The 55,880-nt window shown below is 69.5% G+C and carries 56 protein-coding genes and 2 tRNA genes (2 of these 58 only partly in view); 12 read left to right on the forward strand and 46 right to left on the reverse strand.

Going from position 1 to position 55,880, the window contains the following annotated elements; all coding sequences use genetic code 11:
- A protein-coding gene (locus tag KZC50_RS12090; protein ID WP_053548327.1) for a hypothetical protein crosses the window boundary here: on the reverse strand, positions 1-39 show its 5' portion. 468 nt of this gene lie to the left of the window's left edge; 39 of the gene's 507 nt are visible here — the first part of the coding sequence; its start codon is at positions 37-39; its stop codon lies off the left edge, out of view.
- Between the two features lie 118 nt (positions 40-157).
- Here KZC50_RS12090 and map point away from each other — a divergent pair, with 118 nt between their 5' ends.
- Positions 158-940, forward strand: coding sequence for a type I methionyl aminopeptidase (gene map / locus KZC50_RS12095; protein ID WP_053548328.1), 783 nt, complete (start codon positions 158-160; stop codon positions 938-940).
- A 19-nt stretch (positions 941-959) separates the two neighbouring features.
- Here the strand turns inward: map and trmD are convergent, their stop codons facing one another.
- Genes trmD through rpsP form a run of 4 tightly spaced genes read right to left on the reverse strand, consistent with a single transcriptional unit; the run spans position 960 to position 2,893 of the window.
- Entirely contained in the window at positions 960-1,637 is a 678-nt protein-coding gene (gene trmD, locus KZC50_RS12100; RefSeq protein WP_310891829.1) for a tRNA (guanosine(37)-N1)-methyltransferase TrmD, read from the reverse strand.
- Positions 1,638-1,650: 13 nt separating this feature from the next.
- Positions 1,651-2,247 carry a ribosome maturation factor RimM gene (gene rimM / locus KZC50_RS12105; protein ID WP_375294601.1) on the reverse strand — a complete coding sequence of 199 codons (597 nt, stop codon included), beginning with the start codon at positions 2,245-2,247 and terminating at the stop codon, positions 1,651-1,653.
- The gene (locus KZC50_RS12110; protein ID WP_301132862.1) at positions 2,244-2,474 is read right to left on the reverse strand and encodes an RNA-binding protein; all 231 of its coding nucleotides are present in this window, start codon (positions 2,472-2,474) and stop codon (positions 2,244-2,246) included. Before KZC50_RS12110 ends, rimM begins: the two co-directional genes overlap by 4 nt.
- 5 nt (positions 2,475-2,479) lie before the next feature.
- Positions 2,480-2,893 (reverse strand): 30S ribosomal protein S16, encoded by a 414-nt coding sequence (gene rpsP / locus KZC50_RS12115; protein ID WP_053548332.1) that lies wholly within the window; start codon positions 2,891-2,893, stop codon positions 2,480-2,482.
- A gap of 203 nt (positions 2,894-3,096) precedes the next feature.
- On the opposite strand from rpsP, the gene KZC50_RS12120 reads away from it, so the two are divergent.
- On the forward strand, positions 3,097-4,263 hold the full coding sequence (locus KZC50_RS12120; RefSeq protein WP_301132864.1) for a glutamate--cysteine ligase: 1,167 nt from the start codon (positions 3,097-3,099) through the stop codon (positions 4,261-4,263).
- An 11-nt stretch (positions 4,264-4,274) separates the two neighbouring features.
- On the opposite strand, the gene ffh is transcribed toward KZC50_RS12120, so the two are convergent.
- Both ffh and KZC50_RS12130 read right to left on the reverse strand, forming a co-directional pair.
- Entirely contained in the window at positions 4,275-5,825 is a 1,551-nt protein-coding gene (gene ffh / locus KZC50_RS12125) for a signal recognition particle protein (RefSeq protein ID WP_301132866.1), read from the reverse strand.
- 12 nt (positions 5,826-5,837) lie between these two features.
- Entirely contained in the window at positions 5,838-6,428 is a 591-nt protein-coding gene (locus tag KZC50_RS12130) for a TetR/AcrR family transcriptional regulator (protein WP_301132868.1), read from the reverse strand.
- On the opposite strand from KZC50_RS12130, the gene lipB reads away from it, so the two are divergent.
- Positions 6,392-7,147: a lipoyl(octanoyl) transferase LipB gene (lipB, locus tag KZC50_RS12135; RefSeq protein ID WP_310891831.1), complete on the forward strand. Its 756-nt coding sequence runs from the start codon at positions 6,392-6,394 to the stop codon at positions 7,145-7,147. The two genes, KZC50_RS12130 and lipB, sit on opposite strands and share 37 nt — an antisense overlap.
- The gene (gene lipA / locus KZC50_RS12140) at positions 7,144-8,166 is read left to right on the forward strand and encodes a lipoyl synthase (RefSeq protein WP_310891832.1); all 1,023 of its coding nucleotides are present in this window, start codon (positions 7,144-7,146) and stop codon (positions 8,164-8,166) included. The genes lipB and lipA overlap by 4 nt, the downstream gene beginning before the upstream one ends.
- A gap of 45 nt (positions 8,167-8,211) precedes the next feature.
- Here the strand turns inward: lipA and KZC50_RS12145 are convergent, their stop codons facing one another.
- Genes KZC50_RS12145 through smc form a run of 3 tightly spaced genes read right to left on the reverse strand, consistent with a single transcriptional unit; the run spans position 8,212 to position 13,169 of the window.
- Positions 8,212-8,712, reverse strand: coding sequence for a DUF2004 domain-containing protein (locus KZC50_RS12145; RefSeq protein WP_310891833.1), 501 nt, complete (start codon positions 8,710-8,712; stop codon positions 8,212-8,214).
- A 58-nt stretch (positions 8,713-8,770) separates the two neighbouring features.
- Positions 8,771-9,643, reverse strand: a complete 873-nt coding sequence (gene ftsY, locus KZC50_RS12150; RefSeq protein WP_310891834.1) for a signal recognition particle-docking protein FtsY — start codon at positions 9,641-9,643, stop codon at positions 8,771-8,773.
- Positions 9,644-9,677: 34 nt separating this feature from the next.
- Complete coding sequence (smc, locus tag KZC50_RS12155) at positions 9,678-13,169, reverse strand: chromosome segregation protein SMC (RefSeq protein ID WP_310891835.1); 3,492 nt, start codon at positions 13,167-13,169, stop codon at positions 9,678-9,680.
- A 535-nt stretch (positions 13,170-13,704) separates the two neighbouring features.
- Between smc and KZC50_RS12160 the strand changes: the two genes are divergently transcribed.
- Complete coding sequence (locus KZC50_RS12160; RefSeq protein ID WP_310891836.1) at positions 13,705-14,799, forward strand: GNAT family N-acetyltransferase; 1,095 nt, start codon at positions 13,705-13,707, stop codon at positions 14,797-14,799.
- A 12-nt stretch (positions 14,800-14,811) separates the two neighbouring features.
- Here KZC50_RS12160 and mutM read toward each other — a convergent pair whose 3' ends face one another.
- Genes mutM through KZC50_RS12195 form a run of 7 tightly spaced genes read right to left on the reverse strand, consistent with a single transcriptional unit; the run spans position 14,812 to position 20,617 of the window.
- Positions 14,812-15,729 carry a bifunctional DNA-formamidopyrimidine glycosylase/DNA-(apurinic or apyrimidinic site) lyase gene (gene mutM / locus KZC50_RS12165; RefSeq protein WP_310891837.1) on the reverse strand — a complete coding sequence of 306 codons (918 nt, stop codon included), beginning with the start codon at positions 15,727-15,729 and terminating at the stop codon, positions 14,812-14,814.
- Positions 15,722-16,393, reverse strand: coding sequence for a ribonuclease III (rnc, locus tag KZC50_RS12170; protein ID WP_310891838.1), 672 nt, complete (start codon positions 16,391-16,393; stop codon positions 15,722-15,724). The genes mutM and rnc overlap by 8 nt, the downstream gene beginning before the upstream one ends.
- 34 nt (positions 16,394-16,427) lie before the next feature.
- Positions 16,428-16,637 carry a 50S ribosomal protein L32 gene (gene rpmF / locus KZC50_RS12175; RefSeq protein WP_019179169.1) on the reverse strand — a complete coding sequence of 70 codons (210 nt, stop codon included), beginning with the start codon at positions 16,635-16,637 and terminating at the stop codon, positions 16,428-16,430.
- Between the two features lie 33 nt (positions 16,638-16,670).
- A complete protein-coding gene (locus KZC50_RS12180) occupies positions 16,671-17,198 on the reverse strand; it encodes a YceD family protein (protein WP_310891923.1) in 528 nt (175 codons plus the stop codon).
- A 7-nt stretch (positions 17,199-17,205) separates the two neighbouring features.
- Positions 17,206-17,748, reverse strand: a complete 543-nt coding sequence (gene coaD, locus KZC50_RS12185) for a pantetheine-phosphate adenylyltransferase (protein WP_310891839.1) — start codon at positions 17,746-17,748, stop codon at positions 17,206-17,208.
- A 26-nt stretch (positions 17,749-17,774) separates the two neighbouring features.
- A complete protein-coding gene (locus KZC50_RS12190) occupies positions 17,775-19,988 on the reverse strand; it encodes an ATP-dependent DNA helicase RecG (RefSeq protein ID WP_310891840.1) in 2,214 nt (737 codons plus the stop codon).
- A 41-nt stretch (positions 19,989-20,029) separates the two neighbouring features.
- Positions 20,030-20,617 (reverse strand): DUF3558 domain-containing protein, encoded by a 588-nt coding sequence (locus KZC50_RS12195; RefSeq protein ID WP_310891841.1) that lies wholly within the window; start codon positions 20,615-20,617, stop codon positions 20,030-20,032.
- Positions 20,618-20,681: 64 nt separating this feature from the next.
- Here KZC50_RS12195 and rsmD point away from each other — a divergent pair, with 64 nt between their 5' ends.
- Complete coding sequence (gene rsmD, locus KZC50_RS12200; RefSeq protein ID WP_310891842.1) at positions 20,682-21,281, forward strand: 16S rRNA (guanine(966)-N(2))-methyltransferase RsmD; 600 nt, start codon at positions 20,682-20,684, stop codon at positions 21,279-21,281.
- Here the strand turns inward: rsmD and thiL are convergent.
- Positions 21,251-22,240, reverse strand: coding sequence for a thiamine-phosphate kinase (gene thiL / locus KZC50_RS12205; RefSeq protein WP_310891843.1), 990 nt, complete (start codon positions 22,238-22,240; stop codon positions 21,251-21,253). The two genes, rsmD and thiL, sit on opposite strands and share 31 nt — an antisense overlap.
- A gap of 23 nt (positions 22,241-22,263) precedes the next feature.
- On the opposite strand from thiL, the gene KZC50_RS12210 reads away from it, so the two are divergent.
- Positions 22,264-22,752: a DUF3515 family protein gene (locus tag KZC50_RS12210; RefSeq protein ID WP_310891844.1), complete on the forward strand. Its 489-nt coding sequence runs from the start codon at positions 22,264-22,266 to the stop codon at positions 22,750-22,752.
- Here the strand turns inward: KZC50_RS12210 and KZC50_RS12215 are convergent, their stop codons facing one another.
- The 6 genes from KZC50_RS12215 to leuC form a co-directional block, all read right to left on the reverse strand.
- Complete coding sequence (locus tag KZC50_RS12215) at positions 22,753-23,847, reverse strand: D-alanine--D-alanine ligase family protein (RefSeq protein ID WP_310891845.1); 1,095 nt, start codon at positions 23,845-23,847, stop codon at positions 22,753-22,755.
- On the reverse strand, positions 23,747-24,907 hold the full coding sequence (locus KZC50_RS12220; RefSeq protein WP_343823830.1) for an NAD(P)H-dependent glycerol-3-phosphate dehydrogenase: 1,161 nt from the start codon (positions 24,905-24,907) through the stop codon (positions 23,747-23,749). Before KZC50_RS12220 ends, KZC50_RS12215 begins: the two co-directional genes overlap by 101 nt.
- Positions 24,873-25,640: a lysophospholipid acyltransferase family protein gene (locus KZC50_RS12225; RefSeq protein ID WP_310891847.1), complete on the reverse strand. Its 768-nt coding sequence runs from the start codon at positions 25,638-25,640 to the stop codon at positions 24,873-24,875. The genes KZC50_RS12220 and KZC50_RS12225 overlap by 35 nt, the downstream gene beginning before the upstream one ends.
- Positions 25,640-27,007, reverse strand: coding sequence for a UDP-N-acetylglucosamine 1-carboxyvinyltransferase (gene murA, locus KZC50_RS12230; RefSeq protein WP_053548352.1), 1,368 nt, complete (start codon positions 27,005-27,007; stop codon positions 25,640-25,642). Before murA ends, KZC50_RS12225 begins: the two co-directional genes overlap by 1 nt.
- A 66-nt stretch (positions 27,008-27,073) precedes the next feature.
- Positions 27,074-27,709 carry a 3-isopropylmalate dehydratase small subunit gene (gene leuD / locus KZC50_RS12235; RefSeq protein ID WP_053548353.1) on the reverse strand — a complete coding sequence of 212 codons (636 nt, stop codon included), beginning with the start codon at positions 27,707-27,709 and terminating at the stop codon, positions 27,074-27,076.
- A gap of 1 nt (position 27,710) precedes the next feature.
- Positions 27,711-29,168, reverse strand: a complete 1,458-nt coding sequence (leuC, locus tag KZC50_RS12240; protein ID WP_310891848.1) for a 3-isopropylmalate dehydratase large subunit — start codon at positions 29,166-29,168, stop codon at positions 27,711-27,713.
- Positions 29,169-29,420: 252 nt separating this feature from the next.
- Here leuC and KZC50_RS12245 point away from each other — a divergent pair, with 252 nt between their 5' ends.
- Both KZC50_RS12245 and KZC50_RS12250 read left to right on the forward strand, forming a co-directional pair.
- On the forward strand, positions 29,421-29,978 hold the full coding sequence (locus KZC50_RS12245) for an RNA polymerase sigma factor (protein ID WP_301132904.1): 558 nt from the start codon (positions 29,421-29,423) through the stop codon (positions 29,976-29,978).
- Positions 29,975-31,072 (forward strand): DUF4349 domain-containing protein, encoded by a 1,098-nt coding sequence (locus tag KZC50_RS12250; RefSeq protein WP_310891849.1) that lies wholly within the window; start codon positions 29,975-29,977, stop codon positions 31,070-31,072. Before KZC50_RS12245 ends, KZC50_RS12250 begins: the two co-directional genes overlap by 4 nt.
- Before the next feature lie 52 nt (positions 31,073-31,124).
- On the opposite strand, the gene KZC50_RS12255 is transcribed toward KZC50_RS12250, so the two are convergent.
- Positions 31,125-31,200 (reverse strand) — tRNA-Glu (locus tag KZC50_RS12255).
- Between the two features lie 107 nt (positions 31,201-31,307).
- On the opposite strand from KZC50_RS12255, the gene KZC50_RS12260 reads away from it, so the two are divergent.
- Complete coding sequence (locus KZC50_RS12260) at positions 31,308-31,946, forward strand: MBL fold metallo-hydrolase (protein ID WP_310891850.1); 639 nt, start codon at positions 31,308-31,310, stop codon at positions 31,944-31,946.
- Positions 31,947-32,015: 69 nt separating this feature from the next.
- On the opposite strand, the gene KZC50_RS12265 is transcribed toward KZC50_RS12260, so the two are convergent.
- The 11 genes from KZC50_RS12265 to KZC50_RS12315 form a co-directional block, all read right to left on the reverse strand.
- The gene (locus KZC50_RS12265; RefSeq protein WP_310891851.1) at positions 32,016-32,285 is read right to left on the reverse strand and encodes an HPr family phosphocarrier protein; all 270 of its coding nucleotides are present in this window, start codon (positions 32,283-32,285) and stop codon (positions 32,016-32,018) included.
- A gap of 33 nt (positions 32,286-32,318) precedes the next feature.
- Positions 32,319-34,388, reverse strand: a complete 2,070-nt coding sequence (locus KZC50_RS12270; protein WP_310891852.1) for a PTS fructose transporter subunit IIABC — start codon at positions 34,386-34,388, stop codon at positions 32,319-32,321.
- A gap of 36 nt (positions 34,389-34,424) precedes the next feature.
- A complete protein-coding gene (locus KZC50_RS12275) occupies positions 34,425-35,372 on the reverse strand; it encodes a 1-phosphofructokinase family hexose kinase (protein ID WP_310891853.1) in 948 nt (315 codons plus the stop codon).
- Entirely contained in the window at positions 35,369-36,154 is a 786-nt protein-coding gene (locus tag KZC50_RS12280) for a DeoR/GlpR family DNA-binding transcription regulator (protein WP_310891854.1), read from the reverse strand. Before KZC50_RS12280 ends, KZC50_RS12275 begins: the two co-directional genes overlap by 4 nt.
- A 156-nt stretch (positions 36,155-36,310) precedes the next feature.
- Positions 36,311-36,382: transfer RNA gene (locus KZC50_RS12285), tRNA-Gln, on the reverse strand.
- Between the two features lie 83 nt (positions 36,383-36,465).
- On the reverse strand, positions 36,466-37,974 hold the full coding sequence (gene gltX, locus KZC50_RS12290) for a glutamate--tRNA ligase (protein WP_310891855.1): 1,509 nt from the start codon (positions 37,972-37,974) through the stop codon (positions 36,466-36,468).
- Between the two features lie 11 nt (positions 37,975-37,985).
- Positions 37,986-39,254, reverse strand: a complete 1,269-nt coding sequence (locus KZC50_RS12295) for an MFS transporter (RefSeq protein WP_310891856.1) — start codon at positions 39,252-39,254, stop codon at positions 37,986-37,988.
- Positions 39,251-40,027 carry a fumarylacetoacetate hydrolase family protein gene (locus tag KZC50_RS12300; protein WP_301132915.1) on the reverse strand — a complete coding sequence of 259 codons (777 nt, stop codon included), beginning with the start codon at positions 40,025-40,027 and terminating at the stop codon, positions 39,251-39,253. The genes KZC50_RS12295 and KZC50_RS12300 overlap by 4 nt, the downstream gene beginning before the upstream one ends.
- Before the next feature lie 7 nt (positions 40,028-40,034).
- Entirely contained in the window at positions 40,035-41,141 is a 1,107-nt protein-coding gene (locus KZC50_RS12305) for a branched-chain amino acid aminotransferase (RefSeq protein WP_310891857.1), read from the reverse strand.
- A 47-nt stretch (positions 41,142-41,188) separates the two neighbouring features.
- Positions 41,189-42,241, reverse strand: a complete 1,053-nt coding sequence (locus KZC50_RS12310) for a 3-isopropylmalate dehydrogenase (protein WP_310891858.1) — start codon at positions 42,239-42,241, stop codon at positions 41,189-41,191.
- A 9-nt stretch (positions 42,242-42,250) separates the two neighbouring features.
- A complete protein-coding gene (locus tag KZC50_RS12315; protein WP_310891859.1) occupies positions 42,251-43,783 on the reverse strand; it encodes an MFS transporter in 1,533 nt (510 codons plus the stop codon).
- 75 nt (positions 43,784-43,858) lie between these two features.
- Here KZC50_RS12315 and KZC50_RS12320 point away from each other — a divergent pair, with 75 nt between their 5' ends.
- Entirely contained in the window at positions 43,859-44,440 is a 582-nt protein-coding gene (locus KZC50_RS12320) for a TetR/AcrR family transcriptional regulator (protein WP_053548366.1), read from the forward strand.
- On the opposite strand, the gene serA is transcribed toward KZC50_RS12320, so the two are convergent.
- The 9 genes from serA to KZC50_RS12365 all read right to left on the reverse strand — a co-directional run bounded on the left by serA (position 44,427) and on the right by KZC50_RS12365 (position 54,512).
- A complete protein-coding gene (gene serA, locus KZC50_RS12325) occupies positions 44,427-46,031 on the reverse strand; it encodes a phosphoglycerate dehydrogenase (RefSeq protein ID WP_310891860.1) in 1,605 nt (534 codons plus the stop codon). The genes KZC50_RS12320 and serA overlap by 14 nt on opposite strands.
- A 126-nt stretch (positions 46,032-46,157) precedes the next feature.
- Positions 46,158-46,520: a bacitracin resistance protein gene (locus KZC50_RS12330; RefSeq protein WP_310891861.1), complete on the reverse strand. Its 363-nt coding sequence runs from the start codon at positions 46,518-46,520 to the stop codon at positions 46,158-46,160.
- A complete protein-coding gene (locus KZC50_RS12335) occupies positions 46,520-46,999 on the reverse strand; it encodes a DNA polymerase III subunit gamma/tau (RefSeq protein WP_310891862.1) in 480 nt (159 codons plus the stop codon). The genes KZC50_RS12330 and KZC50_RS12335 overlap by 1 nt, the downstream gene beginning before the upstream one ends.
- Before the next feature lie 96 nt (positions 47,000-47,095).
- Positions 47,096-48,121 carry a ketol-acid reductoisomerase gene (ilvC, locus tag KZC50_RS12340; protein ID WP_301132927.1) on the reverse strand — a complete coding sequence of 342 codons (1,026 nt, stop codon included), beginning with the start codon at positions 48,119-48,121 and terminating at the stop codon, positions 47,096-47,098.
- An 82-nt stretch (positions 48,122-48,203) separates the two neighbouring features.
- Positions 48,204-48,713 carry an acetolactate synthase small subunit gene (gene ilvN, locus KZC50_RS12345; protein ID WP_301132929.1) on the reverse strand — a complete coding sequence of 170 codons (510 nt, stop codon included), beginning with the start codon at positions 48,711-48,713 and terminating at the stop codon, positions 48,204-48,206.
- Between the two features lies 1 nt (position 48,714).
- On the reverse strand, positions 48,715-50,520 hold the full coding sequence (locus KZC50_RS12350; protein ID WP_310891863.1) for an acetolactate synthase large subunit: 1,806 nt from the start codon (positions 50,518-50,520) through the stop codon (positions 48,715-48,717).
- 42 nt (positions 50,521-50,562) lie between these two features.
- A complete protein-coding gene (gene ilvD, locus KZC50_RS12355) occupies positions 50,563-52,266 on the reverse strand; it encodes a dihydroxy-acid dehydratase (protein ID WP_053548373.1) in 1,704 nt (567 codons plus the stop codon).
- A 9-nt stretch (positions 52,267-52,275) separates the two neighbouring features.
- Positions 52,276-53,049 carry a trehalose-phosphatase gene (otsB, locus tag KZC50_RS12360; RefSeq protein WP_310891864.1) on the reverse strand — a complete coding sequence of 258 codons (774 nt, stop codon included), beginning with the start codon at positions 53,047-53,049 and terminating at the stop codon, positions 52,276-52,278.
- Entirely contained in the window at positions 53,046-54,512 is a 1,467-nt protein-coding gene (locus KZC50_RS12365) for an alpha,alpha-trehalose-phosphate synthase (UDP-forming) (protein WP_310891865.1), read from the reverse strand. Before KZC50_RS12365 ends, otsB begins: the two co-directional genes overlap by 4 nt.
- Positions 54,513-54,644: 132 nt before the next feature.
- Between KZC50_RS12365 and KZC50_RS12370 the strand changes: the two genes are divergently transcribed.
- Positions 54,645-54,896, forward strand: coding sequence for a hypothetical protein (locus KZC50_RS12370; protein WP_301132936.1), 252 nt, complete (start codon positions 54,645-54,647; stop codon positions 54,894-54,896).
- Positions 54,897-54,909: 13 nt separating this feature from the next.
- Here the strand turns inward: KZC50_RS12370 and KZC50_RS12375 are convergent, their stop codons facing one another.
- Positions 54,910-55,880, reverse strand: the 3' portion of a protein-coding gene (locus KZC50_RS12375; RefSeq protein ID WP_310891866.1) for an acetyl-CoA C-acetyltransferase. It continues 214 nt past the right edge of the window; the window shows 971 of its 1,185 coding nt (coding positions 215-1,185); its start codon lies off the right edge, out of view — the gene reads right to left on this strand; its stop codon occupies positions 54,910-54,912.

Consider the following 55,880-nt stretch of genomic DNA (forward strand, 5'->3'; position numbering starts at 1 on the left):
CGGCAGAAGCCACAGGAAGAATGCGCGCCGGAGCATCATCTTCCGATGCTACGCCCGTCACCGGAGGCTGCGACAGGCCGATGAGCACGCGTGGCATCCTCACAGCGAGCACCCACCCCCTCGGGCAGAATGGACCGAACGAAAGGGAGCTCCACACATGATCGAACTGCGCACTCCGGCCGAGATCGAGGCCATGCGCCCCGCAGGACGTTTCGTCGCGGAGACCCTGGCGACCCTTCGGGACGAGACGCGCGTCGGCACGAACCTCCTCAGCATCGACCGACGTGCGCACGACATGATCCGGCGCGCGGGCGCCACCTCCTGCTACATCGACTACCACCCGTCGTTCGGCGCGAGTCCGTTCGGGAAGGTGATCTGCACGTCCGTGAACGATGCGGTTCTGCACGGACTCCCTCATGACTACGTCCTCGCCGACGGCGATCTGGTGACTCTCGACTTCGCGGTATCCATCGACGGCTGGGTCGCGGACTCCGCCGTGTCGTTCATCGTCGGAACGCCGCGCGACGAGGATCTCGCCCTCATCGACACGACGGAGCGCGCCCTCGATGCGGCGATCGGGGCCGCCGTGGTCGGCAACCGGGTCGGGGACATCTCCCACGCCGTGGCCGAGGTCGCGCACGGCGACGGATACCGCATCAACACGGATTTCGGAGGTCACGGCGTCGGTCGCGAGATGCACGGAGATCCGCACGTGCCCAACGACGGCAAACCCGGACGGGGCTATCCTCTCCGCCCCGGCCTCGTCGTGGCACTCGAGCCGTGGTTCCTCCAGAGCACTGACAAGCTCATCACGGACCCCGACGGCTGGACCCTGCGCAGCGTGGACGGCTCGCGCGGCGCGCACGCCGAGCACACCGTGGCGATCACGGACGCGGGGCCGATCATCCTGACCGACCGCAGCTGGCTCGGAGTCCACTGAGCACGGCCCCGGTTCCGCCTCAGGGCAGCAGATCCGGCCTGATGCTCCGAGTGCGCTCCATCGACTGATCTGCGCGCCACTGCCTGATCGCGCCGTGGTTCCCGCTCATCAGCACGGGGGGCACGGAGAGGCCGCGCCACTGCGCGGGCTTGGTGTACGCGGGCGCTTCGAGCAATCCATCCTCGTGGGATTCCTCGACGATGCTCTCCGGGTTCCCGACCATCCCGGGGATCAGACGCGAGATCGCCTCGATCATCGCCATCGTCGCGACTTCGCCGCCGTTCAGGACGTAGTCGCCGATGCTCACCGACCGCACGCGGTGCTCGCCAGCGAAGTGCTCGCCCACACGGTGATCGATGCCCTCGTATCGACCGCACGCGAAGACGAGGTGCGATTCGGTCGCGAACTCGCGCGCCACGCCCTGCGTGAACCGTTCGCCGGCGGGTGACGGAATCACCAGGATCGACTCGGGCTGGAGGAGACCGTCGAGAGCTTCGCCCCAGGGCTCGGGCTTCATGACCATGCCCGCTCCACCGCCGTAGGGGGTGTCGTCGACGGTGCGATGCCGGTCGTGCGTGAAGTCCCGGAGATCGTGCACCCCGATGTCCAGGAGTCCGCGTTCGCGTGCCTTGCCGAGAAGTGAGACATCCAGCACGTCGAAGAAGGCCGGGAAGATGGTGACGACGTCCAGGCGCATGGAAACCGCCCGCTCAGTCGGAGGGGTCGGACGCGGCGGCATCGTCCGTGGCGCCGTCGTCGGCGAGCTCTTCGAACAGCCCGGGCGGCGGCGTGACGACGACACGGCCGGATGCGATGTCGACCTCGGGGACGATCTGCGACACGAAGGGGACGAGGACCTCGTCTTCCGTACCGTGCGGCGTCACGACGAGGAGATCGTGGGCGGGCAGGTGATCGACACGTGCGACGCGCCCGATGACGTCTCCGTCGCGGACGACACTGAGCCCGACCAGCTGGTGGTCGTACCACGCGTCGTCATCGCCGGAGGGGGCATCGATCGGCTGATCGATCCACAGGATCGCCCGGACGAGGCCCTCGGCGGCGTCTCGGTCGTCGACGCCCTGGAAGAAGGCGACGGGGTGCGAGTTCATCCAGCGGAACTCCCGCACCGTGAGGGGCTTGCCGTGCCACGGCGATGACTCGGGCACCTGCAGGGTGAAGGTGGATCCCGGCGCGAAGCGACCCTCGGGATCGTCCGTGTACAGCTCGAGCTTGAGAGCGCCTTTGAGGCCGTGGGCCTTCACCAGGCGACCGACTCGCAGCTGCGTCTTCTCGTCGGCCACGGTCAATCGTCCGCGACGTCTACGCGCACGCGACGACCGTCCGCGAGCGCACCCACGACTGTCCGCAGGGCTTTGGCGGTGCGGCCGCCGCGACCGATCACGCGACCCCGATCATCGGGGTGCACGTGGACCTCCAGCACATCGCCTCTCGGCGAGGAGCTGGAATCGATGCGCACATCTTCCGGGTGATCGACGATCCCCTTGACGACGTGCTCGAGCGCGGCGGCCAGCAACGTCCTTACTCCGCTTCGGTCGAGGCGTCAGCCTCGGCGGCGTCGGCGGCGGGTGCGTCCGCCTTCTTGTCCGCCTTGGGCTTGACGACAGACTTCTTTGCGGCGTCCACGGAGAACTCCGGCTTGGGCTCGCGGGTCTTCACCGTGGAGACGGCGTCCTTGTCGCCCTTGAAGCGACCCCAGTCGCCGGTGAGCTTGAGGATGGCCGCGACCTGCTCGGTCGGCTGCGCGCCGACGCCGAGCCAGTACTGCGCGCGCTCGGAGTCGACCTCGATGAACGAGGGCTCCTCGGTGGGGTGATACTTGCCGATCTCCTCGATGACACGACCATCGCGCTTGGTGCGCGAGTCGGCGACGACGATGCGGTAGTAGGGCGCGCGGATCTTTCCGAGACGCTTGAGACGGATCTTGACAGCCACGATTCTCCTGAGTGTGGTGGAAGGAAGACGAACCGGTCGCCCGAACGCGTGGGGTGCACGCTGGGCAAAAGCTCTGGGGCGGTCCACTCACCGGATAGAGGGTCGAGTGAGCGGTCCGACCCTTTATTCTGCCAGATGCCGACGGATGCCGCGAACCGACCGGCGCTCCCGGCGTGACGCCGTCCGCGTGACAGACTGAGCGCGTGTCGGTCTCCTTCGCCCCTTCGGCGCGTTCTTCGGTGGGTCTCGAGTGGGAGCTCATGCTCGCGGACGGGGAATCGGGCGACCTGGTCCCCCGCGCCCCCGCCATCCTCGAGGGGCTGGAGGAGGGCACGCGCGACGAGCGCTTCACCGTCACGGGCGAGCTGCTCACGAACACGATCGAGGTCACCAGCGGGGTCGGCTCCACCGTGGCGGAAGCCGTCGACGACATCGCCGAGGCCATCGCCGCCGTCCGCACGGTGACGGACCGGTCGGGCACCGAGCTCCTCTGCGCGGGAAGCCACCCGTTCGCCCAGTGGTACGAGCAGGAGGTCACCGACAAGACCCGCTATCAGAAGCTCATCCGCCGCACGCAATGGTGGGGACGCAACATGATGATCTGGGGGGTCCATGTCCATGTCGGCGTGGAGGATCCGGTCAAGGTGCTTCCGATCATCGCGTCCCTCACCCGCTTCCTCCCGCATCTTCAGGCGCTGTCGGCGTCGAGCCCGTTCTGGGCGGGCGAGCGCACCGGGTACGCCTCGAACCGCGCGCTGGTGTTCCAGCAGCTGCCGACTGCGGGCCTGCCGTGGCCGATGACCGAGTGGTCCGAGTTCGAGAAGTACCTGGCGGACATGATCCGCACCGGCGTCATGGAGGACGTCAGCGAGGTCCGGTGGGACATCCGCCCCGCGCCGCGCTGGGGGACGATCGAGGTGCGCGCCTGCGACGGGATGTCTACCCTCCCGGAGCTCGCTGCCGTCGGCGCGCTCGTGCAGTGCCTCGTGGAATGGCTCTCCCGCACCCTCGATCGCGGCGAGGAGCTCCCCGTCCTCCCCCCGTGGTTCGCGCGCGAGAACAAGTGGCGCGCCGCCCGCTACGGTCTCGACGCCCCCGTCATCATCGACGCGGGGGGCACGCAGCGACCTGTCCGCGACCACGTCGCGGAGACCGTGGCGGGGCTGGAGGACATCGCCGTACAGCTCGGCTGCTCCCGCGAGCTGCGCGGGATCTCGACCATCCTCGACGCAGGCGCGAGTTACGAGCGCCAGTTGCGCGTCGCGGACGCCGCCGACGGAGACCTCCGCCGTGTGGTCGACCACCTCATCGCCGAATTCCGGGCCGGACCCACGCTGCGCGATCACCTGGCCCGGGACACGACGGCCTGACGCGCGGGCGGTCAGCCCTTCCCGAGCATCCGCTGGAGCTCCGCGAGGTCCTCGGCACTCGGCTGGCCGGCGCCGCCGAGCCCGAAACCGGATCCGGTAGGAGTCGTCGTCGCGGCGATCCCGGCGTTCTCCGCCGCCCGCTTGGCGGGGTTCCCCGAGCGCGAGCCCTTGGCCTTGGGCTGCTTGCCCCGCTTGCTGGAGGCCCCAGGGCGACCGGATCCCGGAACCGGACCCATGCCCGGAATCGAGGGGACGCCTCCGCGCGCGACGGTCTTCATCATCTTCGCGGCCTGGTCGAAGCGCTGCACGAGCTGATTCACGTCCGTCACGGTCATGCCGGATCCGCGCGCGATGCGCAGACGCCGGGAACCGTTCAGGACCTTGGGGTTGCGTCGCTCCCCCGGCGTCATGGATCGGATGATCGCCTCGGTCCGGTCGATCTCACGCTCGTCGAAGTCCTCCAACTGCTGCTTCATGGAGCCCATGCCGGGAAGCATCCCGAGCATCTTCTTCATCGAGCCCATCTTCTTCAGCTGCTGCATCTGCTCGAGGAAGTCCTCGAGCGTGAACTGCTCGGTCGCGAGCTTCTCGGCGACCTTCATCGCCTCGGCTTCGTCGAAGGCCTGCTGGGCCTGCTCGATGAGAGTGAGGATGTCGCCGAGGTCGAGGATGCGGCTCGCCATGCGATCCGGGTGGAAGGCCTCGACGTCCTCCAGGCCTTCGCCCGTGGACGCGAAGATGATCGGACGCCCGGTCACGCTCGCGACCGAGAGCGCGGCGCCGCCTCGCGCGTCGCCGTCGAGCTTGGACAGGACGACGCCGGTGAAGTCGACACCGTCCTGGAAGGCCTTGGCCGTATTGACGGCATCCTGGCCGATCATGGCGTCGATGACGAAGAGAACCTCGTCCGGATCCGTGGCCCGTCGGATGTCGGACGCCTGCTTCATCAGCTCGGCGTCGACGCCCAGGCGGCCTGCGGTGTCGATGATCACGACGTCGTGCTGCTGACGTCGGGCGACTTCGACGCCGTCGCGGGCCACGCGGACCGGATCGCCGACGCCGTTGCCCGGCTCGGGAGCGTAGACGGCGGCTCCGGCGCGCTCCGCGACGACCTGGAGCTGATTGACGGCATTGGGGCGCTGGAGGTCGCAGGCGACGAGAAGCGGGGTGTGACCGTCCTTCTCGAGCATCTTGGCGAGCTTGCCCGCGAACGTCGTCTTGCCGGACCCCTGGAGGCCGGCGAGCATGATCACCGTGGGTGCGGTCTTGGCCATCTGCAGGCGGCGCTGCTGACCACCGAGGATCCCCACGAGTTCGTCGTTGACGATCTGGACGACCTGCTGCGCGGGGTTCAGTGCGCGGTTGACCTCGTCTCCGAGAGCGCGCTCGCGCACCTTCGCGGTGAACTCCTTGACGACGGGAAGAGCGACGTCGGCGTCGAGCAGAGCCCGCCGGATCTCGCGGACGGTGCCGTCGACGTCGGCCGCGGTGAGCTTGCCCTTCGTGCGCAGATTGCGCAGGGTCTCGGTGAGCCGGTCGGAGAGTGTGCCGAAAGTCGCCATGATCCCCCGATTCTACGCCGCCGCTCCCGGCGCTCCGGTGCGCGCGTGCGCGGCCTGGTCGAGCGCCCGAGTCAACAGGGGTTCGAGCCCGACCCGCCCGGCACCGGCGCGGGTCCAGGCGGTGATGGACGCCATGACCGCGCCCGCATCCGCTGCGCCGGCGACGTCGGCGACGAGCGGATCGCAGCCGGCCGCGCGGAGTGACGCCGCGACGGCCCGCGCGATGCGGGCGGCGCGCACCGCACCGCCGTGGAAGAGCTCTTCCTCCGCGCGCATCGCCTCGCCGTTGCCCAGGGCGAGAGCGAGGGTTCCCGGCGCGAACCCGCGCCCCACCGCCCGGAGGGCGTCGTCGATGCCCGATGGCTCGGTCACCGTGCTGAGGCGGGTCTCGAGCTCATCGATCCGCGCGTCGAGGTCTGCCCAGAGGATCGCGGATTTGGAGGAGAAGTAGTTGAAGAAGCTCGACCTGCTCACGCCCGCCCGCGCGGCGATGTCCGCGACCGAGGTCGCCGCGTACCCCTGCTCCAGGAAGAGCTCGGTGGCGGCCTCCGCGATCATCTCCGGTGATGAGGCGCGTGGCCTTCCCCCGAGCGGTCGTGTCATGCCCGAAGCCTAGCGATGCACGAAGGCCGACTCCGCGGGCGTATTCTTGGACGGCATCCAATAACCGTCGAGGGAGCAGCATGCTGGTGATCGAGAGGGTCGGGCTGTCCCCCGATCTCGTGCCCTATCGGGAAGGCTGGGACCTACAGAAGGCGGTCCACGCCGGTGTCGTGGACGGGACCCGTCCGGACACGCTGCTCCTGCTCGAGCACGAAGCGGTGTACACGGCCGGGCGACGCACCCTGGCCGAGGAGCGCCCCGTCGACGGAACGCCCGTGGTCGAGGTCGATCGGGGAGGGAAGATCACCTGGCACGGTCCCGGCCAGCTCGTCGGCTACCCGATCCTGCGGCTGTCCGAGCCGGTGGATGTCGTCGCCCATGTCCGCCGCCTGGAGCGCCTTCTCATCGCCGCGTTGAGCGACCTCGGCGTCGACGGACGGCAGATCGAGGGGCGCAGCGGGGTGTGGGTGCGTCGCCCGCTGTCAGAAGACAAGGTGGCCGCCATCGGCGTCCGTGTCGAGCGCGGCGTGACCATGCACGGTTTCGCCGTCAACTGCGACAACTCCCTCGCGCCGTTCCGCTCGATCATCCCCTGCGGGATCGCGGATGCCGGTGTCACGACGATCAGCGAGGTCGCGGGACGCATCGTCACCACCGCGGACGTCGCGCCCGTCGTCGAACGCGTGTTCGCGGCATCCTCGGCGGAGGTGTACGCATGAGCGCGTGCGGCACCGGCACAGCCGGCGGTTCCTCCACGGCCCCCGGCGGTCGCAAGCTCCTGCGGCTGGAGGTGCGCAATGCCGAGACCCCCATCGAGCGCAAGCCCGAATGGATCAAGACCCGCGCGAAGATGGGGCCCGAATATCAGGCGCTCCACTCGCTCGTGAAGACCGAGGGCCTGCACACTGTCTGCCAGGAGGCGGGGTGCCCCAACATCTACGAATGCTGGGAAGATCGGGAGGCCACGTTCCTCATCGGCGGCGCCCAGTGCACCCGCCGGTGCGACTTCTGCCAGATCGACACCGGGAAACCCGCGGAATACGACACGGATGAGCCGCGTCGTGTCGCCGAGAGCGTCACGCGGATGCAGCTCCGGTACGCCACCGTGACCGGTGTCGCGCGGGACGATCTCCCGGACGGGGGCGCATGGCTCCACGCCGAGACGGTGCGCATGATCCACGAACTCAACCCCGGCACCGGTGTCGAGATCCTCGCGACGGACTTCAACGGCGACCCCGCCCTCCTCGGGGAGGTCTTCGATTCCCGGCCCGAGGTCTTCGCCCACAACGTCGAGACGGTGCCGCGCATCTTCAAGCGGATCCGACCGGCCTTCCGCTACGAGCGCTCCCTCGACGTCCTCACTCGGGCGAGGGATGCCGGTCTGATCACGAAGTCCAACCTGATCCTGGGCATGGGCGAGGAGCCGGAAGAGGTCGTGGCGGCCCTGCAGGACCTCCACGACGCCGGTACCGACATCATCACGATCACCCAGTACCTGCGCCCGTCGCCGCGCCATCTTCCGGTCGCCCGCTGGGTCAAGCCCGACGAATTCATCGCGTTCAAGGAGGAAGCCGAGCGCATCGGCTTCCTCGGGGTCCTCGCCGGACCGCTCGTGCGCTCGTCCTACCGGGCGGGCCGGCTGTGGGCGCAGTCGATGACGTCGAAGGGTCGCCCCATCCCGGCGCATCTCGCGCACATCGCGGCGGACACCAGCACCGACTTCGCCCAGGCCGTCTGACGGCGGCCGTGCACCCCCGAACGTCGGATCGGGGGTGCAGAGGCGCTATTCGGCGCTGGTGACCGAAAGCACGGCGCCGTCGGTGCCGATGTTCACCAGGAGAACGTCGTCGGTCGCATCCGGGTCGAGGGCGTACTCGAGCACCGCGAACGGGTCGGTGCCTCCGTGCTCGTCGGCCAAGATGGTCATGCTCATCAGCTGCAGGGACCGGATCACGTCGATCTGGACGTCACCCGAGATGTCCACGAGCAGGTCGTCGAGTCCATCGGAGAGGGCCTCCTGCTGCTGCAGGATGTACTCCGTGACTTCGCTCGTGCGGTCGCTGAGTTCGTTGACCATCGCGTTGCGCGCGGCCATGTCGAGGTCTTCGAGGGCGGAGATGAGCGCCGCGGCCACATCCAGAGCGTCGACCGAGACGTCGTCCTGATCGGGCGCGGTGAGATCGACCGTCACCGACTGATCGCCGAGCTCGACGTGCTCCGACCAGAAGATCGAACCGTCGGGCCCGGACTCGAGCAGGCCGAAGTAGTCGTGTTCGATCGCCATCCCCCCATGAAACCAGCGCGGACCCCGCGGCGGTAGATCGCGCAGGCGTGTCGCGGGGTCAATCCACGAGGGCGGCGGCGAAGACGTGCGGGGTGAAACCCGTGAGATCTGCGATGCCCTCACCCTGGCCCAGCAGTTTGACCGGGATGCCGGTCTTCTCCTGGACGGCGAGAACGAATCCCCCCTTGGCGGATCCGTCGAGCTTGGTGAGGACCAGACCGGTGACCCCCGCGTGTTCGAGGAACGCCTGCGCCTGGAGAACGCCGTTCTGGCCTGTGGTGGCGTCGAGCACCAGCAGCACCTCGCTGATCGGGGCGCGCTTCTCGATGACACGGCGGATCTTGGTCAGCTCGTCCATCAGTCCGCCCTTGGTGTGGAGGCGCCCGGCGGTGTCCACCAGGACGATCTCCGTCCCGGTGCTCTGGGCGTATTCGATGGTCTGGAAGGCCACGGACGCCGGATCCTGGCCCTCGCGCTCGGGCCGGACGATCGCCGCTCCCCCGCGCTCGGCCCAGGTCGCGAGCTGATCGACCGCCGCGGCCCGGAACGTGTCCGCCGCCCCCACGACGACCGACCGGCCGTATCGCTGGAGGAACTTGGCGAACTTCCCGATCGTCGTCGTCTTCCCGACGCCGTTCACGCCGACCACCAGGACGACCGCTGGTCGCTCCGTGAGTTTCAGGGTCGTGTCGAAGCGCGCGAAATGCTCCTCCAGGGTCTCCTTCAGCATCCGCTGCAGATCCCGGGGATCCGTCGTCCGGTAGCGCTCGACCTTCTGCCGCAGCTCGTCGACGATGCGCTCGGTGATGTCGGGACCGAAATCCGCCGTCAGCAACGCCGTCTCGAGGTCGTCCCACGTCGTCTCGTCGATCGTGGGCTTGACGAACATGCCGCGGAGGGCCCGCCCGAGGGACCAGGAGCTTTCAGCCATGTCTCCAGCCTACGGTTTCGCGGACGCGCGCCGATCAGGCCGGCGCGGACTCGCGAACACGCTGGCCGACGACGGCCGAGACGCCGTCCTGTCGCATCGAGACCCCGTAGAGCGCGTCGGCGATCTCCATCGTCCGCTTCTGGTGGGTGATCACGATCAGCTGACTCGAGGACCGGAGCTGCTCGAACACGCCGAGCAGGCGTCCGAGGTTCGCGTCATCGAGCGCCGCCTCGACCTCGTCGAGGATGTAGAAGGGGCTCGGACGCGCCTTGAAGATCGCGGTGAGCAGCGCCACGGCCGCGAGGGAACGCTCACCGCCGGAGAGCAGGGAGAGGCGCTCGATCTTCTTCCCGACCGGCCGGACGGAGACCTCGATGCCCGTTGTCAGCGGGGAGTCCGGATCGGTGAGCGCGATGGAGCCCGTTCCCCCGGGGAACAGGATCGGGAAGACTTCGCCGAACGCCACGCGGGTGTCTTCGAACGCCGCGAGGAAGATCACCTGCATCCGCTCATCGAGCTCCTCGATGATGGTGAGCAGATCCTTGCGGGTCTGGGTCAGGTCGGCGAGCTGCTCGGTGAGGAAGGCATGTCGCTGCTCGAGGGCGGCGAACTCCTCGAGAGCGAGCGGATTCACCCGCCCCAGCTGAGCGAGCTTGCGCTCAGCGGCCTGAAGGCGCTTCTGCTCAGCCGCACGATCGAAGGACGACGACCCCTCGGTCGCGTCCGCACCCCCGGATCCCGGGCCGTATTCCTTCAGGAGAATATCCTCCTCCAGGCCGAGCTCGGAGGCGGCCCGCTCCCGGAGCGCCGTCGCGTGGAGGCGATTCTCGTGGATCCGCAGCTCCAACGCGTGGACGTTCTCTGTCAACCGCGACAGGCGCTCGCGGACCTCGGTCTCGTTCCTGCGCAGGGCGGCCAGCTCCTCCGTCACGGCGGCACGCTCGGCCTGGGCGGCGAGAAGCGCGGCACGGGCGTCGGCGAGGGAGCGGTCGATCGCGTCGATCAGGGGAGGCAACCGCTCGGCGACCGCGGAGGCCTTCTCCCGTTGCGCGCGTCGGATGACCGCGCGCCGGGCACTCTCCTCGGAGGCGGCGCGCTCGCGCTCTCGCTGGCGCTCGAGTCCCGCCACCCGGGCCTCGGCGGCGCGGATGCGTTCGCGAAGGGTCTCCACCTCCAGGCGGGCGCGCATCTCGACGTCCCGCGCGGTCTCGAGCGAGCCGAGTACCTCGTCCCGGGACGAGGCATCGAGCATCGGACGCGGCGCCTCCTGGGCGGTCGCGAACTGTTCATGAGCCACGCGGGCGGCATCTTCGGCCTCGGCGACCGCGGCCGACGCCTGTGAGAGACCGGCCGCCAGGCGATCGCACTCCGCGACGGCGGCCTCGTGGCGTACGGTCGCCCGGTTCGACTTCTCGGCGCGCGCCGCCGCTGCCGCGTCGTGCTCGCGAAGCGCCGCCAACGCGGCGTTCGCGCGCGACTTCGCGGTGCGGAGCGCATCCTGCGCCTCGCGGAGGGCTTCGCGCAGAGCGTCGGCGACGACCACGATCTCGTCTCGGCGGATGGCCGCGGCGTCGCGCTCCGCTGTCAGCTCCAGGCGCGAACGGGAACCACCGGCGCCGGATCGGAGGGAGAAGGGGGTGAGCACCTCACCGGATCGCGTCACAATCCGGCCGTCCGCGGTCGCAAGAGCTGTCGCCGACGCGCGGGCGTGATCGAGGTCCTCGGCGAGGAACACCGACGCGAGCAGCGCGCGAACACCGGCGGGACCATCCACCACCTCGATCGCCGAGCGCAGACCGTCCGGCGGTGCGGGACGGTCGTGCGCGACGGCGTCCGCGAAGACGATGTCGACCCGTCCGAGATCCTCCTCTCGAGCGGCGTCGGCGAGTGCGAAGGCCCGGTCCGCGTCCGCCACCACGCCCTCAGCGTAGGAGCCGAGCGCGGCGGCGATCGCCGCCTCCCATCCGGCCTCGACCTGCACCGCGTCGCTCACGAGACCGCGGACTCCGGCACGATCTCCGTCGAGCAGCCCGGCGGCGGCACTCCTGCCTTCGAGCGCCCGACCGAGCGCGGTGACCTGCGCCATCAGGGCATCGCGCTCGCGCTCGGCGGCATGGAGCCGCTCGCGCAGGTCGGTGACCTGCGCCTCCGCCGACGCCGCATCGCGTTGCGCTCGCTCGTAGGCGGACTGGGCATCGGCCGCGTCCGCCTGCGGATCAGGTGCGGGGCCCAGGTCCGCCAAGGCCTCTTCGGCCTCCTTCCGGCGGGCGTGAGCGGCATCGAGGGCTCGCTGCTGGCGTTCGACCGCGGCACGCACGGCCGCCAGGGCCGAATCCGCCGCCTCCGCGGTTCCCCTCAGCGCCGTGAGACGCATGTCATGCGACGAGACCAGCGCGCTCTGGGCGGCGATGTCGGTGTCGAGCGCGTCCAGTTCGGCTCGGGCGCGGGTGACATCCCGCGCGGCGGCCACGGCGGCATCCTGCGCTCCTTGAAGCCCGTCGGTGACCTCTGCGATCTCCGCGCGCGCGGCGTCGATCATCTGCGGGGAGACCGTGGCGACATCGACGCGTTCGTCGTCTTCCGCGGAGCCGAGGAGCGTCAGCCTCTGCCCCACCAGCGCGTAGAGGCCTCGCGTCCGTTCCTGCACACGCTCGAGCCCCGACGCGACCCGTCGGGCTTCGTCGACGGCCTCGGCACGCTGATCCGACTCCAGCCGCTCGATCCGCCCGCGGATGTCGTCCAGCCGAGCCTGCAGGCCCGCGCGTTCCGCATGCGTCTCCTGCTCACCGCGCGCCGCGTCGGCGAGGACGGTCCGGACCCGAAGGAGGTCGTCTGCCATGAGTCGCGCCTTGGCATCGCGCACCTCGGCCGCGATCCCGGCGGCTTCACGGGCGACGTCGGCCTGGCGACCGAGCGGCTTCAGCTGCCGCCGGAGCTCACCGGCGAGGTCGTTCACCCGCGTGAGGTTCGCCTCCATCGCTTCGAGCTTCCGCAGGGTCTTCTCTTTGCGGCGCCGGTGCTTGAGGATGCCGGCCGCCTCCTCGATGAAGCCACGGCGATCCTCGGGGGTGGCCTGCAGCACGCTGTCCAGGCGCCCCTGACCGACGATGACGTGCATCTCCCTGCCCAAGCCGGAATCGCTCAGGAGCTCCTGCACGTCGAGAAGTCGGCAGCTCTGTCCGTTGATCGCGTACTCGCTGCTCCCGTTGCGGAACAGCGTCCGGCTGATGGTGACCTCGGAGTACTCGATCGGAAGGGCCCCGTCGCCGTTGTCGATGGTGAGCTGGACCTCTGCGCGGCCGAGCGGGCCCCGCGTGGAGGTCCCGGCGAAGATGACGTCCTCCATCTTCCCGCCGCGGAGGGTCTTCGCGCCCTGCTCCCCCATCACCCAGGCCAGAGCGTCCACGACATTGGATTTCCCTGAGCCGTTCGGGCCGACGATGCAGGTGACACCGGGCTCGAGCGCGAACGTCGTCGGCTGCGCGAAGGACTTGAAGCCCTTGAGCGTCAGGCTCTTCAGGTGCATGGGAGGGCCCTCGGGTCGACGCGCCGGATCACACGCCCACGGTAGTCGATGGTGTCGCGAGTACCGCGGCGACGGGCCGCGCCGTCGCCGGCCGGCGATGGCGACACGCCCGGGTGTCTTGCGAACCTGTACATTTGTGCGCTAGCGTTCCTCATCGCACCGGCACACGAAAGGAGGTCGTCATGATGATCATCATCCGCACGGGCATCGCCGCCACGACGACCCTTCGTCGTCGCCCGACGGCATCCGCCTGATCTCGGCCCTGCCCTCTCCCCGGTAGCACACCGGGGGAAATCGCGCGCACGCGCCATCCCCTGCATCCCTTCCCGGCACCTTCTCCGCGTGCCCGGCACACCGCACCCTCATCTCCGACGGAAAGTTCCGCCATGAATCCCACGCTCGACGAGCGCCGCGATCACGCGCGCCCGCATCTGTCCGATGACCTCCGCTCGCATCGCGAGCAGCGGGCGCTGCGTCTGCTCCTGCTCCTGCCGCGCCTGTGACCCGTCCGCCACTCCTCACCGGAAGAAGAACCATGAACACCGCCCCACCCGCCGGCCTCGTGCTGCGGGAGCTCCTCATCCCCGACGACACCACTGCCCCCGAGGCCCGCGACTTCCGTGCGATGGTCGACGTCCGCAATCGCGTCTACCGTGAGATCAACGGTCACGACGACGAGTCGATGACCTCGGAAGAGCTCCTGCCGCACTACGCACCGAGCGCGTTCGAGCTCCGACGCGTCTGGACAGCGGCATGGAACGGCAGCATCGTCGGTCGCGTCGGGCTCGACCTCCCGCTCGAGGAGGGCTCGAACTCCGCCATGTGGCTCATCGAGCTGCTCCGAGAAGCGTGGGGCCAGGGTATCGGCTCCGCGTCGCTGACGATGATCGAGCGCGAAGCCGCCACCCACGGGCGACACATCCTGCAGTCGTGGGCCGCGCATCCCGCGGCGACCGGGGAGCAGCTGGACGCACCGACCGGGTTCGGCCGCGTTCCGCTCGATCATGCCGCCCGCTTCTACCTCGCCCACGGATACCGGCTCGAACAGGTCGAACGCAACAGCGCCCTCGCGCTCGACGGAGATCTGACGCGCATCCGGCAACTGCTCGCGGAAGCCGAGCGCGCCGCCGAGGGGTATCGCGTCGTCCAGTGGACGCTCCCCACTCCCCCCGCGTTCGCCGAGCAGTACGCCTGGATGAAATCCCGGATGTCAACCGACGCCCCCTCCGCCGATCTCGAGATGGACGAGGAACGCTGGGACGCCGCACGCATCGCCGAGCACGACGGGCGCTATCTGCGCGGAGGCCAGCACATGCTTGTGACGGCCGCACAGCACCGCGCGACGGGAAAGCTGTGCGCGTTCAACGAGCTCGTGATCGGCCGGAACCGCGCGGAGGCGACGCACCAGGAGGACACCCTCGTCCTGCGCGAGCACCGGGGACACCGACTGGGCCTCCTCGTCAAATGCGCGGGTCTGCTCGCCTGGCGTGAGCACGCTCCGATGTCGCCGCGCGTCCTGACCTACAACGCCGAGGAGAACCGCCCCATGCTCGACATCAACGAGGCGATGGGCTTCGTTCCGATCGCGTACGGCGGCGCCTGGAAGAAGGTGCTGCCGCGAAGCGCGTGATCGCCCGCGCTGTCAGCGGGTGCGAGGCATCCGCTGACAGCGCGGACAGAAGTGGCTCGAGCGGCTCATGAACGACACCCTCGTGATGGGCCGGCCGCAGCGGTGACAGGGCGCGCCGCCGCGGCCGTAGGCGTGCAGCGAATGGGCGAAGTAGCCGGCCTGCCCGTTGACGTTGACGTACTGCGCATCGAAACTCGTTCCCCCCTCCGCGAGAGCCTTGTCGAGTACAGATCGGACCTCGGCGAGGAGCCGGGTCGCGTGGCGCGCCGACAGTGCGTCGGCGGGGGTCTCCGGATGGATGCGAGCCCCCCAGAGCGCCTCATCGGCGTAGATGTTCCCGACACCGCTGATGACGGTCTGATCGAGCAGCACCCGTTTGATCGCCGAGCGCTTGCGGGCCCACAGGGTTCGGAGGCGTGTCTCGTCGAGCGCCGGATCGAGAGGATCGCGGGCGATGTGCGCGACCTGCGCGGGAACGGTGGCGTCATCAGCGCCGAAACCTCCGGGCGCGGCATCCGTCGTCGGCAGGAGTGGATCGAGCGCGAGTGATCCGAACGTGCGCTGGTCCGCGAAGACCACGGCGAGAGCGCCGTGGTCGGGGTGGTCGATGTCGAGACGAATCCGCTCATGGCGCTCGACGGGCGCACCGGACGCACGAAGCAGCATCTGGCCGCTCATCCCGAGGTGCGCCACGACCGCACGGGCGGTGTCGGAGCCGTCCGTGGGAGTGAACGGCATCCACAGGAACTTTCCGCGTCGGCACACGGCGACGACACGCGCTCCCCGAAGAGCGTGCTCGAAGTCTTCGACGGATCCCGGATGCCGCGTGAGTGCGCGCGCGTCGTGCACCGTGACCGCGGACACCGTCGCATTCACCAGAGCGGGCGCGAGCCCCGAGCGCACGACTTCCACTTCGGGAAGCTCAGGCACGACCGGACAGCTCCCTCCACGCCGTCAGCGCGGCCGCCATCTCGGCGTGCTTCTTGCTGCGGCCGATCCCCTCCGAGCGAATGCCGGCGACGTCCACGACCGCGGTGAAGGTGCGATCATGATCGGGGCCTTCGGCGGTCACGGTGTACACCGGCGCGACGGAGCCCAGGCGTGCCGCCGCCTCCTGCAGGGCTGTCTTCGGATCCACGGCGGCGCCGTAGCGCTCGGGGTCGGCCAAGAGGGGCTCCAGCAGGCGGAGGACGAGCGCGGTGGCGGCGTCCGGTCCGACGGACAGGTACGTCGCGCCGATGATCGCCTCCGTCGTGTCCGCAAGGATCGAGTCCTTGTCGCGGCCGCCGGTCTGGTTCTCGCCCCGCCCCAGCTTCACATGAGCGCCCAAGCCGATGCTCCGGGCCACCTCCGCCAGCGCGAGGGTGGACACGACCGCGGCGCGCCTCTTGGCGAGCGCACCCTCCTCGAGCTCGGGATGCCGGGTGTACAGCAGGACCGTGACGGCTTGACCGAGGACGGCGTCGCCGAGGAACTCGAGACGCTCGTTGTGCGGGCCCTGCCCGTTCTCATACGCCCAGGAGCGATGCGTGAGAGCGAGCGACAGAAGCTCGGGGTCGATATCGACCCCGAGCTTGTCGGTGAGACTGTTCATGGCCGCGACGGAGGGGACCTCCGTGCGGGCGTGATCAGACGTCGGCGACCTTCCGGCCCTTGTACTCCAGGAACAGCTCCGTGCCCTGCGAGTCGGTGACGACCTTCGCCTGGTGGGGACGGCTGTAGACGACCTTGCCGTTTTCGATCGTCTTCACCAGCGTGGGGGCCTCGGCCTTCCACTGCGCGCGGCGCGAGCGGGTGTTCGAACGGGAGACTTTCCGCTTCGGGGGGTTACCTGCCATGGCTGACTCTCTTCTGTCGGGGGCGCCGTGACCTCACGGTCGGGCGTCGGTGTCGTGGTCTGGGGTGTAGTCCTGCAGCGCGGCCCAGCGCGAATCGATGGGCTCACCCTGCGATGAGCCGGTGCTCACGGCCAGCCTCTCGCCCGTGGCCGGATCAAGGCCGGGGCAATCCGGCTGACACACCGGCTGAAACGGAAGCGACAGGACGATCGCGTCCCTGACCGGAGTTTCAAGATCCACGTGGTCGTCTTGAACCTCGAAGTCAGTTTCTTCCGACCCAGAATACGCGAAAAGCTCCTGGATCTCGACTTCGGCGGGCTCGGCGATGTCGGTGAGGCATCGACCACACACTCCGGAGTACCGCGTGTCAAGCTCCGCGGTGGCCAGAATCCCCTCGTGGACCGACTCCAGACGGAGACGCACGAAGAGTTCCTCCCCTTGGGCGACGGAGACCAGGCCCTCGCCCCACTTCTCCGGTACCGGAAGGGAGAGGTCATGTTCCCGCATCTCGCCGGGGCGATACATGATGTCGCGCACCGGGACCACGAGCGGACCGTTCACATGCTTCTTAGCCACGATCGTCCATGCTATCGGCGTCGGTCTGTGGATCGGCCGCACGCGCGTCGCCGCCCCGGTCCAGAAAGCGCGCCACGGCTTCCGGGACGAACGGCGAGACGTCACCGCCGAGAGCGGCGACCTGACGCACGAGGGAACTCGACACCAGCGCATGGGCGGGGTCCGGAAGCAGGAAGACGGTTTCGACGTGTGCGAGATGGCGATTGACGATGGCCATCGGCGTCTCGTAGGCGACGTCCACCTGCGAGCGGATCCCCTTCACCAGAACGCCGGCGCCGACATCGGTGGCATAGTCCACCAGAAGCCCGACGCTCCAAGATGAGACCACCACATCTCCGGCGATCTGCTCGTCGGAGATGGCCTGCTCAAGGAGGGCCAACCGCTGGGCGATGGGAAGCATCGCCTCCTTCTCCGGATTGTGCACCACCAGCACGTGGAGCTGGTCATAGAGGGCCGCCGCGCGACGGATCACGTCGAGATGACCGAGAGTGGGCGGGTCGAAGGACCCGGGAACGACGGCGATCCGGCTGTTCATGCGGCTCAGCCTAACGGTGGTCGATCTCAGGATCGCCCGAGTGCCGCGCGCTCCTCCGCGCTCATGCGGCGCTCGACCGCCTCCGCGAGTCCGGGATGCCGGACGAGCGCGGGGTCGTCCGTCAGGACCTTCTCCGCAGCGTGCCGGGCCACGAGGATGAGCTCGGCGTCCGTGACGACGCGGAGCAGGCGGAGCGAGGAACGCGCACCCGACTGCAGATCGCCGAGCACGTCGCCCTCGCCACGGAGTTCGAGGTCCACCTCCGCGAGGTGGAAGCCGTCGAGCGTGGACGCGACGGCCTCGACGCGCGAGCGGGATGACGAGCCGACCCTCGCCTCGGTCACGAGCAGACAGAGACCCGGCACTCCGCCGCGCCCCACCCGGCCGCGGAGCTGGTGAAGCTGCGACACGCCGAAGCGATCCGCCTCGAGGATCACCATCGTCGACGCGTTGGGGACGTCGACACCGACTTCGATCACGGTCGTCGCCACGAGAACATCGATGTCTCCGCGCGCGAACGCCTGCATCACGGCATCCTTCTCGTCGGCCGGCATCTTGCCGTGCAGCGGTTCGACCCGGAGCGTCGCGTACGACGGATGCCTCGACAGCAGGTCGATCACCTGCGCGACACCCCACCGCGTCCTGACGGGCGGGGTGACCTCCGCACCGTTCGCGGTGTCGCCGACGGTGTCCGGCGGATCGTCCGTCGCCTCCGGGGCGTCTTCGTCGGTCACGGCATCGGCGCCCGACAGCGCGTCCGCATCGATCGCGGCGCACACGACGAAGGCCTGACGACCGGCGGCGACCTCCTCGACGATCCGGTCCCAGACTCGCGCGAACCAACTCGGATGCTCGGCGAGGGGCGCGACGTGGGTGCTGATTCCCGCGCGTCCTTCCGGCATGGTCCGGATGGTGGAGACGTCGAGGTCGCCGAAGACCGTCATCGCGACGGTGCGTGGGATCGGTGTGGCAGTGAGGACCAGCGTGTGCGGAGCCTGACCCTTCGCGCGGAGCGCTTCCCGCTGGGCGACCCCGAACCGGTGCTGCTCGTCCACGACGACCAGTCCGAGGTCGGCGAAGGTGGTCGAGGCGCTGAGGAGCGCGTGCGTGCCGACGACGATGCGCGCCTGCCCGGACGCGACGCGGAGCGCCGCTTTCCGCCGCTCCGGCGCCGACATCTGGCCGGTCAAGAGTGTCGGCATGAGCTCGGGCGCGAGAGTGGGCCCGAGCATCCGGGTGATCGATCGCAGGTGCTGACCGGCCAGAACCTCCGTGGGCGCGATGAGCGCCGCCTGCCCGCCGGAGTCCGCCACCTGGAGCATGGCGCGGAGGGCGACGAGGGTCTTGCCCGATCCGACTTCGCCCTGGACGAGTCGGTTCATCGGGTGCGCGCGGCGGAGGTCGCCCTCGATCTCGGCGCCGACGTCGACCTGGTCGGGGGTGAGCTCGAACGGCAGTGCGGAGTCGAACGCGTCCCGCAGCGCACCCGGTTCGCGGGGGGTCGCCCCCCAGGAACGCACGAAGGCGCGCTGCTGCAGGAGCGCGGACTGCAGGATGAACGCCTCGTGCATACGCAGCGTCTGGCGCGCCGCATCGATCTCTTCGAAGCTCCGCGGACGGTGGATGTGCTCGATGGCGGTGCGGGCATCGAGGAGGTGCATGCGTTCCCGGAAGTCCGGAGGCAGTGGCTCGGACACGTCCCCGAGGCCGTCGAGCACCAGCTCGACGACGGTCGCGACCTTCCAGCTGGAAACCGAGGCCGTCGCCGGATAGATCGGGATCGGCAGGTTCGCATTGGCCTGGGCGGTCTGAATGGCCGTCGCCGCATCGTCGAAGAGCTGGTAGTCGGGGTGCGCCAGTTGGAGGGTGTCGCGGTACTGCCCGACCTTCCCGGCGAAGATTCCCCGCCGTCCGGGAACGAGGTCCTTCGCCCGCCAGGCCTGGTTGAAGAAGGTGAGCGTGATCTCGCCGATTCCGTCACTGATGACGACTTCGAGGATCAGGCCACTGCGCTGGCGCATGCGTCGCTCCCGGACGCGTCTGACCTCGGCGACGATCGTCACCGCCTCCCCCACAGGCAGCGCCATGATGGGCGTCAGCTCGCCTCGACGGGCGTAGCGGCGCGGATAGTGCTGGAGGAGATCGGCGACCGTCTTCATGCCGAAGGCACGGTCCAGGGCCTTTGCCGTCTTCTCGCCCACCGCTGCGCTCAGTCGCGAGTCGAGCGTGAGCGGCGTCATGCCTCGAGTCTAGATTCCGGTTCGGCCACCGCCTCCCCGGGTCACGCCGGGAAGATGTCGGCGACGATCTCCGACAGGAAGGCGCGGGCGTTCCTGTTCACGGACGACAGGTAGATCCACACGTCCTCCCGGGCGACGATGACCTCTTCCGTCTCCGGGGTGCCCCCGGCCACCTGGCAGAACTGCGCACCGAAGTCCTCCGCCGGCTGGCACTCCCACCCGTCCGCAGTCAGGGCGTCCAGCCCCGCCGTCACCGCCGCGTCATCCGCGGTGCTGATCAGCAGGAGGACGCCGCTGGCCTCGTCGACGATCCAATCGCAGCCGAGGGCGAGTGTGGCTCCGTCCGGCGCGGGGCGGACGAAGTCGGCGCCGTCGCTCTGCAGCGTCATGTCGCCGACGGTCTCCGCGCGGGTCGCCTCGCTCACGAGCGCCCCGCAGTCGGTCGGGAGGACCGCGGAGGATGCCGGAGGATCGGGCTCCGTGGTCGGCTCGGGATCGGACGTGGGCGTTGCGGACGCGGGAGCGGCCGGCGTCGGGGTGGTCCCGCCGCCCTCGGCGGCGCATCCCCCGAGGAGGAAGGCGCCGGCGCACATGGTGGCGAGCAGGGACAGACGTAGACGACCGTTCATATCGAACCTCCGCGTTCGTTCACTCCGCCCCCGGGGCGATCATAGCGATCGCTATCGTGGACGTGTGACCCGCATCATCTCCGGACGCGCCGGCTCCGTCCGCCTGGATGTGCCGGCGTCCGGCACGCGCCCGACGAGTGATCGCGTGCGCGAGTCGATCTTCTCCGCGCTCGAGGCCGCAGCCCTCGTGTCGGGGGCGCGGGTGCTCGATCTGTACGCCGGGTCCGGGGCGCTGGGGCTCGAGGCGATCAGTCGCGGTGCGGCGAGCGTCGATCTCGTCGAGAAGGCACCGCAGGCGGCCACGATCATCGCGGCGAACGCGGCGCGGGTCCGCAAGGCCGTAGGCGCGGCCGCGGAGATCAAGGTGCACCGGCGCGCGGTGGATGCCTACCTGGCCACGGCGCGCGGCGCGTGGGACCTGGTGTTCATCGATCCGCCGTACGATCTGTCGGCGACCGACCTCGCAACGTGCCTCGATCGGGTCGGCGGTCTGCTCGCCGACGGCGGTCGCGTCGTCGTCGAGCGGGCGTCGCGATCGGAACCGCCGCACTGGCCGCATTCACTCGCGCCCCTTCGGGAGAAGCGGTACGGAGACACCACGGTCTGGCACGCCGCCGTCGGCGACGCCGACGATCAGCCCCGCCCGCGATCCCAGTCCTGGTAGGGATCCCAACCGCCGCGGCCGTGTGGCTCCTCGCCGTCGACGAGCACCCCGGGAGCCGCGACGTCGCGGACACGGCCGATGGCCACGAACGATCCCGGGAGCCGGACGCCGGCCGGAAAGGTCGCGAGGAGCGCGTGGTCCTCACCGCCGGTGAGGGCCGTCGACACGTCTCCTCCGAGTGCGGAGGATTCGATGTCGAGCGTCACCGCCGAGGCGCGCGCCATCCGCGCGGCATCCAGCAGCAGACCGTCCGAGACGTCCATCATGGCCGTGGCACCCGCGTCCGCCGCGCGCGGTCCGTCGGCGATCGGCGGTCGCGGGCGGAGCTGGGCGTCGAGATCAGCGGCCTCGTCAGCCGTGAGATCCGCGGTACGCGGACGGACGGGTCGCCCTTCGCCGTCGCGGAAGCGCTCGAACAGCAGGGCCAGGCCGCGCGCAGCGGGTCCGAGACGGCCGCTCACGGCGAGCACATCTCCGTCGCGAGCGCCCGACCGCGTGACGGGATCGTTGCCCTCGAGCACACCCAGGGCGGTCACCGCGACGGTCAGCGTGTCGGAGACGGCCAGGTCTCCGCCGTCCACCGCGCAGCCCGGCGCGAGCTCCGCGCACGCCGCCCGGAGCCCGTCGGCGATGGCGCCGACCTCCCCCAGAGTCGTCTCGGGCGGCATCGCCAGGGCGACCAGCAGGGACGTGGGACGGGCACCCATGGCCGCGATGTCTGCGAGGTTCACGGCGGCCGCCTTCCACCCGAGCGAGAATCCGTCGGTCCAGGCGGTTCGGAAGTCGGGTCCGTGGACGAGGGTGTCGACGCTCGCCACGATCCGACCGCCGGGCGCGGCGAGCACGGCGGCGTCGTCGCCCGGACCGAGCAGCGCGTCCGACGGGCCGACCCTGTCCAGGATGTGGGCGAGGACCGTGCGCTCGTCGAGGTCGCCCACACGGGCATCGGATCCGCTCATCCGCTCCAGGTTAGCCTGGGAGTGTGCGTGCATTCTTCCGGCTGCTGACGGCATCCGCCCTCGTCGCGACCCTCACCGCGTTGGCGGGGTGCGCCCCCACGATCGCGATGGAAGCGGCGCCGCAGTCCAACGATCCTGCGTGCGCGGACGTGATGGTGCGCCTGCCCGATCAGGTGGACGGCGAACCACGCCGGTGGACCGACGCCCAGGCCACGGCCGCGTGGGGCGAGCTGAGTGCGTCGATCCTCTTCACGTGCGGTCTCGAGCCCATCGGACCGACGACGCTCCCCTGCCGAACAGTGGCGGGGGTGGACTGGGTCATCGACGAGTCCGACGCCCCGCGCTACCGGGTGACGACGTTCGGTCGGGTGCCTGCGGCCGAGCTCTACCTCGACAATGAACGCGTCTCGAGCGCGGAGGTGCTGGACCGCCTGTCCGCCCTCGTCTCCGTCCTTCCCACCGACGGCTCACGCTGCCTCGAGCGCGGAGACACCTCCGACGTCGAGGGCTGATCAGGACACGCGTTCGAGAGCGGTGTCGACCAGTTCGGAGATCAGTTCCGCATAGCTCAATCCCGAGGCGATCCAGCACTTCGGGAACATCGAGATGGGCGTGAAGCCCGGCATCGTGTTCAGCTCGTTCACCACGAGCTTCCCGTCGGGTGTGGCGAAGAAGTCCACCCGCGCCAGACCCCGGCCGTCGACCGCCTCAAACGCGCGGACTCCGAGGCTCTGGACCGCATCGACCTCGGCTGCGCTCAGGTCCGCGGGGCAGACGACCTCGGCGCCGTCGCCGCCGAGGTACTTCCCCTCGAAGTCGTAGAACTCCCGCGTGGTCAGGACGATCTCGCCCGGCAGCGAAGCCCGCGGCGCTGCGCCGCCGCGTCCTTCGAGGATGGCGACCTCGACCTCGCGGCCGACGATCGCGGTCTCGATCAGCACCTTGTCGTCCTCGGCGAAGGCGACCTCGAGCGCCGCACCCAGTTCGCCGGGTTCGTGGACCTTCGACACGCCGACGCTCGACCCCGCGCGTGCCGGCTTGACGAACACCGTGTCACCCAGGTCCGCGGCCTCGGCTCGGACGACGTCCGGCTCGAGAGCCCACCGGCGACGTGTGACGGTGACCCACGGCGTGACGGGAACGCCCTCGGCCGCGAGCACGATCTTCATGAAGTGCTTGTCCATGCACAGCGCCGAGTCCAGGACGCCGCCGCCGGCGTACGGCAGACGGAGCGTGTCGAGGAACCCCTGGACCGTGCCGTCCTCGCCGTGGACTCCGTGGAGGATCGGCAACACGACATCGACGCGTCCGAGCTCCACCGTCGACCCGTCGGCACGACGCACGCGCAGCACCTGGTCGCCTCCGCCCTCGGGCCAGAGCACGCGCGTGCCGTTGTCGATCACCTCGGGCAGGCGCGCCGCGCTCATCGCGAAGCGGTCCGGATCATCGGTCTCCAGGACGAAGATCCCGTCACGGGTGATCCCGACGGGGATCACCCGATAGCGGTCACGATCGATCGCCCGCAGCACCCCGCCCGCCGTGGCGGAACTGATCGAATGCTCGCTGGAGCGACCTCCGAAGAGCACCACCACCGCCGGCCTGTCCATGCTGTGTCCTCTCCCCCTGCGGGGTGTCGTCATCGGTCGTCAAGTGCGGTGCGATGTCCCGCGGGTCCATCGTCCCGTCCAGCACCATCTTCACCTGCTCGACGATCGGCATCTGCACGCCCACTTCGCGGGCGAGCTGGAGAATCGGGGCGACCGACGCGAGACCTTCGGCGGTCTGCTGCATCTGCTTCACCACGTCCTGGAAGGAGTAGCCCTGTCCGAGCAACCTCCCGGCCGTGTTGTTGCGGCTGAGGGGCGACTGGCACGTGGCGATGAGGTCACCGAGGCCCGCGAGGCCCTGGAGGGTGCCGGGCTGGGCGCCGTAGGCGACCGCGAAATCCGTCATCTCCACCAGTCCGCGCGTGATGATCGATGCTTTGGTGTTCTCGCCGTAACCGACGCCGTCGACGATTCCGATGGCGACCGCGATGAGATTCTTCAACACCCCGCCGAACTCGGTCCCGATCACGTCGGTGTTCACGAACGTCCGGAAGTACCGGTTGCGGCACCGTCGGGCGACGGCGTCGGCCGTGTCCTGGTCGGTCGAGGAGATGACGGCGGCGGTGGGCTGCTCGCGGGCGATCTCGAGAGCGAGGTTCGGACCCGAGGCGACGGCGATCCGCGCGGGATCGCAGTGCAGCTCCTGCTCGATCACCTGGCTCATCCGAAGCCCGGTCCTCTTCTCGACGCCCTTCATGAGCGAGACGACGGGTGCTTCGGTGCGCAGGAGGAGCGGGCGCAGGGCCTTCAGGTTCTGGCGGACGGCCTGACTCGGGATCGAGAGGTACACCTGCTCGGCGCCCTCGAGCGCCTCGGAGAGATGGTGCGTCGCGGACATCCCCCGCGGCAGGTTGACCCCGGGCAGGTACTCCGTGTTGCGCTTGGCCTCTTGGATCTCCGCCGCGAGCTCCGGCCGCCGCGCCCACATCGTCACGTGTGCGCCGCCGTCGGCGAGGATCTTTCCGAACGTCGTGCCCCAGCTGCCCGCGCCGATGACGGTGACGCGGGGGCGGGAGGAATCCTGTCTACGGGTCAAGGCGACCGGTCTCCTTCTGCCCATGTTGGCTGGGATCCCATCGGGCGGGCGGAGCCGTCTCGCCGCGGAGCTGCGAGAGAAGCGCGGAGATCTCCCCCATCACCACGTCCGTGGCGGCGATCAGCGTGCCCGGCTGGGCCAGGGTGGCACCGCGGGCGGCGAGATCGATCGGATCGCCGACCACGACACGCACACGTCGGCGCAGAGGCCACATCCGAAACTTCCCGTACCGGGGCATGACCTGCTGCACGCCCCAGTGCGCCATCGGGACCACCGGTATGCCGCCGGCGAGAGCCAGCCGTGCGGCGCCGGTCTTGCCGCGCATCGGCCACAGGTCCGGCTCGCGCGTGAGGGTGCCCTCGGGGTAGACGATCACCCCGCGTCCGTGACGCACGAGTGTCTCAGCGGCCTCCAGCGTCTGCCGCGCCGCCGAAGCGGACGACGACCGCGCCACGGGCACCATCCCGGTGCTCCGCAGGATCCACCCGAGGACGGGGACGCGGAACAGGCTCTCCTTCGCCATGAATCGCGGAGCGCGGCCCATGCGCCACACCGCGAGGGCGACGGCGAGCGGGTCGACTTCGGAGTAGTGGTTCGGGGCGAGGACGTACGCGCCGTCGCGAGGAAGCTTCTCGGCCCCCTCGATCTCGACCTTCATCAGCAGACTGATCAGGGGCACGGCGACCGCGGCGAGCGGCCAGAAGACACTCGGACGCGACTTCTCCGGCGATGCAGGACGCGTGGACCTCGCCATCATCAGCCGATGACGTCGTAGTCGGCGCCGAGCGCGTCCAGCTTGTCGAGGAGCTTCTCGTACCCCCGGCGGAGGATGCCGACGTTGCGCACCGTGGACTCCCCCTCGGCCGCGAGTGCGGCGATGAGGTAGCTGTACCCGCCGCGGAGGTCGGGGACGACCACGTCCGCGCCGTGCAGCGGCGTGGGACCCGTGATGACCGCGGCCTGCTCGAGCGCGCGACGGGGGACGCGGCGATCGGGGCTCGCGAGGCCCTGGGGGTGCACGACGATGTCGGCGCCCATCTGCACGAGCGCCTCGGTGAATCCGAGCCTGTTCTCGTAGACGGTCTCGTGGACGACCGAGGTGCCCTCGGCCTGGGTGAGCGCGACGATCAGCGGCTGCTGCCAGTCGGTCATGAAGCCGGGGTGGACGTCGGTTTCGACCATCACGGGCTTCAAGGCCTCGTCGCGACGGAAACGGATGCCGTCCTCGTGCACGTCGAACCATCCGCCCGCCTTGCGGAAGACGTTCAGGAACGTCAGCATCTCCTGCTGACGCGCGCCTCCGACGAAGATGTCCCCGTCGGTGGCCAGGGCCGCGCACGCCCAGGACGCGGCCTCGTTGCGATCGAAGATGCAGCGGTGATCGTATCCGCGGAGCTTCTCGACGCCCTCGATGAGGATCACGCGATTCGGCTCGTAGGAGATGATCGCGCCCATCTTCTGCAGGACGGCGATGAGATCCATGATCTCCGGCTCGATCGCGGCGTTGCGCAGTTCGGTGACTCCGCGGGCACGAACGGCGGTCAGCAGCACCTGCTCCGTCGCCCCGACACTCGGATAGGGCAGTTCGATGTCCGCGCCGTGGAGGCCGTTGGGCGCCGTGATCCGGATGCCCTCGTAGCTTTTGTCCACGACCGCGCCGAAGGCGCGGAGCGCGTCCATATGGAAGTTGATCGGACGGTCGCCGATGCGGCAGCCCCCGAGATCCGGGATGAGCGCCTCGCCGAGGAGATGCAGCAGGGGTCCGCAGAAGAGGATCGGGATGCGGGATGCCCCGGCGTGCGCATCGATCTCCTCGAAGTGGGCCGAGACCGCACCGCTCGGGTCGAGGCGGAGCGAGCCGACCTCGTCACCGTCGCGCACGGTGACACCGTGCACTTCGAGGAGCGAGCGCACGACCTGCACGTCGCTGATGTCAGGCACGTCGCGCAGGACACTGGCGGTCTCCCCGAGGAGCGCCGCCACCATCGCCTTGGTCGCGAGGTTCTTCGCGCCCTTCACCTCGACCCGACCGGTCAGCGGACGTCCGCCGCGGATCGCCAGGACTTCTCCGGCGGTCTCGCGGGGAGCCGCGGTGGTCTCGGCATCGCCGACGAGTGACTTCATGCAGGGGACCTCACTATGTGTCTCGAGGATGGCTGGCGGCAGGACGCGCTTGTGGCGCGCTCTGCCCTACGACGTGCTCTCGGCCGGAACCGGGAGCGTGCGGGGCCGCCATGCCTCGCGCCGGGCCTCGAAGTCCGCGATCCGGTCTGCGTTGCGCAGGGTGAGCCCGATGTCGTCGAGGCCTTCGAGAAGCCGCCACCTAGTGTAATCGTCGATGTCGAACGAGACCTGGAGAGGGTCGCTGCCGCGTGCCGCGTCCCCGTCGACAACGGCGGTGCGGGCTCGGAGGTCGACCGTCATGGTCGCGCCCGGGCGCGCGTCGATCGCCGCCCAGATGGCCTCGAGGTCGGCCTCGGACACCACTCCGGTGACGAGCCCCTGCTTGCCCGCGTTCCCGCGGAAGATGTCGGCGAACTTCGTACTCAGGACCACCCGGAATCCGTAATCGCGGAGCGCCCACACGGCGTGCTCCCGGCTCGACCCCGTGCCGAAGTCGGGCCCCGCGACGAGGACGGAGGCGCGGGCGAACTCGGGCCGGTTCAGGACGAAGTCCGGGTCCTGGCGCCAGTTGGCGAACAGTGCGTCGTCGAAGCCGGTCTTCGTGACCCGCTTGAGATACACCGCCGGGATGATCTGGTCGGTGTCCACCGCGGAACGGCGCAAGGGCGCCGCGATGCCGGTGTGCGTCTCGAACGCTTCCATATCAGGCCTCGACCTTCTCGCGTGCGGGCAGATCGGAGGGGCTGGCGAGACGCCCGAGGACGGCGGTCGCGGCCGCGACCAGCGGAGACACGAGGTGTGTGCGCCCGCCTTTCCCCTGACGTCCCTCGAAGTTGCGGTTGCTGGTCGAGGCGCAGCGCTCCCCCGGTGACAGCTGATCCGGGTTCATGCCGAGACACATGGAGCACCCGGCGAAGCGCCACTCGGCTCCGAAGTCGAGGAACACCTTGTCCAGTCCTTCGGCCTCGGCCTCGAGCCGGACCCGCGCAGAGCCCGGGACCACCATCACGCGCACGCCCTCGGCCTTCGTCCGCCCCTCGATCAGAGAGGCGAAAGCCCGGAGATCCTCGATACGGCTGTTCGTGCACGACCCCATGAACACCGCGTCGACGGCGACGTCCTTGAGCGGCGTCCCGGGAACGAGATCCATGTACTCCAGCGCACGCTCGGCCGCGGCGCGCTCATTGGGGTCCGCGAAGTCCTCGGGCGCGGGGACGACGTCGCTCAGGGACACGCCCTGACCGGGGTTGGTACCCCACGTGACGAACGGCTCGAGCGCGTCCGCGTCGAGGAAGACCTCGGCGTCGTAGACGGCGCCCTCGTCGCTGGGAAGGGTGCGCCAGTAGGCCACCGCGTCCTCCCAATCCTGGCCCTGCGGGGCATGGGGCTTGTCCTTGACATAGGCGAAGGTGGTCTCATCGGGCGCGACCATTCCCGCGCGCGCACCGGCTTCGATGGACATGTTGCAGATCGTCATCCGGCCTTCCATCGACAACGCACGGATGGCGGAGCCGCGGAATTCCAAGACGTAGCCCTGACCGCCGTTGGTGCCGATCTTCGCGATCACCGCGAGGATGATGTCCTTCGCCGTCACGCCCGGCTTCAGCTCGCCCTCGACCGTGATCGCCATGGTCTTGAAGGGCTTGAGGGGCAGAGTCTGGGTCGCCAGCACGTGCTCGACCTCGCTGGTGCCGATGCCGAACGCCATCGCACCGAAGGCGCCGTGGGTCGAGGTGTGGCTGTCACCGCAGACAACCGTGATGCCGGGCATCGTGAGTCCCAGCTGGGGCCCCACGACGTGGACGATCCCCTGCTCCTTGTCTCCCAGCGAGTGGAGCCGGACACCGAACTCCACCGCGTTGCGTCGCAGGGTCTCGATCTGGGTACGACTGGTGAGGTCGGCGATCGGCTTGTCGATGTCCCAGGTCGGCGTGTTGTGGTCCTCGGTCGCGATCGTGAGATCCAACCGTCGCACCGGGCGCCCTTCCGCGCGGAGTCCGTCGAACGCCTGCGGGCTGGTCACCTCGTGGACGAGGTGCAGGTCGATGTAGATGAGGTCGGGCTGGCCGTCCTCGCCCTTGACGACGAGGTGGTCGTCCCACACCTTCTCGGCGAGGGTGCGCGGGCGGGCGGGGATGCCGTCGGGATCGATCGTGCTCATGTCTGTGTGGTTCTCCTCGAGAGGGGGCGACGCCCCGAAGGGTCGGCCCGTGACGGACTCCGCGACGAGAAGGGCCTAGGACAAGGTCTCGTCGCGGCTACGAAGGAGAAGACCCACGGCGCGCACCGGCCCAGGCTACCACCGCCACCCCGCCGACACCGTGCGCGGCACCGTGAGACGATTCGTCCGGGGCGGACACTCTGGTGTCGAGAGACGACGACCGCCGACGGGCGACGAGAGTGAAGGACGGCGATGGGACCGACGGACACGCGGGATGATGCGGCCCTCGTCGCTGCGGCATCCGGGGGCAGCGAACGGGCGTTCGGCGAGCTGTTCCGTGCATACGCCAAACCCGTGTTCTGGATCGCGCACGGGTTGCTGGGCGATGCGGCCGATGCGGAGGACGTGACGCAGGAGACCTTCGTCGTGGCTTGGCGGAAGCTCCCCGGGCTCGAGCTGGCCGGTGGATCGATCCTCCCCTGGCTCGCGACGATCTGCCGGTTCCAGAGCGCTAATCGCATCCGCGTCCAGCAGCGGGATCGCCGGCACCGTTCCGCATTGATCGACGAGACCCTGCCGTCCACCGTCGACGTGGAACAGCAGGTGATCACCGCGGGCCTTGCCGCGCGGATCGCGGACGAGGTCGCCGGCCTCAGCGATCTCGACCGAGAGGTGTTCCGACTGTGCGCGGCCGAGGGATACGCCTATCAGGCGGCCGCGGACGAGCTCGGGGTGGCCCATGGCGTGGTCAGGAACCGTCTCTCTCGTATCCGCACGAGACTGCGGACCGTGGTGAAGGAGAGCACGTGAACAGTTCTGAGACGGACGACACCGTCGTCCTCGCCCCGATCGACGATGAGCGCCTCGCGCGCATCGAAGACGGAGTGTTCGCCCGCATCGGCGAGGACCGACGACGGGAGGAACGGCGACGAGCGCGACGCGGACGGATGTGGATGGCCGGCGGTGCGGCGGCTGCGGTCATCGCGGTGGCGGCGGTCATCGCGCCGAGCGTGGGCGATGTGGTCTCCGGCGGCGACGACGCCGCGGTGGGCCCCACCTCCGCCGAGGTGTCCGACTCCGGGGCGGTCGCCTTCGATGCGTCGCCGGAGATGAGCGCGGAGGCCGACCTGCGCGGCGGCGCGATGATGGCCGACGGTGCACAGGTCATCTCCTCGGCTTCGGCGACGCTGAGGGTCAGCGATCCGACTGCCGCCCTCGACGCGATCGGTTCCGCCGCGATCACCCGCGGCGGATACGTCGAGTCATCGCGGATCGGTGCGTGGGAACCCGTCCAGCCGATAGACGTCATACCCGGGGCACCCGGCCCCGCCGTCTCTCCGGACACCTCGGGCGGATGGATGAGCGTGCGCGTCCCCGCCGACGAGCTGCCCGCGCTGGTCGAGGACCTCGCCGGCATCGGCGAAGTGGTCGCGGCGTCGATCGATCGCACCGACGTCACGGCGCAGGTGGTCGACCTGGAGGCGCGCGTGGACGCGGCCGAAGTCTCCGTGGAGCGCTTGACGCAGCTCCTCGCGCAGGCTGCCGACGTCACCGACCTCATCGCCGCCGAATCCGCGCTCGCCGAACGTCAGGCGACGCTGGAGTCGTACCAGCGGCAGCTCGAGATGCTCGATGACCAAATCGCAATGGCGTCCCTGTGGGTGACCGTCGAGCCGCGGACGTCTCCTGTGGCGGCCGACCCGGCGGGCTTCACCGACGGTGTCGCCGCCGGATGGAACGGGCTGGTGGCGACCCTGAACGCGATCGTCATCGCCTTGGGCTTCCTGGTGCCGTGGATCCTCGTGATCGGCGTGGCCGGAGCGGTCATCTGGCTCGCCGTGCGCGTGATCCGCCGACGTCGCGCAAAGAGGGCGGCGGCGCCGTCGGAGTCGAAGACCGAGTGACAGCGCGCACGAACGAAGAAGCCCGGACCATTCGGTCCGGGCTTCTTCGTGTTGGTGACCCCAGCGGGATTCGAACCCGCGTTACCGCCGTGAGAGGGCGGCGTACTAGGCCGCTATACGATGGGGCCGTTTTCGCAACCGTTCGAGTATGCCATGGCATTCACGCGAGAGACAAATCGAGGCGGGAATCGACGCCGGGCTTGTCGTCGACGGGTGCGCCGAGTTGACTCGAGACATGCGAGTGACAAAGTTCGAACACGCCACGCTGGTGCTCCGCGAGGCCGGAAAGACCCTCGTGATCGATCCCGGATCGTTCACCTCTCCCCTGGACGATCTGGGCGATCTGGTCGGTGTCGTCATCACCCACGAACACGCCGACCACTGGTCGGCGGAGCACGTGACGCGCCTGCGCGACCGCTACCCGGATGTGCCGGTCTACGGCCCGCCGGGTGTGGTCGCGGCCGCTGCGGGCTTCGACGTCGTGCCCGTGCACCCCGACGACCGGCTCGACCTCGCGCCGTTCGACCTCCGCTTCTTCGGCGGACGCCACGCCGTGATCCACTCCTCGATCCCGGTGGTCGACAACGTCGGCGTCCTCGTGAACGACCGCTTCTACTATCCCGGCGACTCGTATGCCGTTCCTCACGGCGTGACGGTCGAACTCCTCGCCGCGCCCGTGGGTGCGCCGTGGCTGAAGATCGGCGACGCGATCGACTTCGTCCTCGAGGTCGCACCTCGACGCGCGTTCGCGACCCACGACATGACGCTGTCGGCGGCGGGCCTGGAGATGGGACGGGCCCGATTGCGGTGGGCCGTCGAACAGGATGGCGGCTCGTTCGTCGCCCTCGAACCCGGAGACGCCACCGACCTCTGATGCGCGGACCGCAGAAGGACGAGGACGGATGCCGGCAGGCATCCGTCCTCGTCCTTCTCCGCGGTGGGCCTACTCCGCGTCGAGATCGGTCTCCAGCAGCGTGACGAGCTCGTCGAGCGCCTGCTCGGCGCCCTCGCCCTCCGCCTTGAGGGTCACGACCGTGCCCTGAGCCGCCCCGAGTCCCATCAGCGACAGGATGCTCCCGGCGTTGAGGTCGGCGCCGCCCTCGACCGCGATGGTGACGGGGACCGGCTTGTCCTGCACAGCCTGGACGAAGAGCTTCGCCGGTCGAGCGTGCAGTCCTGAGCTGCTGGCGATGGTGGCCTGGCGTTCTGCCATGATTTCTCCTTCGAGATGGGTGATGGTCGGAGGTCAGACGGCGACCGCGGCCTGCATGGGGCCCTCGGCCTGCATGAGTTCTTTGCGGCCGACCCACTTCTTGAGGGCGACGACGACGAGGGCGGACACGACGGTACCGGCCACGAGCGCGATCAGGAAGCCCCAGATCGGGTTGATCGCGAAGAACACGAAGATGCCGCCGTGCGGGGCGAGGGACTGGACGCCGAAGACCATGGTCAGCGCACCGGTGACGGCACCCCCGACCATGGACGCCGGGATGACCCGGAGCGGATCGGCAGCCGCGAACGGGATGGCCCCCTCGCTGATGAACGACGCTCCGAGCAGCCACGCGGCCTTGCCGTTCTCACGCTCGACGGGGGTGAACAGGTCGCGTGCCAGCAGGGTCGACGCCAACGCCATCGCCAGCGGCGGCACCATTCCCGCGGCCATCACCGCGGCCATGATGAGGTATGGCGTGGGGTTCTCCGCTGAGCCCGCGGCGAGCCCCGCCACGGCGAAGGCGTACGCGACCTTGTTGATGGGACCACCGAGGTCGAAGCACATCATGAGGCCGAGGATCACACCCACCAGGACGATGCCGGACGTGCCCGCAAGGTCGGTCAGCCACACGTTCAGCGCATCCATGAGGGTGGCGATGGGGCGTCCGAGGAAGAGGATCATGAGGCCCGACGCCACGATCGAGGCGACCAGCGGGATGATCACCACCGGCATGAGGCCGCGCAGCCAGCGCGGCACGTCGAGGCGCCCGATGGCGGCGGCGACGAAACCGGCGAGCAGACCGCCGATGATGCCGCCGATGAAGCCGGCATCCATCAGGACGGCCACCGCACCCGCGACGAAGCCCGGGGCGATGCCGGGGCGGTCCGCGATCGCGAAGGCGATGTAGCCCGCCAGCGCCGATACGAGGAAGCCCATCGATGTCGCGCCGATCATGAACATGACCGAGCCGAGGTACTGTCCGAGCGGCCCGAACTGCGACGTGATGTCCTCTGTCGGGAGGTCCCAGAGCGAGTTCTGCGTGATGACGTTGGCGGCGTTCGCGGTGACCTCGTACCCGCCGAGGGCGAAGCCGAGCGCGATCAGCAGGCCGCCGCCGGCGACGAACGGGATCATGTAACTCACGCCGGTGAGGAGGATCCGCTGGATGCGCGCGCCCCAGCCGATGTTCGCATCGGATGCCGACGCGGAGGTCGCGGCGGCCGCTGCGGCGTTCACCCGCGGGGCCGACGGATTCTTCGCGGCAGCGACTGCCTCGGCGATGAGCGCCGCCGGCTGTTCGATACCGCGCTTCACCCCGGACCGGACGACGGGCTTCCCCGCGAAGCGCTGGAGCTCGCGCACGTCCACATCGGTGGCGAAGATGACCGCGTCGGCGTCATCGATCACACTCTGCGGAAGAGCCTGGTACCCGCTGGAGCCCTGCGGTTCCACGGTGAGGTCCACCCCGGAGGACTTCCCCGACGCGGTGAGGGCGTCCGCGGCCATGAAGGTGTGGGCGATCCCGGTCGCGCAGGAGGTCACGGCGACGATGCGCGCGGGACGACCATCGATCAGGACGGTGTCGTCGGCAGCGGGAGCGGCCGACGACGCCGGCGCGTCGGCGGGCGCGGGGGCGGCGGCGGGCGCGCCCTCCTCGCCGATCGCCCGGCGGACGATCGCGACGACGTCCTCGTCGGTGACCGCGGCCCTGAGGCCCGCGGTGAAGTCGTCCTGCATGAGGCTGCGGGCGAGCTTCGACAGGACCGCGAGGTGAGCCTCGGCGGCACCCGCGGGCGCGGCGATGAGGAAGACGAGGTCTGCGGGCCCGTCGCCGGCGCCGAAATCGACCCCCGGGGCGAGCCGCGCAAAGGCCAGAGAGGCCTCCGACACGGCGGCGCTCTTCGCGTGCGGGATCGCGATTCCGCCCGGGAGGCCGGTCTCGTCCTTCTGCTCGCGCGCCCACGCGTCGGCGAAGAGGCCTTCGGCGTCGGTGGCGCGGCCCTGCGCGACGACGCGTTCGGCGAGAGCTCGGATGACCGCGGCTTTGTCGGCGCCGAGGTCGACGTCCAGGCTCACGAGGCCTGGAGTGATGGTCTGGGACACGGTGACCTCCAATGGTCGGATGTGGTGAAAGGGGTGTCAGGGAAGTGCGGTGACGACGACATCGCCGCGCGGGAGATCCGTCGGGCGCGGCGCCTGCGTGCCGGGGAGCGCTGCCGCGGCGGCGCCGTAGAGGATCGAGGAGCGGAGCTTCCCGGCGGGGACGGCGCCGGCGTGATCCGCCAGGAGGTAGCCCGCCAGGGAGCTGTCGCCCGCGCCGACCGTGCTCACCACATCGATGCGGGGCGGGCGGCCGAACCACTCCCCTTCTGCGGTGACGAGGACCGCGCCCTCCCCGCCGAGGGTGATCAGCGCCGCGCCGATCTTGGCGGACCCGACGAGTCTGCGGGCCGCATCGGCGACGCCGGCGACGAGGGTGTCGGGCGAGGCCGCGTGCCCGGTGAGATCGGCCAATTCCTCGTCGTTGGGCTTGATCAGATCGGGTCGGGCGCGGTCCACCACCGCGCTGAGAGCGGCCCCGGACGTGTCGACGGCGATCCGCGGCGCGTCGTCGCCGAGGGCTCGACGGACCGCCTCGATGACCCGCACGTAGAAGTCGTCCCCGGCTCCCGGAGGCAGGGACCCGGCCAGAACCAGCCACCGGGCTCCGCGCGATGCCTCCACGACCGCGGCGATGACCGCGTCCGCCTCCGACACCGACAGCGTCGCGCCGGGGAGGTTCAGCTTCGTCGTGATCCCCTCGGGATCGGTGATCGTGAGGTTCGCGCGGGCGCGGCCGGCGATCGGGACGCGCACGGCGTCGATCCCCGTGGCACCGAGGGCACTGTCGAACGGGTCGTCATCGGCGAGCGGGAGCACGGCGCGCACGGCCACACCCGCCCCGAAGATCACGCGAGCGACGTTGATCCCCTTGCCACCGGCATCCTCCCGCCCAGGGTGAGCCGGCTGGACCTCGCCCGGCCGAAGGGGCGCGTCCACCACGATCGTTCGATCGAGGGACGGGTTCGCGGTCAGGGTGACGATCATGCGAGCCAGACCTCTACGTCCGCGGCGGCGAGGGCATCGGACAGCTCCGCGTCGAGCGGGGCATCGGTGACGAGGACATCGATGTCGGCGATGTCGGCGAAGGAGACCAAGGACTCGACGCCCATCTTGTCGGCGTCGGCGAGGACGATGACGCGGCGAGCGGCACGGACGATCGCGGTCTTGACCGCGGCCTCCGCAGGATCGGGGGTGCTCAAGCCGAATCCTGCCGTGATGCCGTTCGTGCCGATGAAGGCGAGATCGGGACGCAGCGACCGGAGGGCGTCGACCGTGGAGGGGCCGACCGCGGCGGCGGTGATGCCGCGCACCTGGCCGCCCAGAACGGTCAGATCGATCCCCGGAACCGTGGACAGCGCGTGGGCGACGGGGACGGCGTGTGTCACCGCGTCGACCTGCGCCCCGGTGGTGGCGACGCGATCACCCATGAGGCGGGCGACGGCAGCGGCGGTCGACCCGGCGTCGAACAGAACCGAACCGCGCCACCCCTGCGTGATGACCTCGAGCGCACGCCGTGCTATAGCGTCCTTCGCGCCGGAGTTGACACTCGTCCGCTCCGCGATCGAAACCTCCGTGGTGCTGCCGCCCCGCGAGGGCACGGCTCCCCCGTGCACGCGCCTGAGAACGCCCTGTTCCTCCATGGCGTCGAGGTCGCGACGGATCGTCTCGGTCGTCACCCCCAGGTCGCGCGCCAGGTCGACCACGGACACGCGACCGCGATCGGTCAGGCTCCGGGTGATATGAGCGTGTCGCTCCGTCGCGTACATGGTCCGTCCTCAGCGTCAAGGTGCCCTCACGCTACAACAGAAACCAAAGCAAAACAAGAACAAACAACAGAAAACAACACACGGGGGTCGCGCGCCTCATCCGTGAAAACAAGAAGCCCGGCTCTCCGCTGAGCGGATGCCGGGCTATCTGTCTTGCTGGGGTACCTGGACTCGAACCAAGAACAACTGAACCAGAATCAGCCGTGTTGCCAATTACACCATACCCCAAGGGGGTTCCGACCGAAGTCGTACCGAGGATCGAGTCTATCCCACGGCGGACCACCGGACAAACCGGCCCGAACCCGGGCGGGTCACCGGTTCACGAACCCGGTGAGGCGCCGCAGGGTCGCGTCTTTGCCGAGGAGCTCCAGCGACTCGAACAGCGGCGGAGAGATCCGTCGACCGCTGACGGCGACCCGCAGAGGCCCGTACGCGATCCGGGGCTTCAGGCCGAGTCCGTCGATCAACGCGGAGACGAGCGCTTCCTGGATCGCGGCTGCCGAGAACTCCGACGCCGGAAGCTCCTCGAGGGCGGCCACGGAGGCCACGATCACCTCGTCCGCGTTCGCGGGCAGCGAGGCGATCGCATCGTCGTCGTACGACACGGAATCCGCGAAGAGGAAGCCGAGGAGGCCCGGGGCATCGCCCAGAAGGGGCAGCCGTTCCTGGATGAGGGGTGCGGCCGCGCGCAGGAGTCGTGCCTGCTCCCCCGTCGGAGGCGCATCGATGATCCCCGCGCCCTGGAGGTAGGGGATGATGCGTTCCGCGAAGACCTCGGGCGGCAACATCCGGATGTGGTCCCCGTTGATGGCTTCGGCCTTCTTCTGGTCGAAGCGGGCGGGGTTCGGATTCACGTCCCGGATGTCGAATGCCGCCGTGAGCTCCTCGAGGGAGAACACGTCCCGGTCCGGCGCGATGGACCACCCGAGAAGGGCGAGGTAGTTCAGCAGGCCTTCGGGGATGAAACCCCTCTCCCGCTGAAGGAAGAGATCGGCCTTCGGGTCGCGCTTGGAGAGCTTCTTGTTCCCGGTGTCGCCCAGGACGAGGGGCATGTGGGCGAAACGAGGGATGAAGGAGGTCACACCGGCCTCGACGAGGGCTCGGTAGAGCGCGAGCTGACGCGCGGTGGACGGCATGAGATCCTCGCCGCGGATGACGTGGGTGATCCCCATCAGCGCGTCGTCGACGGGGTTGACGAAGGGATAGAGGGGAACACCGCCCGCGCGGACCAGGACGAAGTCCGGGAAGGATCCCGCCGGGAAGGTCACCTCGCCGCGGATGAGATCGACGTAGGTGAGGTCTTCGTCCGGCACACGCAGGCGCCAGGCCGGCTGGCGCCCCTCCGCGCGGTACGCGGCGCGCTGCTCCTCGGTCAGATCCCGGTCGAAATTGTCGTAGCCCAGCTGCTTCGCTCGGCCGTTCGCCTCGTTGCGCGCGTCGATCTCTTCCGCCGTCGAGTAGCTCTCGTACACCGCACCCGCATCCACGAGCTTCTGCAGCACCTCGCGGTAGATCTCGTGGCGCTGCGACTGCCGATAGGGCGCGTGCGGCCCCCCGACCTCGACACCCTCGTCCCAGTCGATGTTCAGCCAGCGCAGGGCTTCGAGGAGCTGCTGGTAGCTCTCCTCGCTGTCACGGGCGGCGTCGGTGTCCTCGATCCGGAACACGAGCTTCCCACCGTGGTGGCGGGCGTAGGCCCAGTTGAAGAGCACGGTGCGGATGAGACCCACGTGCGGGAGGCCCGTCGGCGACGGGCAGAATCGCACGCGGACATCGGCTCCGGTGGCGGTGGTGGTTCGGGGATCGGCTGAGGCAGACATCGCCTGCAATTCTAGGCGCCCGCTCCGGCCCGGCCCTTCACCCGTTCGACGCGGTCGGTGCGCACGAGCACCGCGAAGACCGTTGTCGCGATGACGGCCAGACCGACGACGAGCGCGAGCCCGCCGTAGCCGATCGCGGACAGGACGATCCCCGCCCCGATCGCACCGAGCGCCCCGACGAAGCTCATGGCGAAGTCGCTGATGCCCTGGCGGCGCGTGCGCCGATCCTCGGTCGAGGCTTCGGTGAGGAGCGCCGCCCCGGACACCGTCGCTGCGCTCCAGCCGAGACCGAGCAGCACGAGGGCCACCGTCACCGCCGACGTGGACTCCGACCCGACGGAAGCAAGCACGAGCGAGGACGCGAGGATGCCCTGTCCGAGAAGGATCGTCCGCACGCGCCCCCAACGGTCGGCGAGGATGCCGAAAAGCGGCGCCGCCGCGTACATCCCGGCGATGTGCAGACTCAGGGTCAGGCCGACGATCACGAGATCCGCGCCGTGATGGAGCAGGTGGACGGGCGTCATCGCCATGACCGAGACCATGACCACGTGCGAGGCGGCTACCGCGAAGATCGCGTATCTCGCGAGGCCCGGACGATCGGGACCCGCGATGGTGCGGCCGGAACCCCTCGTCGCGGCCGTGTCCAGCCGTATCGCGAGAGCGAGCGGGTCGGGGCGGAGGGCGGAGAGGTAGAGCACGATCGCGAGTACCTGCGCCACGATGGTGAACACGTACGCACCGGTGAGGGGCGGCATGCCGAGCGCCGCACCCACCGTCTCCCCCGGGCCCGCGAGGTTCGGGCCGAGCACCGCCCCTACCGTGGTCGCCCAGACGACCAGGGACAGATCGCGTCCTCGGGTGGCGTCGGTGGCGAGATCTGCGGCGGCGAATCGCGACTGCAGGTTCGCCGCCTGGCCCGCTCCGATGAGGAGGAACGCCGCGAGGAGGAACGGAAAAGACCCGAACGACGCGGCGACGATGACACCGACCACCCCGGCGAGAGCGCCCGCGGTACCCGTCGTCAAAGACACGCGTCGACCCGCTCGTCGTGCCAGAGCGGCGAGCGGGATGGCGACGGCGGCCGTCCCCAGGGTGACCGCCGCCGTGGCCAGGCCGGACAGGGCGTCATCGCCGGAGACGTCCGCGGCGAGCACGGCTCCGAGGGAGAGCGTGGCACCGAATGCCACCCCACCGAGCACCTGGCCGGCGCCGAGCACCGCCACCGTTCGCCGTTGGACGCGGGCGCGCTCGGTGTCGGGGATCGGCGGCGACGCGGTCACATCGGTGACGACGAGCGCACGGTGTTGCGAAGGATGCCCAGCCCCTCGACGTCCACCTCGACGGTGTCGCCCGCGACGAGCGGGCCGACGCCGGCCGGGGTTCCGGTCAAGATGACGTCGCCCGGCAGAAGGGTGAAAGCCGCGGAGGCGTAGGCGATGACGTCGGCGAGCGGGAAGATCATGTCGCTGACCGGGCCGTTCTGACGTTCCTCGCCGTTGACGCGCGTGCGGACCCGCGCCGAGCCGGCGGGGTCGAAATCGGTCTCGATCGCGGGCCCGAGCGGGCAGAACGTGTCGAACCCCTTCGCTCGCGCCCACTGCCCGTCGCTGCGCTGCAGATCGCGCGCCGTGACATCGTTGGCGGCGGTGTACCCGAACACGTAGTCGAGAGCGTCATCCGCCGACACGTTCTTCGCGATCCGCCCGATGACGGCCGCGACCTCGCCCTCGAAGTCGACCCGCTCCGACTGCGGTGGCAGGACGATGGCATCCCCCGGACCGATGACCGAGGTGTTCGGCTTGAAGAACAGCAGCGGCTCGGTCGGAACGTCATTCCCGAGTTCGCTGGCGTGGTCGCGGTAGTTGCGCCCGACGCACACGACCTTCGAGCGCGGGATCACCGGGGCGAGGAGCGCCACATCCCCGAGGGGCACCCGCTCCCCCGTGGTGTCGAAACCCGCGAAGAGGGGATCTGCGGAGAGGACCACGAGCTCCCCGTCGTCGAGGATGCCGTAGCGGATGGCGTCGTTGTGGCTGAAGCGGACGATCTTCACGGAGACCTCACGCGTCCAGGCGGGTGAGCCAGCCGTGGACATCCTCCCGGCGTCCGTATTGGATGTCCGTCAGCTCCTCGCGGAGTGACAGCGCGAGAGATCCGCTCGGCTGCTCGTCGAGGAAGTCGCGGCCCTTCAGCATGCCGATGGGCGTGACGACGGCCGCCGTCCCGCAGGCGAACACCTCGACGATGTCGCCGGAGGCCACGCCGTCGCGCCACTCGGCGAGGGAAACCGCACGGCCCTCGACGCGGTGGCCGCGGTCGCGCGCGAGCTGCAGGATCGAGTCACGGGTGATGCCTTCGAGGATCGACGGCGACTGCGGGGTCACCAGCGTGCCGTCCTTGCGGACGAACACCACGTTCATGCCCCCGAGCTCCTCGACGTTGCCGTCCGCGTCGAGGAAGACGACCTGGTCGCACTCGTTCTCGTACGCTTCGGACTGCGGGAGCAGGCTCGCGGCGTAGTTGCCACCGGTCTTCGCCGCCCCCGTCCCGCCCTTTCCGGCACGGGCGTAGTCCTCGCTCAGCCAGATCGAGACGGGCTGGACGCCGCCCCTGAAGTACGCACCCGCGGGCGAGGCGATGACGTAGTAGCCCACCTTGTGCGCCGGACGCACGCCGAGGAACGCCTCCTTGGCGAACATGAACGGACGGAGGTACAGGCTCTGATCGGTACCGGACGGCACCCAGTCCCCGTCGACGGCGATCAGCTCGCGCAGAGACTGGATGAAGTACGGCACGGGCAGTTCGGGGAGCGCCAGCCGGCGGGCGGACCGCTGCAGACGCCGCCCGTTCTGATCGGGGCGGAAGGTGTGGATCGAGCCGTCCGCGTGACGGTAGGCCTTGATGCCCTCGAAGATCTCCTGCCCGTAGTGCAGGACGGCCGCCGCCGGGTCGAGCGCCAGAGGGCCGTAGGGCTGCACGCGCGGACGGTGCCACCCACCGGTGACCGACCAGCAGATGTCGATCATGTGGTCTGTGAAGCGCGTGCCGAAGCCGGGATTGGCCAGCACCTCCTCGCGCGCGGCCGCCGAGGCGGCGTTGAGGTTGCGCGAGACGCTGAAGTCCAGCGGCGGCAGTCCGGTGTCGGTGTCGGTGTCGATGAGGGTCATTTCACGTCCTGGGTGTCGGGTCGTCGGCGGCGTCGACTGTGCTCAGATTACGCCCGGAGGCGGGCGGCGATCGCGTCGCCGATCTCGGAGGTGGACCGGACTCCCCCGCTCCGCGCGGCGATGTCCGCCTCGACCGCCCGAGTGACACGGGATGCGTCCTCGGCGAAGCCGAGGTGCTCCAGCAGGAGGGCGGTGGAGAGGATCGCCGCCGTGGGGTCGGCGATGCCCTGACCGGCGATGTCCGGCGCCGAGCCGTGGACGGGCTCGAACATCGACGGGAACGTGCCGTCGGGGTTGATGTTGCCCGAAGCGGCGAGGCCGATGCCACCGGTGACGGCGCCGGCCAGGTCCGTGAGGATGTCGCCGAAGAGGTTGTCGGTGACGATCACGTCGAAACGAGCAGGGTGGGTGACCAGGAAGATCGTGGCCGCGTCGACGTGCAGGTAGTCTACGGCGACCTCGGGGAACTCCGCGCCCACCGTGTCGACGATCCGCTTCCAGATCCCGCCGGCGTGGACGAGGACATTGGTCTTGTGCACGAGCGTGAGGCGCTTGCCGCGACGCTGCGCCTGCGCGAAAGCGAACCGCACCACACGCTCGACCCCGAACGCGGTGTTCACGGATGTCTCGTTGGCGACCTCCTGGGGCGTACCCCTGCGGATCGTCCCGCCGTTCCCGACGTACGGCCCCTCGGTGCCCTCGCGGACAACGACGAAGTCGATCTCCCCCGGGTCCGCGAGAGGGCCGGGTACGCCCGGATACAACCGCGACGGACGCAGGTTCACGTAGTGGTCGAGCTCGAAACGCAGCTTCAGGAGCAGGCCGCGCTCGATGTTCGCGTCCTTCAGTCGAGGGTCGCCCGGCACACCCCCCACAGCCCCGAGGAGGATGGCGTCGTGCGCCGCGATCGCCGACAGGTCGGCATCCGTCAGCGTGTCTCCCGTCGCGAGGTAGCGATCGGCGCCGAGGCGGAACGTCGTGCGCTCGAAGCGGACGTCGCTCCCCTCGACCACCGCCTCGAGCACCTTCTCGGCTTCGCTGATGACTTCGGGTCCGATGCCGTCTCCGGGGATGACGGCGAGCTTCACGATGCGGGGCATCCCCCCAGATTACTGGCGCCGCCCCAGCGTCGCCGCGGCGATGACGCCGGCGATCACGACGAGACCCGCGCCGATGAGTGCCGTGACCGTGACACCGGCGCTGAAGGCGGTGCCGGCGGCGTCGGTCAGCGCTGCAGCCAGCGACGGATCGGCGTTCGCCGCAACCTGCGAGGCGCCCGCGAGGGTCTCGCGCGCCGCCATCGCGGGCTCCCCCGTGATCCCGTCGGGAACGACGAGATTCGTCCGGTAGAGAGCGGTGAGGATGCCGCCCAGCACCGCCGTCCCCAGGACGGCGCCGAGTTCGTACGCCGTCTCCGAGACCGCGCTCGCCGCTCCCGCCTTCGCGGGGGGCGCACTGGCCAGCACGAGCTCGTTGGAGACCGTTTCGGCCGCGCCGATCCCGATGCCCAGCGACACGAACGCGACCACCAGCAGCAGGAGGCTCCCACCCTCCCCCATCCGGGAGACGGCGACATAGCCACCGACCGAGAACAGCAGGGCGATCGGCACCACGATCCGCGGCGCGACCCGGCGGGCGATCGGGACGACCAGGAGCCCGGCGGCGATCATCGCGGCGAGCCCCGGCACCAGCGCGAAGCCGGCGTTCATCGGGCTCAGCCCGAGGATCAGCTGGAGGTACTGCGCCGCGAAGAAGAGGAAGCCGACGAGGCCGACCACGCTCAGCAGATTGACCAGGAGCGCGCCGCTGAACGTCGGGTTGCGGAAGAGCCGGACGTCGAGCATCGGCTGCGGGCGGCGCAGCTGCCGGCGGACGAACAGGACTCCGAAGCCCACCCCGACCGCGAAGAGGATCGGCGCGACACTGGCGAGGCCGTAGACCGCCAGCTCCTTGATCCCGGAGACGATCGGCACCATCGTGGCCATCGACAGGACGATGCTGACGGCGTCGATACGCCCGGGCTTCGGGTCGCGGCTCTCCGGCACCAGGAGGGGTGCGAGGACGAGGAGCGGGATCAGTACCGGCACGGCCATGAGGAAGACCGAACCCCAACCGAAGTGCTCGAGGAGGATGCCGCCGACGATCGGACCGAGCGCGGCACCCGCCGAGAACATCGACGCCCAGATCGCGATGGCGAAACGGCGCTGATCGCGATCGGTGAAGATGCTGCGCAGGAGGGAGAGTGTCGAGGGCATGAGCATCGCACCGAAGACACCCATCACGGCGCGCGCGACGATGAGGAGACCTGCCGTGGGGGCGAACGCGGCCAGGGCCGAGACGGCGGCGAACCCGGTCGCCCCGATCATCAGCATCCGCCGTCGTCCGAACCGGTCTCCGAGCGTGCCCATCGTCACGAGCAGTCCCGCGAGGACCAACGGGTAGGCGTCGATGATCCACAGCTGCTGGGCACTCGTGGGCGCGAGGTCGACGGCGATCGCCGGCAGGGCGAAACTCAGCACGGTGTTGTCGACCGACACGAGGAGCACCGGCAGCATGAGGACGATCAGCGCCGCCCAGCCGCGCCATCCGACGCGCTGGGTCTTCTCGGCCCGGATCGCGGCGGTGATCGTCTCGGTACTCATCGTCACTCCAGTTTCTATACCGTCCAGCCGGTATAGTATCAGGATGCCGGAGATCCCGTCGATACGATCGACACCATGAGTCGTCCCCCGCTTGCGAAGGAACGGGTGCTCGACGCGTTCGAGGCGATCCTGGTCGACGACGGTGATCGTGCCGCGACGATGGACGCCACCGCGCGCGCCGCGGGCGTCTCCAAGGGAGGCCTGCTGTACCACTTCGCATCGAAGGAAGCGTTGGAGGGCGCGCTCCTCGAGCGCCTCCGCATCCTCGTCGCGGAGGATGTCGCCGCGATCGAGGCCGCGGAGGACGGGGCGATCGCCTACTTCCTGCGGTCGTCGATCATGCAGAACGACCCGCTCGACCGGGCGATCCTCGCCGCGTCGCGTCTGGCGCAGGGCGGGAAGGACGCCGCGGGCGACGCCCTCCGCGCCATCCGCGACGAGTGGGCGCGCGTGCTGCGGCCGCACGCGCGCGACGAGACCGCGCTGAATCTCGTGATGCTCGTCAGCGACGGCCTCTACTTCAACAACGCGCTCGCCGGCGGGTCGATCCCCGGGCCGGTCCCCGAAGGGCCGGAGCTCGATGCGCTGATCGCCCTCGTGGAGAAGGCGTCACGCGACGGGGTCGATGCCCCGTCGCCCGCGATCAGTCCTCGGTGATCTCGATCTGACGGAAGAGATCCGCGCCCGTGGCCTCGCGCATCTCGTCGAGGATCTCCTCCGGCACCGACGCGCCGACGGTGAGCACGGACAGCGCGCGACCGGAACCGTCCGGCTGCGCCACCTGGAGCGCCTCGATGTTGATGCCCGCCGCTCCCAGCTTCTGCCCGTAGATGGCGACGATTCCCGGACGATCCGCGTACCGCATCACCACGTGGTGGTGCGCGAGCGCAACCTCGATCTCGTAGTCGTTGATCCCGACCACCTTCGGAATCATGCGCGTACCCGCGAGGGTTCCCGACACCGTGAGGACCGAGCCGTCCGACAGCGTGCCGCGGAGCGTCGTGATGTTCCGGTACAGCGGGCTCTCGGATTCGACGATGAGACGGGTCTCGATGCCACGCTGCTCGGCGAAGAGGGGCGCGTTGACGTAGGACACGGTGTCGCTGACCACGTTGGTGAAGATGCCCTTGAGCGCCGCGAGACGGTAGACGCTCACGTCGTAGGCCGCGAGCTCGCCGCGCACCTCGATGTCCAGGCTCGTCAAGGCCGCCGGCGAGAGCGCCGTGAAGAACTGGCCGAGCTTCTCCACGAGAGCGATGCCGGGGCGGACGAAGGGATCGATGACGCCGCCGGCGACGTTCACCGCATCGGGGACGAGATCGCCCTCGAGGGCGAGCTTCACCGACCGCGCGACCGACACACCGGCCTTCTCCTGCGCCTCGTCGGTGCTCGCACCCAGGTGCGGTGTCGCGACGACGTTGGGGAGGGCGACCAGGCGGGCGGCGACGGAGTCCGCCGCCGGCGGCTCTGCGGTGAAGACGTCCAGACCCGCCGCGGCGATGGTGCCGTCGGTGAGCGCGTCGAACAGCGCCTGCTCGTCGATCAGGCCGCCGCGGGCGACGTTGACGACCGCGGCGGTCGGCTTCATCATGGCCAGCTGCTCGGCGCCGATCATGCCGGTCGTCTCGGGGGTCTTGGGCATGTGCACGGTGATCACGTCGCTCTGACGGAGGACCTCGTCGAACGAGAGGAGCTCGATCTGCAGCTGCTGCGCACGGACCGGAGTGACATAGGGGTCGTAGCCGACGACGCGCACGCCGAAGGCGCGCAGACGCTCGGCGACCAGAGCGCCGATGCGGCCGAGCCCGAAGATGCCGACAGTCTTCTCGAACAGCTCCGTTCCCGTGAACGAGCTGCGCTTCCACTGCCCCGCGGCGAGCGACGCGTGGGCTGCGGGGATGTGACGGGCGATGCTCAGGATGTGGCCGACGGTGAGCTCCGCGGCGGAGATGACGTTGGACGTCGGCGCGTTGACGACCATGACGCCCGCCGTCGTGGCGGCCTTGATGTCGACGTTGTCGAGCCCGACACCGGCGCGGGCGACGACCTTCAGCCCGGGCGCCGCGGCCAGTGCCTCGCCGTCGATCTTCGTCGCCGAGCGCACCAGGACCGCCTTCGCATCCGCGAGGGCGGAGAGGAGCGCGGGGCGATCGGTCCCGTCCACGTGGTGCACGTCGAAATCGGGCCCGAGGGCATCGATCGTGGCGGGAGAGAGCTCTTCGGCGATGAGGACGACAGGCTTCGTCACAGGTGATTCCTTCGGGGCAGAGCGCGACGGCGCAGGGCGGTGCAGGATGCCGCGCCTGCAGCGGGCGCGCGGCGGGCCGCCAGCAAGCCTAGCGCGGGCCCGCGCCTCGCCCGCACGTGTGACGGATCAGCTGAGGAGCGACGAGGTGTTCAGCGAGACGTAGGACAGGATGTTGAGCCAGAACACCGCGACCAGCGCGAGCCCGACCAGCATGATCAGCGCGAGCTCATGGGCGCGCCGGCGGAAACCGAGGGCGAACGCGACCGACCACACGAGGACGGGGAAGACCGCGGCGAAGAGCCAGACGAACCACCCGAGGGCGTTGAGGCTGAAGCCCGCCTCGCTGTAGAACGCCACGGTCTGGATCAGATTGCCCACCGCGCTCCAGACGGCGTAGGCGAAGAAGAGCCCCGCGGCCGCGGCGATCGCGACGATGAGCCACAGGGCGGCGTGGGGCCGCGCCTGCGTCGGCGGTGCGGTTTCGGTCATCACACGGGTCCGATCGTGAGGAAAGGCCAGGGAACGAGGATGAGCGCCCCCGCGAGCAGCCATGCGAACCGCGCCCATCGGGGTGCGGTTCGGGTGAGGAGGACCACCGCGCCGAACCAGAGCGCCGGCGCCGCAACGGCGAGAGCCGTGCTGACGACGAGCATCGCGTCGGGCGTGATGCGCTCCTGCAGCCGGAGCCCGCCGAGCAGCCAGCCGATGGCATAGAGCAGATACACCCCACCCAGTACACCGACGGCGACCAGCGCCGCGTTCCCCGCACGCCCGACTGACGCCTCGTGTTCCGCCGCGGACGGGGACGATGGGGACGGTGCCTCCGAGGGGTCCGTCGCCCCGCCGCTGCCACGACCGACCGCAGTGTATCCGGGAGGAAGCGCCGGGGACGCCTCCGAGCCGACGTCCAGTGTGGGATCGTCGTCCCCCGACCAGCTCAGGGCGTCGTCGTCGGCTTTCGCGTTCACCCGCTCAGCCTAACGCGGCGACGAAGAAGGCTCCCGCCCCTGGATGCGGGGGCGGGAGCCGGAGTCGCCGGACGTGTGTGCCGGACGTATGGGCGGTCAGCGCGCCGCGCTGCCCTCGGTGTAGTCGGAGTCCTGCTGCTTCCAGGCGAAGAGCGCCCGAAGGTCCTTGCCGACCTCCTCGATCGGGTGCTGCGCGGCCTTCGCGCGCAGCTCCTGGAACTCCACGGCGCCGTTGTCCTGGTCGCCGATGAAACGCTCCGCGAACGCACCCGACTGGATGTCGGCCAGGACCGCCTGCATGTTCTCCTTGACGCGGGGGTCGATCACGCGCGGGCCCGAGACGTAGTCGCCGTACTCGGCGGTGTCCGAGACGCTCCAACGCTGCTTCGCGATGCCGCCCTCCCACATGAGGTCCACGATCAGCTTCAGCTCGTGCAGCACCTCGAAGTACGCGATCTGCGGCTGGTAGCCCGCCTCGGTCAGGGTCTCGAACCCGTACTGGACGAGCTGGGACACGCCACCGCAGAGGACGGCCTGCTCGCCGAACAGGTCGGTCTCGGTCTCCTCGGTGAAGGTGGTCTTGATGACGCCGGCGCGGGTGCCGCCGATCGCCTTGGCGTACGACTTCGCCAGGTCCCACGCGGTGCCGGAGGCGTCCTGCTCGACCGCGATGATGTCCGGGATGCCGCGACCGGCGACGTACTCGCGACGAACGGTGTGCCCCGGGGCCTTCGGGGCGACGAGGATCACGTCCACGCCCTCCGGCGCCTGGATGTACCCGAAGCGGATGTTGAAGCCGTGAGCGAAGGCGAGAGCCTTGCCCGCGGTGAGGTGGGGCTTGATCTCGTGGTTGTAGATTCCGCGCTGGTGCTGGTCCGGCGCCAGGATCATGATGAGGTCGGCCCAGGCCGCGGCGTCCGACACGGACAGGACACGGAAGCCGTCCTCCTCCGCCTTCGGCGCGGACTTCGAGCCGTCCTTGAGTGCGATGACGACCTCGACGCCCGAGTCCCGGAGGTTCTGAGCGTGCGCGTGGCCCTGCGAGCCGTAGCCGACGATCGCGACCTTCTTGCTCTGGATCAGCGCCAGGTCGGCGTCGTCGTCGTAGAAGATTTCAGCCATCTTCGTGGTTCTCCTTGTATCGAGAGTTGGTCGTTTGATCGCGCCGCACCCGCCCAACGACCCTGGGGCGAGGCGGCGTGGGTCACCCGCGCAGGACGCGTTCGGTGATGCTTTTGCCACCGCGGCCGATGGCCAGCAGCCCGGACTGGGCGAGCTCCTTGATGCCGAAGGGTTCGACCGCCCGCAGGAACGCGTCGATCTTCCCCTTGTCGCCCGTCACCTCGACCACGACCGCGTCTGGCGCGTAGTCCACGATGTGGGCGCGGAAGAGGTTCACGACCTCGAGGACGTTGGACCGGTTCGCGTTGTCGGCCCGCACCTTGACGAGCATGTGCTCGCGCTGGACGGATGCCGTGGCGTCGAGCTCGACGATCTTGATGACGTTCACGAGCTTGTTCAGCTGCTTCGTCACCTGCTCGAGGGGCAGCTGGTCGACGTCGACCACGACGGTGATCCGCGACAGTCCCGGCACCTCGGTCACACCGACCGCCAGTGACTCGATGTTGAAGCCGCGCCGGGCGAACAGACCCGCCACGCGGGTCAGCAGACCGGGCTTGTCCTCGACGAGGAGACTCAGAACGTGGCTGGGCATCTCAGTCCTCCTGCTCGCCGAAGGCGGGCGAGTGGTCGCGGGCGTACTGCACGTAGCTGTTGCTGACGCCCTGCGGCACCATCGGCCACACCATCGCGTCCGCACTCACGACGAAGTCGATGACGACGGGACGGTCGTTGGTCTCCAGAGCCGTCTTGATCGCGGCGTCCACGTCCTCCTCCTTCTCCACGCGGATCGCGAGGCATCCGTAGGCCTCGGCGAGCTTGACGAAGTCGGGGATGCGGATCGAGCCGTGTCCGGTGTTGAGGTTCGTGTGCGAGTAGCGACCGTCGTAGAAGAGCGTCTGCCACTGGCGCACCATGCCGAGCGAGGAGTTGTTGATGATCGCGACCTTGATCGGGATGTTGTTGATCGCGCAGGTCGCGAGCTCCTGATTGGTCATCTGGAAGCACCCGTCGCCGTCGATCGCCCAGACCGTGCGTTCCGGTTCGGCGACCTTCGCCCCCATCGCGGCGGGAACGGCGTAGCCCATCGTTCCGGCTCCGCCGGAGTTCAGCCAGGCGTTCGGACGCTCGTACTTGATGAACTGGGCCGCCCACATCTGGTGCTGACCCACGCCGGCGGCGTACACGCCCTCGGGCCCGGTGAGCTCGCCGATCCGCTGGATCACGTACTGGGGTGCCAGGAGACCGTCGGAGGTGGGTGCGTATCCGAGGGGGAACTCCGATCGCAATCCGTCCAGGAACGACCACCACTCCGAGATGTCCGGGCGTGCGCCGTCGATCGCACCGCGGAAGGCGGCGTCGAGATCGACCAGGACATCCTTGAGGTCACCGACGATCGGCACGTCGGCGGTTCGGATCTTGGAGATCTCCGCGGGGTCGATGTCGACGTGGATGACCTTGGCGTGGGGAGCGAACAGGGCGGCCTTCCCGGTGACGCGGTCATCGAACCGGGCGCCGAGGGTGATGAGCAGGTCCGCTTCCTGAAGGGCCAGGACCGCGGGTACGGTCCCGTGCATCCCGGGCATGCCGAGGTGCTGTTCGTGCGAGTCGGGGAACGCGCCCCGCGCCATCAGCGTGGTGACCACCGGAGCGCCGGTGGACTCGGCGAGGGACAGCAACTCCTCGGACGCCCGGGCGCGGATGATGCCGCCGCCGACGTAGAGGACCGGCTTCTTCGCTTCCGCGATGAGTTGCGCGGCGGCCTGGATCTGCTTGCCGTGCGCCTTGGTGACGGGGCGGTAGCCGGGCAGGTCGATCTTGGGTGGCCACACGAAGGGCGCCTCGGCCTGCTGGGCGTCTTTCGTGATGTCCACGAGCACCGGTCCGGGACGCCCTGTCGAGGCCACCTCGAACGCCGCGGCGATGGCGCCGGGGATGTCCTGCGCGTCCTTGACGAGGAAGGAGTGCTTGGTGATCGGCATCGTGATGCCGACGATGTCCGCCTCCTGGAAGGCGTCCGTTCCCATCAACGTCGAGAACACCTGTCCGGTGATGCAGACGAGCGGGACGGAGTCCATGTACGCATCGGCGATCGCCGTCACGAGGTTCGTGGCACCGGGGCCGGAGGTCGCGATGGCGACCCCGATCTTGTTGGACGCCGCGGCGTAGCCTTCCGCGGCGTGGCCGGCCCCCTGCTCATGGCGCACGAGGATGTGGCGGATCTCCGAAGTGTCCATCAGGGGGTCGTACACCGGCAGGATCGCGCCGCCCGGGAGACCGAACACGTCGGTCACACCGAGCAGTTCGAGCGAGCGGACGACCGCCTGTGCGCCGGTGAGCACGGGCGCGGACGCGGTGCGGGCGGGGGGCCGGGGAAGGGCCGTTGCTGTTTCGGCGGGCATGGTGATGATTCCTCGATACGAGATGGGTGGAGTGTGGGGCCGTCAGCCCGTGACCGCGCCCTCCGCAGCGGAGCGCACGAGACGGGAGTACTTGGCCAGGACGCCACGGGTATAGCGCGGGGGCAACGGCTCCCAGCCGTCGCGGCGGGAGTCGAGCTCTGCATCGTCGACGAGTAGGTCGAGAGTGCGAGCAGCGATATCGACCCGTATCAGATCACCATCGCGCACGAAGGCGATGGGACCAGCGTCCACCGCTTCGGGTGCTATGTGGCCGATGCACAGGCCGGTTGTGCCGCCCGAGAATCTGCCGTCCGTCAAGAGTAGTACATCTTTTCCGAGGCCGGCGCCCTTGATGGCGGCGGTGATGGCGAGCATCTCGCGCATTCCCGGCCCACCCTTGGGGCCTTCGTAGCGGATCACGATCACGTCGCCCTTTGTGATCTCGCCCGCCTCGAGTGCGTCCATCGCCGAGCGCTCGCGCTCGAACACCCGGGCCGGTCCCTCGAATACGGAGGCGTCGAACCCGGCGGTCTTCACGACGGCGCCTTCGGGAGCGAGCGATCCGTGCAGGATCGTGATGCCGCCCGTGGCGTGGATCGGGTCGTCCAAGCGGTGGATGACCTTGCCGTCGATCGGCTCGGGGGCGAGATCCTTCAGGTTCTCGGCGAGGGTCTTGCCCGTCACGGTCAGCGCGTCACCGTGCAGGAGACCCTCGTCGAGCATCGCCTTCATCACGACGGGGATGCCACCGTGGCGGTCGACGTCGTTCATCACGAACTGACCGAACGGCTTCATGTCGGCGATGTGGGGCGTCTTGTCGCCGATCCGGTTGAAGTCGTGAAGGTCGAGGTCGACCTCCGCCTCCCGTGCGATGGCGAGCAGGTGGAGGACCGCGTTGGTCGAACCGCCCAACGCCATGACGAGCGCGATGGCGTTCTCGAACGCCTCCTTGGTCAGGATGTCCTTCGTGGTGATGCCCTGACGGAGGAGGTTCACCACCGCCTCGCCCGAGCGGTGCGCGTAGTAGTCACGTCTCCGATCGGCCGCCGGTGGCGCCGCCGAGCCCGGCAGGCTCAGCCCGAGCGCCTCACCCACGGAGGCCATCGTGTTCGCCGTGTACATGCCGCCACAGGCGCCTTCACCGGGAACGATCGCGCATTCGATGCGCTTGAGGTCGGCTTCGCTCATCTTGCCTGCGAGGCACGCCCCCACACCTTCGAACGAGTCGATGATCGTGACGTCCTTCTCGGTCCCGTCCGAGAGCTTGACCCACCCCGGCATCGTGGATCCGGCGTACAGGAACACGCTGGCGAGCCCGAGACGGGCGCTGGCCATCATCATCCCGGGGATCGACTTGTCGCATCCCGCGAGGAGAACGGTGCCGTCCAGCCGCTCCGCCATGATGACCGCTTCGACGGAATCGGCGATGACCTCACGCGACACCAGCGAGAAGTGCATCCCCTCGTGACCCATCGAGATGCCGTCCGACACCGAGATCGTCCCGAACTGCAGCGGGTAGCCACCCCCCGAGTGGACGCCTTCCTTGGCGCCCTGCGCGAGGCGATCGAGGCTGAGGTTGCACGGAGTGATCTCGTTCCAGCTGGACGCGATCCCGATCTGCGGCTTCTCCCAGTCGTCGTCGCCCATGCCGACGGCGCGAAGCATCCCGCGGGAGGTGGTGGCTTCGATGCCGTCGGTGACGACGCGGCTACGGGGCTTGATGTCGATGGGGTCCTGAGAGGGCATTCCCGAAGTCTATTGCGCGCGCGCAACCCGCTCCGTCGCGAGACGGACCAGGACGTCCGCGAGGGCATCGATGTCAGGCACCCGCAGCGTCGCCGCCGACTGCCGGTCACCGACGTGGATGCCGAGGTCATCGGCGGAGAGGCTGCGCAGGGCGTCTTCGTCGGTGACGTCGTCGCCGGCGAAGACGACCGCGTCCGCCCGCGTCCATGCGCGCAGTTCCGCGACCGCGCTGTCCTTGCCCTCGGAGCGGAAGGCGTACTCGACGATGTTGTGCCCCGTGCGGCGGCGCCAGTGGGGGGCCGCCTCGGCGACGAGGGCGTCCACCCGTCGCCGGGCGTCCTCTTCCGTCGCCCGGTCGGCGGAGCGGGTGTGGACCCCGAGACCGAAGGTCTTCGGCTCGATCCATACCCCTCGCATGCCCGTCGTCGCCGCTTCGGCGCGACGCTGGAGCTCCTCGCGCAGCGCACCGGCCGCCGCGTCCTCGGGATGGGTGACGACTCCCCGCTCAGGGCTCCAGAACTCTGCTCCGTGGGACCCGGCGAGGAAGATCCGCGAGGAGTCTTCATGCTCCGCGATGACGCGCAGATCCCGCAGACTCCGTCCGGAGACCAGCGCGACGGTGGTGCCAGGCGCCTCCACCAGCCGTTCCACCGCGGCGCGCGCGGAGGCGCTCATCCGCGCCGTCATCGGCTCATCCACCAGCGGCGAAAGCGTGCCGTCGAAATCAAGGGCGACGAGGAGGCGATCGACCGCGGTCACGGCCGTGAGGTCGACGGCGCTCATGACGCCTCCGGCGCGGTCGCGCCCTCGGTCTGCCGGTCGCCGCCCACGGCCGTGTGCCGGTGCTTCGCCGCGTCCAGGGCCGCGAGGAACGAGCGGGACCACTGCGCCACGTCGCTCTCGATGACCTTCTTGCGCAGCGATCGCATCCGCCTCCCCTGCTCCGCCGGGGGCATCTCGATCGCCCGGATGATCTGGTCCTTCATACCGTCGATGTCGTGCGGGTTGATCAGGAGTGCACTCGGCAGCTCATCCGCGGCTCCGGCGAACTCGCTCAGGACGAGCACGCCGCGATTGTCCGTGCGGGTGGCGACGTATTCCTTGGCGACGAGGTTCATCCCGTCGCGGAGCGCGGTGACGAGCATGACGTCGGCGGCCAGGAAGAGCGCCACCATCTCCTCCCTCGGATAGGCCTGATGGAGATAGCGGATGGCGGTGTGGTCGGTCGTGTCGAAATCCCCGTTGATGCGGCCCACGGTGAGTTCGATCTCATCGCGCAGCTGCATGTAGGACTCGACCCGCTCTCTGCTGGGGCTCGCGACCTGGACGAGGGTGACGTCCTCGACCGTCAGTCGGCCGTCCTGCAGGAGCTCTCCGAAGGCCTTCAAGCGGTGCCGGATGCCCTTGGTGTAGTCGAGCCTGTCCACGCCGAGGAGGATCCGCTTCGGATTGCCCAGCCCCTCCCGGATCTCGCGGGCCCGCCGCTGCACCTCGGGCCTGCGGGCCAGTTCGACATACGACTCCGCGTCGATGGAGATCGGGAAGGCCTTGGCCAGGGCGTTGCGGTACGAACCGTCCCCCAGCGGCACGGAGATCCCCGATGCCTTGGTCTGGTACCGCAGCTGACGACGGACGGCGCGGGCGAAGTTGCCGGCGTCGGCGACCCGCTGGAACCCGATGACGTCCGCCCCGAGGAGGCCCTCGAGCACCTGCCGACGCCAAGGCAGCTGGGAGTAGAGGCCGTGGGCGGGGAACGGGATGTGATGGAAGTAGCCGATGACCAGATCAGGTCGGAGCTCGCGCAGCATCTTCGGCACGAGCTGGAGCTGATAGTCCTGCACCCAGACCGTCGCCCCCTCGGCGGCCACCTCCGCGGCCGCCTCCGCGAATCGCCGGTTCACGCGGACGTAGGCGTCCCACCACACGCGGCGGTAGCGGGGCGCGGCGATGACGTCGTGATACAGCGGCCAGAACGTGTCATTCGACATGCCCTCGTAGTACTGCTCGACGTCCTGCGCCGAGAGTCGAACGGGAACGAGGAATGTGCCGTCGAATTCGAACGGCTCCAGCTCGAGGTCGGGTTTCCCCGCCCAACCGACCCACGCACCCTCCGACGCGCGCATGACAGGCTCGAGCGCGGTGACGAGGCCCCCGGGCGAGCGGCGCCATCCGTCATCCCCCTCTGCGCCGACGACGCGGTCGACGGGAAGACGATTGGCGACGACGACGAACTCGGCCTGGGTCACACGGGCTCCTGACACTCGAGCGGACGGAGATGTCAGGCTATCGCGCGGTCCACGGACGACCGGGCCCTTGACGCCTCGCGACAGCCCTGTCAAGGGCGACGGGTCGATGGTCGCGCACGCTAGCGTGTCGACATGCGCAAGTACCTCTTCGGCACCGGCATCATCACCGCGATCACCGGCGGGATGACCCTGCTCCGCTCGTTGCGCAGCGACGAGCCGTTCACCTGGCGCACTGCTCTGGCGTGGCTCAGCTGGGGCATCAGCCTTGCCCTGGCCATCGGTACCATCGTCGACACCCGGCGCGCGTCCCGGGGAAAGATCGTGCCGGATGACTCCCCGGTCAGCGGCAAGGCGCAGAAGATGTTCGAGAAGCGCCGCCGCTGAGTTCCCACCCGGCTCACCGGGTCAGGATCAGCGCGTCCCCCTGACCCCCGCCTCCGCACAGCGCGACGGCGGCGGCGCCGCCACCGCGGCGCACGAGCTCGTGTACAGCGTGAACGACGAGACGGTTGCCCGAGGCGCCGATGGGATGACCCAGGGCGATCCCTCCCCCTTGGGGGTTCACGCGATCGTCGTCGATCCCGAGGTCGTCTTGGGACTTCGCCACAACCGCGGCGAACGCCTCGTTGATCTCCACGATGTCCAGGTCCGTCGCCGTCATCCTCTGGCGACCGAGAGCCTGGGTGATCGCACGCGCGGGCTGGGCGTGCAGGGAATTGTCCGGGCCCGCGACCTGCCCCGCCGCGCCGACCGCCGCGAGGATCGGCCAGCCCTCTGCATCCGCATGCGCCCGGGTGGTGAGGACCACGGCCGACGCGCCGTCGGAGATCTGCGATGCGTTCCCCGCGGTGATGGTGCCGTCCGCCGCGAAAGCCGGGCGCAGCCGGGCAAGCGTGTCCACACTCGTGTCGGCGCGGATGCCCTCGTCTGCACGGATGACGAGCGGGTCGCCCTTTCGCTGGGGGATCTCGACGGCGATCATCTCGGCGTCGAAGAGCCCCGCTGCCGTCGCCTCGGCCGCGCGCTCATGCGAGCGTGCCGCGATCTCGTCCTGACGGGCCCGCGTGATCCCGAGCGGCAGGTTGTGCCGCTCGGTCGACGCGCCCATGCTCTCCCGGTCGAACGCGTCGGTGAGCCCGTCGTAGGCCATGTGGTCCAAGACCTCCACGGACCCGTACGACCAGCCTTGGCGCGAGCCCGTGAGCAGGTGCGGAGCCTGGGACATCGACTCCATGCCGGCGGCGACGACGACCCGCGCGTCACCGAGCCGGATCATGCGCGCGGCGTCGATGACGGCCGTGAGACCGGAGAGGCAGACCTTGTTGACGGATGCCGCGGGCACGTCCCACCCGATCCCCGCGCCGATCG

Origin of the sequence: Microbacterium aurantiacum (assembly GCF_031625015.1) — a bacterium.
Lineage (GTDB): Bacteria > Actinomycetota > Actinomycetes > Actinomycetales > Microbacteriaceae > Microbacterium > Microbacterium aurantiacum.

Bases quoted from the DNA above. Each gene is read 5' to 3' on its own strand.
- coaD (WP_310891839.1), bottom strand. From the start codon at position 17,748: ATGAACAGCCGGATCGCCGTCGTTCCCGGGTCCTTCGACCCGCCCACT.
- smc (WP_310891835.1), bottom strand. From the start codon at position 13,169: ATGCACCTGAAGAGCCTGACGCTCAAGGGCTTCAAGTCCTTCGCGCAG.
- KZC50_RS12320 (WP_053548366.1), top strand. From the start codon at position 43,859: ATGAGTCGTCCCCCGCTTGCGAAGGAACGGGTGCTCGACGCGTTCGAG.
- KZC50_RS12350 (WP_310891863.1), bottom strand. From the start codon at position 50,520: ATGCCCGCCGAAACAGCAACGGCCCTTCCCCGGCCCCCCGCCCGCACC.
- lipB (WP_310891831.1), top strand. From the start codon at position 6,392: ATGAGGCGCGTGGCCTTCCCCCGAGCGGTCGTGTCATGCCCGAAGCCT.
- rpmF (WP_019179169.1), bottom strand. From the start codon at position 16,637: ATGGCAGGTAACCCCCCGAAGCGGAAAGTCTCCCGTTCGAACACCCGC.
- KZC50_RS12215 (WP_310891845.1), bottom strand. From the start codon at position 23,847: ATGGACAGGCCGGCGGTGGTGGTGCTCTTCGGAGGTCGCTCCAGCGAG.
- ftsY (WP_310891834.1), bottom strand. From the start codon at position 9,643: ATGGCTGAAAGCTCCTGGTCCCTCGGGCGGGCCCTCCGCGGCATGTTC.
- KZC50_RS12245 (WP_301132904.1), top strand. From the start codon at position 29,421: ATGGGACCGACGGACACGCGGGATGATGCGGCCCTCGTCGCTGCGGCA.
- leuC (WP_310891848.1), bottom strand. From the start codon at position 29,168: ATGAGCACGATCGATCCCGACGGCATCCCCGCCCGCCCGCGCACCCTC.
- KZC50_RS12310 (WP_310891858.1), bottom strand. From the start codon at position 42,241: ATGCCCCGCATCGTGAAGCTCGCCGTCATCCCCGGAGACGGCATCGGA.
- trmD (WP_310891829.1), bottom strand. From the start codon at position 1,637: ATGCGCCTGGACGTCGTCACCATCTTCCCGGCCTTCTTCGACGTGCTG.
- otsB (WP_310891864.1), bottom strand. From the start codon at position 53,049: ATGAGCGCCGTCGACCTCACGGCCGTGACCGCGGTCGATCGCCTCCTC.
- KZC50_RS12265 (WP_310891851.1), bottom strand. From the start codon at position 32,285: ATGGCAGAACGCCAGGCCACCATCGCCAGCAGCTCAGGACTGCACGCT.
- leuD (WP_053548353.1), bottom strand. From the start codon at position 27,709: ATGGAAGCGTTCGAGACGCACACCGGCATCGCGGCGCCCTTGCGCCGT.
- ilvC (WP_301132927.1), bottom strand. From the start codon at position 48,121: ATGGCTGAAATCTTCTACGACGACGACGCCGACCTGGCGCTGATCCAG.
- rnc (WP_310891838.1), bottom strand. From the start codon at position 16,393: ATGAACAGTCTCACCGACAAGCTCGGGGTCGATATCGACCCCGAGCTT.
- KZC50_RS12195 (WP_310891841.1), bottom strand. From the start codon at position 20,617: ATGAACGGTCGTCTACGTCTGTCCCTGCTCGCCACCATGTGCGCCGGC.
- ffh (WP_301132866.1), bottom strand. From the start codon at position 5,825: ATGGCGACTTTCGGCACACTCTCCGACCGGCTCACCGAGACCCTGCGC.
- murA (WP_053548352.1), bottom strand. From the start codon at position 27,007: ATGAAGTCACTCGTCGGCGATGCCGAGACCACCGCGGCTCCCCGCGAG.
- KZC50_RS12130 (WP_301132868.1), bottom strand. From the start codon at position 6,428: ATGACACGACCGCTCGGGGGAAGGCCACGCGCCTCATCACCGGAGATG.
- ilvD (WP_053548373.1), bottom strand. From the start codon at position 52,266: ATGCCCTCTCAGGACCCCATCGACATCAAGCCCCGTAGCCGCGTCGTC.
- KZC50_RS12275 (WP_310891853.1), bottom strand. From the start codon at position 35,372: ATGATCGTCACCCTGACCGCGAACCCGTCCCTCGATCGAACGATCGTG.
- KZC50_RS12260 (WP_310891850.1), top strand. From the start codon at position 31,308: ATGCGAGTGACAAAGTTCGAACACGCCACGCTGGTGCTCCGCGAGGCC.
- KZC50_RS12315 (WP_310891859.1), bottom strand. From the start codon at position 43,783: ATGAGTACCGAGACGATCACCGCCGCGATCCGGGCCGAGAAGACCCAG.
- lipA (WP_310891832.1), top strand. From the start codon at position 7,144: ATGAGCGCGTGCGGCACCGGCACAGCCGGCGGTTCCTCCACGGCCCCC.
- KZC50_RS12220 (WP_343823830.1), bottom strand. From the start codon at position 24,907: ATGGGCAGAAGGAGACCGGTCGCCTTGACCCGTAGACAGGATTCCTCC.
- KZC50_RS12370 (WP_301132936.1), top strand. From the start codon at position 54,645: ATGCGCAAGTACCTCTTCGGCACCGGCATCATCACCGCGATCACCGGC.
- KZC50_RS12280 (WP_310891854.1), bottom strand. From the start codon at position 36,154: ATGTACGCGACGGAGCGACACGCTCATATCACCCGGAGCCTGACCGAT.
- KZC50_RS12145 (WP_310891833.1), bottom strand. From the start codon at position 8,712: ATGGCGATCGAACACGACTACTTCGGCCTGCTCGAGTCCGGGCCCGAC.
- KZC50_RS12190 (WP_310891840.1), bottom strand. From the start codon at position 19,988: ATGACGCCGCTCACGCTCGACTCGCGACTGAGCGCAGCGGTGGGCGAG.
- gltX (WP_310891855.1), bottom strand. From the start codon at position 37,974: ATGTCTGCCTCAGCCGATCCCCGAACCACCACCGCCACCGGAGCCGAT.
- map (WP_053548328.1), top strand. From the start codon at position 158: ATGATCGAACTGCGCACTCCGGCCGAGATCGAGGCCATGCGCCCCGCA.
- KZC50_RS12225 (WP_310891847.1), bottom strand. From the start codon at position 25,640: ATGATGGCGAGGTCCACGCGTCCTGCATCGCCGGAGAAGTCGCGTCCG.
- ilvN (WP_301132929.1), bottom strand. From the start codon at position 48,713: ATGCCCAGCCACGTTCTGAGTCTCCTCGTCGAGGACAAGCCCGGTCTG.
- KZC50_RS12330 (WP_310891861.1), bottom strand. From the start codon at position 46,520: ATGACCGAAACCGCACCGCCGACGCAGGCGCGGCCCCACGCCGCCCTG.
- thiL (WP_310891843.1), bottom strand. From the start codon at position 22,240: ATGAGCGGATCCGATGCCCGTGTGGGCGACCTCGACGAGCGCACGGTC.
- KZC50_RS12305 (WP_310891857.1), bottom strand. From the start codon at position 41,141: ATGACCCTCATCGACACCGACACCGACACCGGACTGCCGCCGCTGGAC.
- KZC50_RS12160 (WP_310891836.1), top strand. From the start codon at position 13,705: ATGAACACCGCCCCACCCGCCGGCCTCGTGCTGCGGGAGCTCCTCATC.